The sequence below is a fragment of the Phenylobacterium composti DSM 19425 genome (assembly GCF_059568645.1).
In genome coordinates, this window is the sequence record NZ_JCANTT010000003.1 from 1 (window position 1) to 55880 (window position 55880).

At 70.2% G+C, this 55880-nt stretch carries 56 protein-coding genes and 1 tRNA gene (1 of these 57 running past the window's edge); 16 read left to right on the forward strand and 41 right to left on the reverse strand.

Annotated features, from left to right (window positions below):
- Positions 1-338 (forward strand): transposase (locus BO64_RS01175; RefSeq protein ID WP_496401439.1); only part of this gene is annotated, 338 nt, incomplete at its 5' end.
- Here BO64_RS01175 and BO64_RS01180 read toward each other — a convergent pair.
- Positions 335-1306 (reverse strand): SDR family NAD(P)-dependent oxidoreductase, encoded by a 972-nt coding sequence (locus BO64_RS01180; RefSeq protein ID WP_496401440.1) that lies wholly within the window; start codon positions 1304-1306, stop codon positions 335-337. The genes BO64_RS01175 and BO64_RS01180 overlap by 4 nt on opposite strands.
- Before the next feature lie 126 nt (positions 1307-1432).
- On the opposite strand from BO64_RS01180, the gene BO64_RS01185 reads away from it, so the two are divergent.
- Together BO64_RS01185 and uvrA are read left to right on the forward strand one after the other, a co-directional pair.
- Positions 1433-2011, forward strand: a complete 579-nt coding sequence (locus BO64_RS01185) for a TetR/AcrR family transcriptional regulator (RefSeq protein WP_496401441.1) — start codon at positions 1433-1435, stop codon at positions 2009-2011.
- 172 nt (positions 2012-2183) lie between these two features.
- On the forward strand, positions 2184-5084 hold the full coding sequence (uvrA, locus tag BO64_RS01190) for an excinuclease ABC subunit UvrA (RefSeq protein ID WP_496401442.1): 2901 nt from the start codon (positions 2184-2186) through the stop codon (positions 5082-5084).
- A gap of 36 nt (positions 5085-5120) precedes the next feature.
- Here the strand turns inward: uvrA and BO64_RS01195 are convergent, their stop codons facing one another.
- The gene (locus BO64_RS01195; protein ID WP_496401443.1) at positions 5121-6023 is read right to left on the reverse strand and encodes a hypothetical protein; all 903 of its coding nucleotides are present in this window, start codon (positions 6021-6023) and stop codon (positions 5121-5123) included.
- Positions 6024-6153: 130 nt separating this feature from the next.
- On the opposite strand from BO64_RS01195, the gene trmFO reads away from it, so the two are divergent.
- Entirely contained in the window at positions 6154-7554 is a 1401-nt protein-coding gene (trmFO, locus tag BO64_RS01200; protein WP_496401444.1) for a methylenetetrahydrofolate--tRNA-(uracil(54)-C(5))-methyltransferase (FADH(2)-oxidizing) TrmFO, read from the forward strand.
- A 22-nt stretch (positions 7555-7576) separates the two neighbouring features.
- On the opposite strand, the gene BO64_RS01205 is transcribed toward trmFO, so the two are convergent.
- From BO64_RS01205 to yajC, 6 genes are all read right to left on the reverse strand, one after another.
- A complete protein-coding gene (locus BO64_RS01205) occupies positions 7577-8275 on the reverse strand; it encodes a squalene/phytoene synthase family protein (protein ID WP_496401445.1) in 699 nt (232 codons plus the stop codon).
- 58 nt (positions 8276-8333) lie between these two features.
- Positions 8334-8939: a urate hydroxylase PuuD gene (locus tag BO64_RS01210; RefSeq protein WP_496401446.1), complete on the reverse strand. Its 606-nt coding sequence runs from the start codon at positions 8937-8939 to the stop codon at positions 8334-8336.
- An 83-nt stretch (positions 8940-9022) separates the two neighbouring features.
- Positions 9023-9382 (reverse strand): Mth938-like domain-containing protein, encoded by a 360-nt coding sequence (locus tag BO64_RS01215; RefSeq protein ID WP_496401447.1) that lies wholly within the window; start codon positions 9380-9382, stop codon positions 9023-9025.
- A 1-nt stretch (position 9383) separates the two neighbouring features.
- Complete coding sequence (secF, locus tag BO64_RS01220) at positions 9384-10346, reverse strand: protein translocase subunit SecF (protein ID WP_496401448.1); 963 nt, start codon at positions 10344-10346, stop codon at positions 9384-9386.
- 15 nt (positions 10347-10361) lie between these two features.
- Positions 10362-11966 (reverse strand): protein translocase subunit SecD, encoded by a 1605-nt coding sequence (gene secD / locus BO64_RS01225; protein WP_496401449.1) that lies wholly within the window; start codon positions 11964-11966, stop codon positions 10362-10364.
- Between the two features lie 18 nt (positions 11967-11984).
- Positions 11985-12335, reverse strand: a complete 351-nt coding sequence (gene yajC / locus BO64_RS01230) for a preprotein translocase subunit YajC (RefSeq protein WP_496401450.1) — start codon at positions 12333-12335, stop codon at positions 11985-11987.
- A 120-nt stretch (positions 12336-12455) separates the two neighbouring features.
- Between yajC and BO64_RS01235 the strand changes: the two genes are divergently transcribed.
- Complete coding sequence (locus tag BO64_RS01235; RefSeq protein WP_496401451.1) at positions 12456-13295, forward strand: ATP-binding protein; 840 nt, start codon at positions 12456-12458, stop codon at positions 13293-13295.
- 42 nt (positions 13296-13337) lie between these two features.
- On the opposite strand, the gene BO64_RS01240 is transcribed toward BO64_RS01235, so the two are convergent.
- The 12 genes from BO64_RS01240 to BO64_RS01295 form a co-directional block, all read right to left on the reverse strand.
- Complete coding sequence (locus BO64_RS01240) at positions 13338-14822, reverse strand: peptidoglycan DD-metalloendopeptidase family protein (RefSeq protein WP_496401452.1); 1485 nt, start codon at positions 14820-14822, stop codon at positions 13338-13340.
- Between the two features lie 104 nt (positions 14823-14926).
- Complete coding sequence (locus BO64_RS01245) at positions 14927-15583, reverse strand: protein-L-isoaspartate(D-aspartate) O-methyltransferase (protein WP_496401453.1); 657 nt, start codon at positions 15581-15583, stop codon at positions 14927-14929.
- Between the two features lie 5 nt (positions 15584-15588).
- The gene (gene surE, locus BO64_RS01250) at positions 15589-16362 is read right to left on the reverse strand and encodes a 5'/3'-nucleotidase SurE (RefSeq protein WP_496401454.1); all 774 of its coding nucleotides are present in this window, start codon (positions 16360-16362) and stop codon (positions 15589-15591) included.
- Positions 16359-17639, reverse strand: a complete 1281-nt coding sequence (gene serS / locus BO64_RS01255; RefSeq protein WP_496401455.1) for a serine--tRNA ligase — start codon at positions 17637-17639, stop codon at positions 16359-16361. Before serS ends, surE begins: the two co-directional genes overlap by 4 nt.
- Before the next feature lie 58 nt (positions 17640-17697).
- Positions 17698-18591 (reverse strand): twin-arginine translocase subunit TatC, encoded by an 894-nt coding sequence (gene tatC / locus BO64_RS01260; protein WP_496401456.1) that lies wholly within the window; start codon positions 18589-18591, stop codon positions 17698-17700.
- Positions 18588-19136 (reverse strand): Sec-independent protein translocase protein TatB, encoded by a 549-nt coding sequence (gene tatB / locus BO64_RS01265; protein WP_496401457.1) that lies wholly within the window; start codon positions 19134-19136, stop codon positions 18588-18590. Before tatB ends, tatC begins: the two co-directional genes overlap by 4 nt.
- A 74-nt stretch (positions 19137-19210) precedes the next feature.
- Positions 19211-19417 (reverse strand): twin-arginine translocase TatA/TatE family subunit, encoded by a 207-nt coding sequence (locus BO64_RS01270; RefSeq protein WP_496401458.1) that lies wholly within the window; start codon positions 19415-19417, stop codon positions 19211-19213.
- A gap of 90 nt (positions 19418-19507) precedes the next feature.
- A complete protein-coding gene (gene scpB, locus BO64_RS01275) occupies positions 19508-20155 on the reverse strand; it encodes an SMC-Scp complex subunit ScpB (RefSeq protein ID WP_496401459.1) in 648 nt (215 codons plus the stop codon).
- 16 nt (positions 20156-20171) lie between these two features.
- Complete coding sequence (locus BO64_RS01280) at positions 20172-20981, reverse strand: segregation and condensation protein A (protein ID WP_496401460.1); 810 nt, start codon at positions 20979-20981, stop codon at positions 20172-20174.
- Entirely contained in the window at positions 20978-21979 is a 1002-nt protein-coding gene (nagZ, locus tag BO64_RS01285) for a beta-N-acetylhexosaminidase (RefSeq protein ID WP_496401461.1), read from the reverse strand. Before nagZ ends, BO64_RS01280 begins: the two co-directional genes overlap by 4 nt.
- The gene (gene ftsN, locus BO64_RS01290; protein ID WP_496401462.1) at positions 21976-22776 is read right to left on the reverse strand and encodes a cell division protein FtsN; all 801 of its coding nucleotides are present in this window, start codon (positions 22774-22776) and stop codon (positions 21976-21978) included. The genes nagZ and ftsN overlap by 4 nt, the downstream gene beginning before the upstream one ends.
- 148 nt (positions 22777-22924) lie before the next feature.
- Positions 22925-24103 (reverse strand): deoxyguanosinetriphosphate triphosphohydrolase, encoded by a 1179-nt coding sequence (locus BO64_RS01295; protein WP_496401463.1) that lies wholly within the window; start codon positions 24101-24103, stop codon positions 22925-22927.
- Between the two features lie 100 nt (positions 24104-24203).
- Between BO64_RS01295 and erpA the strand changes: the two genes are divergently transcribed.
- Positions 24204-24536: an iron-sulfur cluster insertion protein ErpA gene (gene erpA / locus BO64_RS01300; RefSeq protein WP_496401464.1), complete on the forward strand. Its 333-nt coding sequence runs from the start codon at positions 24204-24206 to the stop codon at positions 24534-24536.
- On the opposite strand, the gene BO64_RS01305 is transcribed toward erpA, so the two are convergent.
- The 3 genes from BO64_RS01305 to BO64_RS01315 are packed head-to-tail and all read right to left on the reverse strand — an operon-like array spanning position 24533 to position 25979.
- On the reverse strand, positions 24533-24991 hold the full coding sequence (locus tag BO64_RS01305) for an SRPBCC family protein (RefSeq protein ID WP_496401465.1): 459 nt from the start codon (positions 24989-24991) through the stop codon (positions 24533-24535). The two genes, erpA and BO64_RS01305, sit on opposite strands and share 4 nt — an antisense overlap.
- Positions 24988-25329, reverse strand: coding sequence for an ArsR/SmtB family transcription factor (locus BO64_RS01310; protein WP_496401466.1), 342 nt, complete (start codon positions 25327-25329; stop codon positions 24988-24990). The genes BO64_RS01305 and BO64_RS01310 overlap by 4 nt, the downstream gene beginning before the upstream one ends.
- Positions 25326-25979, reverse strand: coding sequence for a glutathione S-transferase family protein (locus tag BO64_RS01315; RefSeq protein ID WP_496401467.1), 654 nt, complete (start codon positions 25977-25979; stop codon positions 25326-25328). The genes BO64_RS01310 and BO64_RS01315 overlap by 4 nt, the downstream gene beginning before the upstream one ends.
- Before the next feature lie 113 nt (positions 25980-26092).
- Between BO64_RS01315 and xth the strand changes: the two genes are divergently transcribed.
- The 3 genes from xth (at position 26093) to BO64_RS01330 (ending at position 28333) form a co-directional block, all read left to right on the forward strand.
- Positions 26093-26872, forward strand: a complete 780-nt coding sequence (gene xth, locus BO64_RS01320; RefSeq protein WP_496401468.1) for an exodeoxyribonuclease III — start codon at positions 26093-26095, stop codon at positions 26870-26872.
- 74 nt (positions 26873-26946) lie between these two features.
- Positions 26947-27588, forward strand: a complete 642-nt coding sequence (locus BO64_RS01325) for a hypothetical protein (RefSeq protein ID WP_496401469.1) — start codon at positions 26947-26949, stop codon at positions 27586-27588.
- 52 nt (positions 27589-27640) lie between these two features.
- The gene (locus BO64_RS01330; protein WP_496401470.1) at positions 27641-28333 is read left to right on the forward strand and encodes an NnrU family protein; all 693 of its coding nucleotides are present in this window, start codon (positions 27641-27643) and stop codon (positions 28331-28333) included.
- On the opposite strand, the gene BO64_RS01335 is transcribed toward BO64_RS01330, so the two are convergent.
- From BO64_RS01335 to BO64_RS01350, 4 genes are all read right to left on the reverse strand, one after another.
- Complete coding sequence (locus BO64_RS01335; RefSeq protein ID WP_496401471.1) at positions 28325-29011, reverse strand: aspartate/glutamate racemase family protein; 687 nt, start codon at positions 29009-29011, stop codon at positions 28325-28327. The two genes, BO64_RS01330 and BO64_RS01335, sit on opposite strands and share 9 nt — an antisense overlap.
- A 5-nt stretch (positions 29012-29016) precedes the next feature.
- Entirely contained in the window at positions 29017-30858 is a 1842-nt protein-coding gene (gene ilvD, locus BO64_RS01340; protein WP_496401472.1) for a dihydroxy-acid dehydratase, read from the reverse strand.
- Positions 30859-31043: 185 nt separating this feature from the next.
- Positions 31044-31400 carry a globin gene (locus BO64_RS01345; protein WP_496401473.1) on the reverse strand — a complete coding sequence of 119 codons (357 nt, stop codon included), beginning with the start codon at positions 31398-31400 and terminating at the stop codon, positions 31044-31046.
- A 72-nt stretch (positions 31401-31472) separates the two neighbouring features.
- On the reverse strand, positions 31473-32396 hold the full coding sequence (locus BO64_RS01350) for a Gfo/Idh/MocA family protein (RefSeq protein WP_496401474.1): 924 nt from the start codon (positions 32394-32396) through the stop codon (positions 31473-31475).
- Between the two features lie 106 nt (positions 32397-32502).
- On the opposite strand from BO64_RS01350, the gene BO64_RS01355 reads away from it, so the two are divergent.
- Together BO64_RS01355 and BO64_RS01360 are read left to right on the forward strand one after the other, a co-directional pair.
- Positions 32503-33504: an NADP-dependent oxidoreductase gene (locus BO64_RS01355; protein WP_496401475.1), complete on the forward strand. Its 1002-nt coding sequence runs from the start codon at positions 32503-32505 to the stop codon at positions 33502-33504.
- A gap of 66 nt (positions 33505-33570) precedes the next feature.
- Positions 33571-34473: a cobalamin biosynthesis protein CbiG gene (locus tag BO64_RS01360; protein WP_496401476.1), complete on the forward strand. Its 903-nt coding sequence runs from the start codon at positions 33571-33573 to the stop codon at positions 34471-34473.
- Between the two features lie 10 nt (positions 34474-34483).
- Here BO64_RS01360 and BO64_RS01365 read toward each other — a convergent pair whose 3' ends face one another.
- From BO64_RS01365 to glmU, 6 genes are all read right to left on the reverse strand, one after another.
- Positions 34484-35839 carry an MATE family efflux transporter gene (locus tag BO64_RS01365; protein WP_496401477.1) on the reverse strand — a complete coding sequence of 452 codons (1356 nt, stop codon included), beginning with the start codon at positions 35837-35839 and terminating at the stop codon, positions 34484-34486.
- 130 nt (positions 35840-35969) lie between these two features.
- On the reverse strand, positions 35970-37355 hold the full coding sequence (locus BO64_RS01370; RefSeq protein WP_496401478.1) for a class II 3-deoxy-7-phosphoheptulonate synthase: 1386 nt from the start codon (positions 37353-37355) through the stop codon (positions 35970-35972).
- A gap of 62 nt (positions 37356-37417) precedes the next feature.
- Positions 37418-38668 carry an O-antigen ligase family protein gene (locus BO64_RS01375; protein WP_496401479.1) on the reverse strand — a complete coding sequence of 417 codons (1251 nt, stop codon included), beginning with the start codon at positions 38666-38668 and terminating at the stop codon, positions 37418-37420.
- Entirely contained in the window at positions 38665-40053 is a 1389-nt protein-coding gene (gene gor, locus BO64_RS01380; protein ID WP_496401480.1) for a glutathione-disulfide reductase, read from the reverse strand. Before gor ends, BO64_RS01375 begins: the two co-directional genes overlap by 4 nt.
- Positions 40054-40067: 14 nt before the next feature.
- Complete coding sequence (gene rpiA / locus BO64_RS01385) at positions 40068-40754, reverse strand: ribose-5-phosphate isomerase RpiA (protein WP_496401481.1); 687 nt, start codon at positions 40752-40754, stop codon at positions 40068-40070.
- Positions 40751-42109, reverse strand: coding sequence for a bifunctional UDP-N-acetylglucosamine diphosphorylase/glucosamine-1-phosphate N-acetyltransferase GlmU (gene glmU, locus BO64_RS01390; protein WP_496401482.1), 1359 nt, complete (start codon positions 42107-42109; stop codon positions 40751-40753). Before glmU ends, rpiA begins: the two co-directional genes overlap by 4 nt.
- A 131-nt stretch (positions 42110-42240) precedes the next feature.
- Between glmU and BO64_RS01395 the strand changes: the two genes are divergently transcribed.
- The 3 genes from BO64_RS01395 (at position 42241) to BO64_RS01405 (ending at position 45341) form a co-directional block, all read left to right on the forward strand.
- Complete coding sequence (locus BO64_RS01395) at positions 42241-44514, forward strand: transferrin receptor-like dimerization domain-containing protein (RefSeq protein ID WP_496401483.1); 2274 nt, start codon at positions 42241-42243, stop codon at positions 44512-44514.
- Positions 44504-45211, forward strand: a complete 708-nt coding sequence (gene gph / locus BO64_RS01400) for a phosphoglycolate phosphatase (protein ID WP_496401484.1) — start codon at positions 44504-44506, stop codon at positions 45209-45211. The genes BO64_RS01395 and gph overlap by 11 nt, the downstream gene beginning before the upstream one ends.
- Before the next feature lie 55 nt (positions 45212-45266).
- Positions 45267-45341, forward strand: a tRNA-Val gene (locus BO64_RS01405).
- A gap of 71 nt (positions 45342-45412) precedes the next feature.
- Here the strand turns inward: BO64_RS01405 and BO64_RS01410 are convergent.
- Positions 45413-46393 (reverse strand): helix-turn-helix domain-containing protein, encoded by a 981-nt coding sequence (locus BO64_RS01410; RefSeq protein ID WP_496401485.1) that lies wholly within the window; start codon positions 46391-46393, stop codon positions 45413-45415.
- A 177-nt stretch (positions 46394-46570) separates the two neighbouring features.
- Here BO64_RS01410 and BO64_RS01415 point away from each other — a divergent pair, with 177 nt between their 5' ends.
- Entirely contained in the window at positions 46571-47578 is a 1008-nt protein-coding gene (locus BO64_RS01415; RefSeq protein ID WP_496401486.1) for a formylglycine-generating enzyme family protein, read from the forward strand.
- 10 nt (positions 47579-47588) lie between these two features.
- Here BO64_RS01415 and BO64_RS01420 read toward each other — a convergent pair whose 3' ends face one another.
- Positions 47589-48575: a copper resistance protein B gene (locus BO64_RS01420; protein ID WP_496401487.1), complete on the reverse strand. Its 987-nt coding sequence runs from the start codon at positions 48573-48575 to the stop codon at positions 47589-47591.
- A complete protein-coding gene (locus BO64_RS01425) occupies positions 48572-50329 on the reverse strand; it encodes a copper resistance system multicopper oxidase (RefSeq protein ID WP_496401488.1) in 1758 nt (585 codons plus the stop codon). Before BO64_RS01425 ends, BO64_RS01420 begins: the two co-directional genes overlap by 4 nt.
- A 401-nt stretch (positions 50330-50730) precedes the next feature.
- On the opposite strand from BO64_RS01425, the gene BO64_RS01430 reads away from it, so the two are divergent.
- Complete coding sequence (locus BO64_RS01430) at positions 50731-51531, forward strand: hypothetical protein (RefSeq protein ID WP_496401489.1); 801 nt, start codon at positions 50731-50733, stop codon at positions 51529-51531.
- A 67-nt stretch (positions 51532-51598) separates the two neighbouring features.
- On the opposite strand, the gene BO64_RS01435 is transcribed toward BO64_RS01430, so the two are convergent.
- From BO64_RS01435 to BO64_RS01455, 5 genes are all read right to left on the reverse strand, one after another.
- Positions 51599-52699 (reverse strand): branched-chain amino acid aminotransferase, encoded by a 1101-nt coding sequence (locus tag BO64_RS01435; RefSeq protein ID WP_496401490.1) that lies wholly within the window; start codon positions 52697-52699, stop codon positions 51599-51601.
- A gap of 102 nt (positions 52700-52801) precedes the next feature.
- A complete protein-coding gene (locus tag BO64_RS01440; RefSeq protein ID WP_496401491.1) occupies positions 52802-53662 on the reverse strand; it encodes an oxygenase MpaB family protein in 861 nt (286 codons plus the stop codon).
- Complete coding sequence (locus BO64_RS01445; RefSeq protein WP_496401492.1) at positions 53659-54066, reverse strand: MerR family transcriptional regulator; 408 nt, start codon at positions 54064-54066, stop codon at positions 53659-53661. Before BO64_RS01445 ends, BO64_RS01440 begins: the two co-directional genes overlap by 4 nt.
- Positions 54067-54080: 14 nt before the next feature.
- A complete protein-coding gene (locus tag BO64_RS01450) occupies positions 54081-55259 on the reverse strand; it encodes an acyl-CoA dehydrogenase family protein (RefSeq protein WP_496401493.1) in 1179 nt (392 codons plus the stop codon).
- Between the two features lie 7 nt (positions 55260-55266).
- A protein-coding gene (locus tag BO64_RS01455; protein WP_496401494.1) for a TonB-dependent receptor crosses the window boundary here: on the reverse strand, positions 55267-55880 show its 3' end. The gene runs 1753 nt beyond the window's last position; only the last 614 of its 2367 coding nucleotides appear in the window; its start codon lies off the right edge, out of view — the gene reads right to left on this strand; its stop codon occupies positions 55267-55269.

Sequence of the window (55880 nt, forward strand, 5' to 3'; positions counted from 1 at the left end):
AGGCCTCCGACAAGGCCGCCGTCGAGGCGCTGATCGACGGCTTGCCGCCCGCTCAGGCGCTGGTGGCCGATCGCGGCTACGACGCCCAAGCCGTCATCGACCTCGTCCGCGCCCGCGGCGGCTGCGCCCACATCCCCACCCAGAAGGATCGCAAGGTCCAGCGCTCCGTCGAGCCGGCGATCTACCGCCAGCGCAATCAGGTCGAACGCTTCTTCTGCAAGCTCAAGCACTTCAGGCGGATCGCAACGCGCTTCGACAAGCTCGCCAGGAACTTCCTCGCCGCCGTCCTGCTCGCCTCAACCCGCCTGTGGCTCAGAGCTTATGAGTCCACGACCTAGAAGCGCTCGCCCACGAGCTTCTCGCTGAGGGCCCAGAGGGCCTTGGACCGCTCGGGATCGACGGCGTAGGGCCGCACCCCGTCGCGCACGCTCATGTCGCCGTCGCGCACCTCGGCCACGTGGCAGTCTTCGCAATAGCGGCCGCCCACCTCGTCGGCGGCGGCGACGACCCCAGCCCAGATCCCGGTGGCCGCGCCCTGCGGGATGGTTTTCCAGCTGTAGGAGCGGCCCGCCGGCAGGCCGGTCTCGATCTGCTTGAACAGGCGCTGCTGCACCTCGGGAGTCATGTAGCGGCCAAGCTCGGTGCGGATGCCGCCCGGATGGACGGCCGCCGCGCGCACGCCGGGGTCCCTGTGGCGACGATCGAACTCCACAGCGAAGAGGGCGTTGGCGGTCTTGGAGCGTCCATAGGCGACGAAGGGGTCGTAGTCGCCCCGGTCGAAGTTGGGATCCTCGAGATCGATGTCCGAGAACCGGTGGCCGGCGGACGAGAGCATCACCACCCGCGACCCGTCACGCAGCAGCGGCGCGATGCGGTTGACGAACACGAAGTGGCCCAGGTGGTTGGTGCCGAACTGGGTCTCGAAGCCGTCTCTGGTGCGGCCAAAGGGCGGCGCCATGACCCCGGCGTTGGCCAGCACCAGATCGAAGGGCCGGCCGGCGGCCACCAGCCGGTCGGCGGCGGCGCGGACGCTGGCGAGATCGGCCAGATCGAGTTCGATCAGCTCCAGGCTTCCCCGCTCGGCCGCCACGCCGGCCTCAACGGTGGCGCGGCGAGCCTTGTCGAGATCACGGGCGGCGCCCACGACATCGGCGCCGTGAGCCGCGAGGGCCCGGGCGGCCTCGACGCCCAGCCCGGCCGAGACGCCGGTGATCAGAACGCGCTTGCCGCTGAGGTCGCGGCCTTCAAGTACGTCATCAGTGGTGGAAGCGGCGCCGAAGGGGCCGCGGCTGCCGGCTGCGCTCATGGGACGGTCCTCCGCTGGGGGCCTGCCAGATTGTCTCTGGGAGCCGCCCCGGCCATACATCGGCCATGTAACTGGAGGCGACCTCCGCTTATATGCGGAGGACATCTCCGCTTTCAAGGAGCCCGCGTGAGCGAGGGATCGGGAAAAGGCCGCAAGCCGCGGGCGGACAGCCTGCGCAACCGCGAACAGCTGCTCGCGTCGGCCAAGGCGTTGTTCACCGAGGCGGGGGCGGAGGCGCCCCTTGAGGAAATCGCGCGGCGGGCGGGCGTGGGAATCGGCACGCTCTATCGTCACTTCCCTACCCGTGAGGCGCTGCTGCTGGCGGTCTATCAGCGGGAGGTGGCACAACTCTCGGCCTCGGCCGACGCCCTGCTGGCCGAGCGGCCCGGCGGCGAGGCCCTGGAGGCTTGGCTGCACCTGCTGGTGGACTACATGTCGGCCAAGCGGGTGATCGCCCCGGCCCTGCGCGCCGCCTCAAGCGAGGGGGCCAAGTCCTATGCGGCGGCGGGCCCAGCGATCAGCAGCGCCCTCACAGAGCTGGTGGCGGCGGCCCGGGAGGGCGGCGACATCAGCCCCGACATCGGTGCGGACGACGTCTACCGGGCCATGTTCGGGATCAGCCACGGCTTCGACCAGCCGGGCTGGGAAGCTTCGGCGCGGCGGCTCATCGGCATCGTGATGGCGGGGCTGCGGGCGCGCGCCTGACCCCTGTTGCCAGCGTGGTGTCAGCAGGCCTGCGGCCCGAGGTCGCGGCGGGACTATGTTCGCCTTGCGTTCCTATGTTATCGGTGACTCGCGACACCTACATTCAGCGGTCTCGCCGACGGGCCCGTCCCAAAGGAGCTTCCGCGGCGTCTTGCGTGTTTTCCGGGGCACAATGGCCGACCACCAGAACTTCATCCGCGTGCGCGGCGCGCGGGAGCATAATCTCAAGGACGTGAGCGTCGACATCCCGCGCGGCGAGCTAGTGGTGCTCACCGGCCTGTCGGGATCGGGCAAGAGCTCCCTCGCCTTCGACACCATCTACGCCGAGGGCCAGCGCCGCTATGTGGAGAGCCTGTCGGCCTATGCGCGCCAGTTCCTGGAGCTGATGAGCAAGCCGGACGTGGATCTGATCGAGGGCCTGTCCCCGGCAATTTCCATCGAGCAGAAGACCACCAGCCGCAATCCGCGCTCCACCGTGGGCACGGTGACCGAGACCCATGACTACATGCGCCTGCTCTGGGCACGGGTGGGCGTGCCCTATTCGCCGGCCACGGGCCTGCCTATCGAGAGCCAGACCGTCAGCCAGATGGTCGACAAGCTCGCAGCCATCGAGGAAGGCACGCGCCTCTACCTGCTGGCGCCGGTGGTGCGAGGCCGGAAGGGCGAGTACCGCAAGGAGATCGCCGAGTGGCAGAAGGCCGGCTTCCAGCGGCTGAAGATCGACGGCGAGTTCTATCCCATCGAGGACGCCCCGAGCCTCGACAAGAAGTTCAAGCACGACATCGACGTGGTGGTGGACCGGCTGGTGGCCAAGCCCGGCCTGGAGGGCCGCTACGCCGACAGCCTGGAGACCGCCCTGCGGCTGGCGGACGGCATCGCCGTGGCGGAATGGGCGGACGTGGCGCCGGGCGAGAAGGAGCCCCGGCGGCTGATCTTCTCGGAGAAGTTCGCCTGCCCCGTGTCGGGCTTCACCATCAGCGAGATCGAGCCCAGGCTGTTCTCGTTCAACAATCCCTACGGCGCCTGCCCGGTGTGCGACGGCCTGGGGGCGAAGCTGGCCTTCGACGCCGACCTAGTGGTGCCGGACAAGGAGCGCACCCTGCACAAGGGCGCGATCTCGCCCTGGGCCAAGGGCCCCTCCCCGCTCTACACCCAGACCCTGCAGGCGCTCTCCCGCCACTACGGCTTCTCGATGGACGAGCCCTGGTGGAAGCTGCCCGAGGCCGCCCGCAAGGTGATCCTCTACGGCTCGGGCGAGGAGAAGATCCGCTTCGTCTATGACGATAACGCCCGCAAGTACGAGGTCAGCAAGACCTTCGAGGGCGTGCTGCCGAACCTCGAGCGCCGGTGGCGGGAGACCGACAGCTCATGGGTGCGCGAGGAACTGGGCCGCTACCAGTCCGAGACGCCCTGCGAGGCCTGCAACGGCTATCGCCTGAAGCCCGAGGCCCTGGCCGTGAAGATCGCCGGAAAGCACATCGGCGAGGTCTCTACCCTGTCGATCCGCCACGCCGGGGAATGGTTCACGGCCCTGGAAGGCCAGCTGACCGACAAGCAGATGGAAATCGCCCGGCGGATCCTGAAGGAGATCAACGACCGGTTGCGGTTCCTGGTGAACGTGGGCCTCGACTATCTGAACCTGTCGCGGGCCTCGGGCACCCTGTCGGGGGGCGAGAGCCAGCGCATCCGCCTGGCCAGCCAGATCGGCTCGGGCCTCACCGGCGTGCTGTATGTGCTGGACGAGCCGTCCATCGGCCTGCACCAGCGGGACAACACCCGCCTGCTCACTTCGCTCAAGGGTCTGCGGGACCTGGGCAATTCGGTGCTGGTGGTGGAGCACGACGAGGAGGCGATCCTCACCGCCGACCATGTGATCGACATGGGCCCGGCCGCCGGCGTCCACGGCGGCGAGATCATCGCCCAGGGCACGCCCGCCGAGATCATCGCCAACCCCAAGAGCATCACCGGGCAGTACCTGTCGGGCGCCAGGGAAATCCCCGTGCCTGACGCGCGGCGCCCCTACTCGAAGAAGAAGATGCTGCGGGTGATCGGCGCCAAGGGGAACAACCTGAAGAACATCACCGGCGAGATCCCGATCGGCACCTTCACCTGCATCACCGGGGTGTCTGGGGGCGGCAAGTCCACCTTCACCATCGAGACGCTCTACAAGGCCGCCGCCCGCCGGCTGCACAACGCCTCGGACGCCCCCGCCCCGCACGAGCGCATCGAGGGGCTGGAGCACTTCGACAAGGTCATCGACATCGACCAGAGCCCCATCGGGCGTACGCCGCGGTCAAACCCGGCCACCTACACCGGCGCCTTCCAGCCGATCCGCGACTGGTTCGCCGGCCTGCCGGAATCCAAGGCCCGGGGCTACGGGCCGGGGCGGTTCTCGTTCAACGTCAAGGGCGGCCGCTGCGAGGCCTGCCAGGGCGACGGCCTGATCAAGATCGAGATGCACTTCCTGCCGGACGTGTACGTCACCTGCGACGTCTGCCACGGCCGCCGGTACAACCGCGAGACCCTGGAGGTGATGTTCAAGGGCAAGAACATCGCCGACGTGCTCGACATGACGGTCGAAGAGGCCGCCGACTTCTTCAAGGCGGTGCCGCCGATCCGCGAGAAGATGGAGACGCTGAAGCGCGTGGGCCTCGGCTATGTGAAGGTCGGCCAGCAGGCCACCACCCTGTCCGGCGGCGAGGCGCAGCGGGTGAAGCTGTCCAAGGAACTGTCGCGGCGAGCCACCGGCAAGACGCTCTACATCCTCGATGAGCCCACCACGGGCCTGCACTTCGAGGACGTGAAGAAGCTGCTGGAGGTGCTCCACGAACTGGCCGACCAGGGCAATACCGTGGTGGTCATCGAGCACAACCTCGACGTGGTGAAGACCGCCGACTGGATCATCGACTTCGGCCCCGAGGGCGGTGACGGCGGCGGGGAGATCGTGGCCGCCGGCACGCCAGAGGACGTGGCGGCCAACGAACGCAGCTGGACCGGCCGCTACCTCGCCGAGCTGCTGGAACGCCACCGCGAACGCAAGGCCGCCCGGCGCAAGGCGCTGGTGGAGGCGTAAGGCGCAATCCCCTCCCCTTCGTGGGGAGGGGTTTTCCTAGCCGGCCGCCTTGCCGGCGGTGAGGGCGCGGTAGGCGTAGGCGCCGGGGGCGGCGATGACGGCGTACCAGAAGGCGCTGAACACGCTGGATACCAGCATGTAGATCACCCGCAGGGGCTGGAAGTAGGCCTTCAGGCTGGGCTCCTCGGGGATGGCGAAGACCTGCCAGAGGTCCGTCAGGCTGCCGCCCGAGGCGACGACGCCGATGGCGGCGGCGGGCAGGAACAGCAGCACCGCCACGAAGAAGGCCACCACGATCAGCGACAGGGTGAGCACATAGGCCCCGGCGAGGCGCCAGAACTGCCCCTCGGTGACGGCCCAGGAATCGAACAGGGCGAGCTTCTCGCGGTCGAAGGTGATCACCGGCGCCAGGGACAGGCGCACGGCGATGAAGACCACGCCGCTGATCACCGCCACCCAGGCCACGGTGCCGACGAACATCATGGCCCCCTGCCCGAGCCCGGAGACGAGCATGACCAGGATCATGCCGGCCAGGGTGAAGCCGCCCATCAGCAGGGCGAACAGCACCACATAAATCATCGCCAGGGCCATCAGCCGGAACTCGGCCGGGCCGACGCGGAACAGGCGGATGGAGCCGGTCTGGCCGCGCAGCAGGATCCGGTAGATGGCCGCGGCCATCATGCACTGGATCAGCAGGCTGAAGAGCAGCAGCGGCGAGAGGATGGTCATGGCCTCGAAGAACGGCCCGGGCTCCAGGGTCTCCTGCCCGCCGAGTGCGGCCAGGGCCTCGCGGGCCTCGGCCGGCATGTTCACCTCAATGAGGACCTGCAGCACGCTGACCAGGAACATGAACAGGCTTGCGGCCAGCAGCTTGCGCGGCCGCTCACGGGCGATGCGGAACCCTTCGAGCGCCGCGTCGGTCGGCGAAAACCCAGCCATTCTCGTCCCTTGGCCCGATCGAGTGACGCCGATTCGGACCGCCCCTTCATGAACGCTCAAAGTGACCTGTCGGACGCACGCCGCCAAGGCCCCGCTCGCGGCGCGCGTCATTCGTTGCTAATCAGCCGCCATGTCGATGACCCCTATCCATGTCGTGGGCGGCGGCCTCGCCGGCTCGGAGGCCGCCTGGCAGATCGCGGAGGCGGGCGTGCCCGTCGTGCTGCACGAGATGCGCCCCGTCCGCAAAACCGACGCCCACCAGACCGACGGCCTGGCCGAACTGGTCTGCTCCAACTCGTTCCGCGCCGACGACTGGACCGGCAACGCCGTGGGCCTGCTGCACCACGAGATGCGCCGGCTGGGCTCGATCATCATGGCCTGCGGCGACGCCCATCAGGTGCCCGCCGGGGGCGCCCTGGCGGTGGACCGGGAGGGCTTCTCCCAGGCGGTGACGGCCAAGCTGGAAGCGCACCCGCTGGTGACCATCGTCCGCGAGGAGATCGCCGGCCTGCCGCCCGAGGACTGGGACAGCGTGATCCTGGCCACCGGCCCCCTCACCTCGCCGGCCTTGGCCGACGCCATCCTGAAGCTGACGGGCGAGGACCAGCTGTCGTTCTTCGACGCCATCGCGCCGATCGTGCATTTCGACTCGATCGACATGGACGTGGCCTGGCGCCAGTCGCGCTACGACAAGGTCGGTCCCGGCGGCGATGCGGCGGCCTACATCAACTGCCCCATGGACCAGGGCCAGTACGAGGCCTTCATCGACGCCCTGCTGGCCGCCCCCAAGGCGGAATTCAAGGACTGGGAGCATGTGCCCTACTTCGACGGCTGCCTGCCGATCGAGGTGATGGCCGAGCGCGGTCGCGAGACCCTGCGCCACGGGCCGATGAAGCCCGTGGGCCTGACCAACGCCCACAAGCCGGACGAGAAGCCCTATGCCGTGGTGCAGCTGCGGCAGGACAACGCCCTGGGCACCCTGTGGAACATGGTGGGCTTCCAGACCAAGCTGAAGCACGGGGCCCAGACCGAGGTGTTCCGGATGATCCCCGGGCTGGAGAAGGCCGTCTTTGCGCGCCTGGGCGGCCTGCACCGCAACACCTTCATCAACAGCCCCCGGCTGCTGGACCGCACCCTGCGGCTGAAGGCCCAGCCGCGCCTGCGCTTCGCGGGCCAGGTGACGGGGGTGGAAGGCTATGTGGAGAGCGCGGCCGTGGGCCTGCTGGCCGGACGCTTCGCCGCCGCCGAACGCCTCGGCCGGTCGCCGGTCCCGCCGCCGGAGACCACGGCCCTGGGCGGGCTGATCGGGCACATCACCGGCGGCCACCTGGAAGGCGGCGCGGGCAGCTTCCAGCCGATGAACATCAACTACGGCCTGATCCCGCCGATCGCCCCGCCCAAGCGCGACGCCGAGGGCCGGCGCCTCGGCGCCAAGGAAAAGACCCGGCTGAAGAAGCAGATGGTGGGCGAGCGCGCCCTGGCCGATCTCGAGGCCTGGCTGACCGGCGCCCAGGCGGCCGCGGCGGAATAGATTCCCTGACCGGGGCCGGGCGTCAGATCCGGCCCCGCGCCACGGCCCAGATGAGGCGCAGGCGCTTCTGCGTGGGCCCCGGCGCACGGCCGGCGGCATAGGCCCGGGCCAGGGTGGCGTGGGCGATGGCCGGGAAGGCCTCGGCGCTCAGATAGTCCCGCTCCACCGACCGGGCGTCAGCCAGGGCGAGCCGCACGTGGGCCCGCAGGGCGTCCACGGCCGCAGGATCGACCCGGCCCGCCTCGATCAGCCGCGCCAGAGCCCAGGCGGCCGCCCAGCCCGGCGCCATCGAAGACTCCGCGGGCGCCCCGAGGACCATCATCGCCGCCCGGGCGCAGCCTTCAGCGGCCTTGGCGGCGTCGTGAGCCGCTTCGGCGGACAAGGGCGCGCTGTCCAGCTCGGCGTAGCGGGCGTCGATCATCGCCTCCAGGGGTTCACGCGGCAGGCCGTGGCGGGCGGCCACGTCGGCCAGGGCCTGGGCGGTGGGATGGCGCCGCACCGGCCGGCCCTCGAACATCTCGTCCAGCACCTCGCGCCACCAGGTCAGGCGAATCTCCCCCAGCAGCGAGGTGGAGGCCACCTTTGGGGCCCGGGCCAGCTCGTAGTCGTAGGCGTAGAGGGCGATGACGTCCGCCCGGGCCTGGACGTCGCCGATGAACCGGCTGGCGAGCCAGCGGTCCGGGTCGGTGCGGCGGATCAGGTCGTCGAGATCGTCGGTCATGGGAAACAAAAAGGCCCGCCGGTTGCGGCGGGCCTTCTCGCAGAATTGGCCTGCGACGTCAGCCGAAGATCGTCTGGTTCATGGTCATGGTCACCAGCATCGGCACCGACAGCAGGGTGTTGATGCGGGAGAACAGCATGGCCTTGCGACCGGCGGCGGCCTTGGCGTCGGCGTCGCCCTCGACGATGCCCAGGGCGATCTTCTGGGCCGGCCAGATGAAGACCCAGACGTTGAAGAACATGATCGTCGCCAGCCACATGCCGAGGCCGATGAAGGTGTGCTGGGCCACCTGGAACCCGTCGAGGGCGCCCAGGGTGAAGGCCTGCAGCAGGAAGCCGCGGTTCCAGGCCAGGATCACGCCCATCACCCAGGTGGCGAGAGCCGCCCAGCGGAACCAGAACAGCGCCTCGGGAGCGATGTACTTGGACACGGCCGGCTTAAGCTCGGCCGGGATCTCGGGCATTTTCCGGATCTGGACGAAGTTGAAGTAGTAAAGCAGCCCGATCCAAAGGATGCCGACCAGGGTGTGCAGCCAGCGGAAGACGCCCTGCCAGAAAATCTGGTCCCAGGCGTCGTTGTGCATGCCGTAACCGGCCACGATCACCACCGCGAGCAGGAAGCTCACGATCAGCGTGTTTCTTAGATTGGCGAGAAGTCCAGCCATTGTTTGCCCCTGAGATACCTACCCTATGGGACGCAGGTATAGGGCGTTTCGGCTAACGCCGAAAGGTGACGCTTGGGAGGGGCTCAGACGGCGATCAGAGCCGCGGCCAGACGGCGGCCTTCGGCGGTGAGCACATTGTAGAGCCGGGCGGCGGCGGGAGTGTCCATGAACTCCAGGCCGATGCCGGCCTGGCGCAGGGCGTCCCTCACCTCCCGCGGCGGCTGGGCGTTGCGCACGCCCACGCCCAGGAGGACGAACTCCACCTCGGTGCGGCCGGCGGCCAGGACCGCCCCCAGGCTCTCCACCGTGAGCTCGGCGAGGCTCGCGACCGGCCAGGGGTGAGCCTCGTCAGCCAGGATCAGCACCGAACCCTCGTGCCGCACGCCGTCCAGGCGGAAGCCGCCGTCGCCGTAGGCGTCCACCGAGGGAGCGTTGCGGGCCATCTTACGGCTGGGCGCCGGCGGGCTGGAGCGGCTCGGCCTCGTCCTGGCCGCGCCGCACGCCGAACAGCAGCAGCACCGGGGCGGCCACATAGATCGACGAATAGGTGCCGATGACGATGCCGAAGATCAGCACCAGCGACATGTCGATCAGGGTCGAGCCGCCGAAGATCGCCAGGCCGGTGAGGGCCAGGATGGCGGTGACGCCGGTGATGATGGTCCGCGACAGGGTCTCGTTGATCGACAGGTCGATCAGCTCGCCCAGGGGCATGCGCTTGTACTTGCGCAGGTTCTCCCGGAGCCGGTCGAACACCACGACGGTGTCGTTCATCGAATAGCCGATGACGGTGAGCACCGCGGCCACAGTGTTCAGGCTGAACTCGAGGTTGAAGAAGGCGATTACCCCGAAGGTCAGCAGCACGTCGTGGAACAGGGCCACCACGGCGCCGATGCCGAACTGCAGCTCGAACCGGAACCAGATGTAGACGAGCATCAGCAGGATCGCGAGGCCGAGGGCCATGAGGCCGCTCTGGAAAAGCTCGCCCGACACCTTGCCGCCGATGACGTTCGGGGCCTCGAAGCTGACCTCGCCGAGAGCGTCGGTCAGGGCCGCGCGGACCTGCGCCCCCACCTGCTCGGGATCGGCGCCGGCCGGCGGCTGGTAGCGCACCATGGCCTTGGTGCCGTCGCCCACGCCCTGCACCTGGGGATCACCAACCTCGAGACCGCCCACGGCCGCCCGGGCGGCGGCCAGGTCGACCTGCTTCGGAGCAGTAGACAGCTCGATCATGGTGCCGCCCGTGAAGTCGATGCCGCAGTTCAGGCCGCCGCAGGGCGGCTCGAACGGCAGCATGGCGCGGGCCAGCGACGCGATGATCCCCACGATGGAGATCACGGCGCAGATCTTGGCGTAGCGGACGAACCGGAAGTTCGTCTTGATCGGGATGATCTTGATGAGGGGCCACATGGGGTCAGGCCCTCCTTACGCGATCGGCAGGGTCTTCGGGCGGGCGGCGCGGAGCCACACGGCCAGAAGGACCTGGGTGATGAGGACAGCGGTGAACACCGAGGTGACGACGCCGATGGAGAGCGTCCAGGCGAAGCCCTTCACGGGACCCGCGCCGAACTGGAACATCAGCACCGCGGCCAGCAGCGTCGTGAGGTTGGCGTCGATGATGGTGCTCATGGCCCGGGAGAAGCCGGCGTCCATGGCGGCGATCACCGAGCGCCCGGCGCGCACCTCGTCCCGCATGCGCTCGTAGATCAGCACGTTGGCGTCCACGGCCATGGCCAGGGTCAGGATCAGGCCCGCGATCCCCGGCAGGGTCAGGGTGGCCTGGGTGAGGCTCATGGCGGCGATGATCAGCAGGCCATTGACCAGCAGGGCGACGATGGAGATGCCGCCGAACAGCAGGCCGTAGGCCAGGAGCATGAAGGCGACCACGGCGATGAAGGCGATGACCGTCGAGATCTGGCCGGCCTTGATGGCGTCGGCCCCGAGCTCGGCGCTCACCGTCTGCTGCTGGATGACATTCAGCCGGGTCGGCAGGGCGCCGCCGCGGAGCAGCACGGCGAGGTCGTTGGCCGACTGGGCGGTAAAGTTGCCCTCGATGTAGCCCGAGCCGCCGGTGATCGCCGAGTTGATGACCGGCGCCGAGATGATCTTGTCGTCGAGGACGATGGCGAACCGCTTGCCGATGTTCTGGGTCGTCGCGTCGCCGAAGCGGCGGGCGCCCTGGCTGTTGAAGCGGAACTCGACGATGGGGCGGCCCGTCTGCGGGTGGAAGCCCTGGTTTGCGGTCGTCAGCATCTCGCCGGTCACCACCGCGCGGCGCTTCACCACCAGGAACGGCGCCGAGCCGTCCTCCACCGGCAGCACCTGCGTGCCCGGAGGCACCCGGCCAGCGGCGGCGGCCGCGAGGTCGGCGCTCTCATCCACCATCTGGAAGGTCAGCTTGGCGGTCTGGCCGATGACGTTCTTCAGGCGCTCAGGATCGCTCTCGCCGGGGGCCTGGACGACGATGCGGTCGGCGCCCTGGCGGACGATGGTGGGCTCGCGGGTGCCCAGTTCGTCGATCCGGCGGCGGATGATCTCGATGGACTGCTCGACCGCTCGGGCGGCCTCGGCCTGCATGGCCTCGGCGACGAAGGTGACGCGGATGCGCTGGTCGGCCTGCGCCGAGATGTTCACGTCCCGGCCGCCGGTGGTGCCGGCCAGCGGCGCGCCCAGGCTGTTGCGCAGCAGGCGGGTGGCCTCCTGGACCTTGGACGGATCGTTGATCCGGACCGTGATCACCTCTCCGGCCGCGCCGAGGTCGCTGAAGGCGATCTGGGCTTCCCGCAGGGTGGTGCGGATGTCTTCGACCGTGTTGGTCACGCGCTGGGCGCGGAGGGCCGGCAGGTCGACCTCAAGCAGGAGGTACGAGCCGCCCTGCAGGTCGAGGCCCAGGTTCAGGGTCTTCTTCGGGAGGAACCCCGGCAGGCTCGCCCGCGTCTGCTCCGGCAGGAGGTTCGGCAGCGCGAAGAGCGCGCCGAGAACGACCGACAGGACGACGAGGAGAACCTTCCAGCGCGAGAGGTTGAGCATCGGAAGGCGGTTTCGCTCTTAGGACTTGGTGTCGTTGGCGGCGGCGGGTTCGCCGCGCGAGCTGACGTCAGCGATCATGGCCTTGACCACCTTCACCGTGACGCCGGGGGCGATCTCAAGGCCGACTTCCTTGTCCTCGACGCGGACGATCTTGCCCTTCATGCCCGAGGAGAGGACGACGTTGTCGCCGCGCTTCAGCGCCGCCAGCATCGCCTGATGCTGCTTCATGCGCTTCTGCTGGGGGCGGATCATCAGGAAGTAGAACAGCACCACCAGCGCGATGAGCGGGAGGAACTGGACCAGCATGGCCTCAGCGCCGCCAGCAGCGGCGCCGCCAGCGGCTTGGGCGTAGGCAGGGGTGGCGAACATGGCCTCTCCGGATTGCGGGGGCGGCCACGGTCTTGGGCGCCCCGTTCGTAAAGTCGGCGGAAGCTATGCGCAGCGCCCCGCTTTTGCAATGGAACCTGCGGGCGGCTAAGGCTCGCGCCGATGGACGACGCGCTGAAACCTCTTCTGACCCGTATCGCCGAGGCGCTGGAGCGCCTGGCGCCCCCTGCCCGGGCCGAAACGGCGTTCGACGACGCCCGGCTGTTCCGGCACGATCCGGCCACCGGCGGTTTCCACTCCGCCCCCGACTATCCGCTGTCCCTGGACAGTCTGGTGGGCGTGGACCGGCAGAAGGCCACGGTGGTGGAGAACCTGCGGCGGTTCGCTGAAGGCCTGCCCTACAACCACGTCCTGCTCTGGGGGGTGCGCGGCACCGGCAAGAGCTCCATCGCCAAGGCCGCCTTCATGGCCGTGGCCGCCGACCATGCAGCGCTGAAGCTGATCGAGGTGGATCGCGACCAGGTGACCGCCCTGCCCGCCCTGTTCGACGACCTCAGGACCCGGCCGCAGCGCTTCGTGGTGCTGTGCGACGACCTGTCGTTCGAGGAAGGCGCGGCGGCGGCCAAGGCGCTGAAGTCGGCCCTGGAGGGCGGCGTCTCGGGGCCGCCGGCCAATGTGCTGTTCGTCGCCACCTCCAACCGCCGCCACCTGATGCCGCGCGGGCACCAGGAGGATCGTGGCTTGGTGGCCGCCCACGAGGACGCCGAGGAGGAGGTCAGCGTCTCGGACCGCTTCGGCCTGTGGATCGGCTTCCCGCCCATGGATCAGGCTACGTACCTGTCTGCGGTGAAGGGCTACGCCGAGCGCTATGGCCTGCAGACGCCGGACCTGGAGCGCCGGGCGCTGCAGTGGGCGCAGATGCGCGGCGGCCGGTCGGGCCGGGTGGCCTGGCAGTTCATCCGCGATCTGGCCGGCGAACTGGGCAAGCCGCTGCCGCTCTAGGCCAAGGCGCCCTCCCCGCACCGGGGAGGGCTTTCCGGAGATTTACCTTGGCAGCACCAGGGCCGGGTCCACCGGCCGGGCGCGTTCCTCGGGATTCGGGGCGTAGCGCACCTCGAAGTGCAGCTGCGGCTCGGAGACCCCGCCGGTGACGCCCACCTGGCCGATCTGCTGACCCTGCACGACCTTCTGCTGCATCTTCACGTCGATGCGGCCCAGGTGGCCATAGGCCGTGACCCAGCCGTCGGCGTGCTTGATGAGCACCAGATTGCCGAAGCCCGGCACCTGGTCGCCGGCATAAACCACATCGCCCGCGGCGGCGGCCCGCACCGTCTCGCCGGACGGCGCGCGAATGTTGATGCCGTCGTTGCGCTGGCTCGGCCCCTTGGGACCGAAGGTCGAGAGGATGTCGCCGCGCACCGGCCAGATGAAGCGGCCGCGCCCCATGCTGGAGATCTGGCTGTCGGCCACCGGCGGCGAGGCCACCGGGGCGCCCGGCACTACCGGCCGGCTGGCGGAGGGCGCGGGCGTCGAGGGCGGCGTGCTCCGCGACGGCGCCGGAGTTGAGGCCGGCGGCGTGCTCGGCTGGTACGGCTGCGGCCGGGACGGCAGGGCCGGCGCCGGCTCCTCCCGACGGGGCGGCGGGGTCGTGGCCCGGGGCGGCGTCTCGGTCCGCGGAGGTTCGGAACGCGGGGGTTCGGAACGCGGGGGTTCTGCGCGTGGAGGCTCGGCGCGCGGTGGCGGCGCGGCGGGCGTGGGCGCAGGCCGCGGCGCAGGCGTCTCCACATGCACCCGGCTGGTGGTCACCGTGGGCCCCTTGTCCTTGAAGCCCTCGGGCAGACGCAGGCGCTGGCCAGGACGCAGGGTGTCGTTGCGGCCGAGGTTGTTCTCCTCGCGCAGGGCGTCGACGCTCACGGTGAAGCGGCGAGAGATGGCGAACAGGGTGTCGCCCTCGGTCACCACATAGGCCTTGGCCGTGCTCTTCGGCCCCTTCAGCTTATCGCCGGGGTGAATGACGTACGGCTTCTTGAGGTCGTTGTCCTTGATCAGCTGATCGACCGTGGTCCCCAGCTTCTTGGCGATGCGCTCAAGGTTGTCGCCGGACTTCACCTCATAGACAGCGGGCTTGCCTTCGGCGTCGACCACGCGGCCGGTGACGGTGCGGGTGGTGACGGTGCGATAGGTCGGCTCCGGCGGCGGCGTGGGCCGCGGCGGCGGGGGCGCAGGCTGCTGGACGGGCGGGCGAGGCTCGGGAGACGGGCGCGAGGCCGGCGGCGGCGGCAAGTCGAGCGGGCGCGTCTCCACCGGCTCGGCGCGGCGCGGCAGCTCGGGCGGCGGCTCCTCCCTCCGCGGCGGCGGCTCGGGGCGCGGGGCAGGACGCGGCCCCGCGCCCGGCGGAGGCGGAGGCGGAGGCGGCGAGACCACCGGCGGATCGATCGGGAAATTCGGACTCGCACAGGCGGTGAGAGCCGCAGCCAGGGCGCTCGTAGCCAGCAGGGTCAGGATCGGGCGCGTTCGGGAATGCGTCATCGCCGCTCCGGGTCGGTGAAAAGAATCATCGGGGCGTGGTCGGAGATCATGGCGGCGGGCCGGCGCCCCAGCCAACCCGCAAACCGCCGCAGCCTTTTGTCCTGTCAGAGTTCCTTGGCCACGCCTTCGAGGAGCGGCACGAAGCGGACATCGATGAGGTCCTCGACCTCGAATCCGCCCTTGCCGTCGCCGGTATAGCGGCGAAGGCTCTGCACGGGCCCCTTGCCTACGGGCGCGACCAGGATCCCGTTCGGCTTGAGCTGCGAGAGCAGAGCCTTGGGCTCCGCCGGCGCCGCCGCCGTGACCATAATGCGGTCGAAAGGCGCCTGTTCGGGCCAGCCTTCGCCGCCGTCGCCGAAGCGGGTGATGATGTTGGTCAGGCCCAGCGTCTTGAAGCGGGCCTCGGCCTCGCGCATCAGGGTGCGGTAGCGCTCCACCGTATAGACGAGGCGCGCGAGCCTGGAGAGGATCGCGGTCTGGTAGCCGCTGCCCGTGCCGATCTCCAGCACCCGGTCGCGCCGGTCGATCTTCAGGGCCTGGGTCATCAGGCCGACGATAAACGGCTGGCTGATGGTCTGGCCGCAGGCGATGGGCAGGGCCGAGTCCTCGAACGCGCGGTCCTTGAACAGTTCCTGGGTGAACAGCGGCCGCGGCGTGCTCTCGATGGCGTTGAGCACCTTGGCGTCGGTCACCCCTTGCGCGCGCAACGCCAGGATGAGGCGGGCCATCTGGGCCTCGGCGGTGTCTTCCGGCTCGGCCATCGCTCTCAGACCTTGGGCGGCGCCCCGCCCAGCCTGCCCTTGAGGTCGTTGACCGCAGGCATGTGGGTGAGGTCGATGTGCAGCGGAGTGACCGAGATCTTGCCCTCGTAGAGAGCCCGCAGGTCGGTGCCTTCGGGCGGGCTGGACCGCTCCTGCCGGAAGCCGATCCAGTAGTAGTCCTTGCCGCGGAGATCGGTGCGCCGCTCGGCGTGGCGCACATGCACGTCCCGAAAGCCCTGGCGCGTGACCTCCACCTCGGTGATCTGGTCCACGGGCAGGTGCGGAAAGTTGATGTTGATGACCACGTCGGCCGGCCAGCCGATCTCCACCAGACGCTTGATGATCCCGGGGGCGAAGGCCTCGGCGGCGTCGAAATTGCCCCCCGCCTCGTAGAAGCCCGCCTGCGACAGGGCGATGGACGGCACGCCCAGGGCCATGCCCTCGATGGCGCCGGCCACGGTGCCCGACATGGTCACGTCCTCGGCGAGATTGGCCCCGCGATTGACGCCGGACAGCACGAGGTCGGGCTTTGCCCCCTTCACCAGTTCGTGGACGCCCAGCATCACGCAGTCGGTGGGCGTGCCGGTGGTGGCGAAACGACGCTCGCCCAGGCTGCGCACGCGCACCGGCTCGGCCAGGGTCAGGGCGCGGCTGGCGCCCGACTGCTCATATTCGGGGGCGCAGACCCAGACGTCGTCGGACAGCTGGGCGGCGATCCGCTCCAGGGCCGCCAGGCCGTCCGCGTGGATGCCGTCGTCGTTGGTGATCAGGATCCTCATGCGTCCCCGCCGATGTGGGTGACGCCCGGCATATAGGGTTTCAGCGCCTCGGGGATGGCGATGCGGCCGCCCTCGTCCTGGTAGTTCTCAAGGATGGCCACCAGGGTCCGGCCGACGGCGAGGCCCGAACCGTTCAGGGTGTGGACGAAGCGCGTCCCCTTCTCGCCGGCCTTCTTGGCGCGGGCGTTCATCCGCCGGGCCTGGAAGTCGCCCGTGTTCGAGCAGGAGCTGATCTCGCGGTACTTGCCCTGGCTCGGCAGCCAGACCTCGAGATCGTAGGTCTTGCGGGCGCCGAAGCCCATGTCGCCCGTGCAGAGCAGCATGGTGCGGAACGGCAGCTCCAGGCGCTTGAGCACCGCCTCGGCGCATTCGGTCATGCGCTCGTGCTCGGCCTCGGACTGCTCTGGGGCGGTGATGGAGACCAGCTCGCACTTGATGAACTGGTGCTGGCGGATCATGCCGCGGGTGTCCCGGCCCGAGGCCCCGGCCTCGGAGCGGAAGCAGGGCGTAAGCGCCGTGTAGCGGAGCGGCAGCTCCTCCTCGGCCACGATCTGGTCCATCACCAGGCTGGTCAGGGAGACTTCGGCGGTGGGGATCAACCAGCGGCCGTCGGTGGTGGCGAACAGGTCCTCGGCGAACTTGGGCAGCTTGTCGGTGCCGTAGGCGGCCGCATCGTTCACCAGCAGCGGCGGGGAGACCTCGGTGTAGCCGTGCTCGCCAGTCTGCAGGTCCAGCATGAACTGGCCGAGGGCGCGCTCCAGCCGGGCCAGCTGGCCCTTCAGCACCACGAAGCGGGCGCCGCTCATGCGGGCGGCGGCCTCGAAGTCCATCAGGCCGAGGCCCTCGCCCAGATCCACGTGATCCTTGGGGGCCGCGATGGCGCGCGGCTCGCCCCAGCGGCGGACCTCGACGTTGTCGTTCTCATCGGCGCCCACCGGGACATCGGCGGCGGGGATGTTGGGCAGGGCTGAGAGGACGGCCTTGAGCGCCTCGCCCGTCTCGCGCTCGACCTCGGCCTGAGCTTCCAGGGTGGCCTTCAGCGCCTCCACCTGGGCCATCAGGCGCGCGGCCTCGTCCTCATCCTTGCGGGCCTTGGCCTGGCCGATCGTCTTGGACGCGTCGTTGCGCTCGGCCTGGGCCGCCTGGAGGGCGGTCTGGGCGGCCCGGAGCCGCGCGTCCAGGTCGAGGATTTCGGCGACCTTTCCGGACAATCCCTTCCGCGCCCACGCCGTCTCGTAGAGCTCGGGATTCTCGCGGATGGCTTTCAGATCATGCATGGCGGCCGCTCTTCGCTTGAGCGGCTCTCTCTAGAGCGCGTCGGAACGGGCGCCAAGTTTAGGCGGGCATGATATCCTGGGTTTCCTCGTCCTTGCGGCGGCGGCGCTCGATGAGCGCCACGCACCAGATCGAGATCTCGTAGAGGAGCACGATGGGCAGGGCGAGCATGGTCTGGCTGATCGGGTCCGGCGGGGTGACGATGGCCGCCACCACGAAGACGCCGACGATGGCGTAGCGCCGGCCGGCCCGCAGGGCCTTGGAGCCCACGATCCCCGCCATGCCAAGCAGGGTCAGCACCACCGGCAGCTGGAAGCACAGGCCAAAGGCCAGCAGCAGGGTGGTCACGAGGCTGAGATAGTCCGAGACCTTGGGCAGCAGCTGCACCGAGATCGCCCCCGCCCCGACGATCTGCTGGCTGAGGGAGAACCAGAGGACGAAGGGCAGGATCACGAAATAGACCAGGGCGGCGCCCAGCAGGAACAGCGCCGGGGCCGCCAACAGGAACGGCAGGAATGCCTTGCGCTCGCGGCGGTAGAGGCCGGGGGCGACGAAGGCGTAGACCTGCCAGGCCAGCACCGGGAAGGCCAGGACCACGGCGCCAAAGCCGGCAAGCTTGAGCTTGGTGAAGAAAAACTCCAGCGGCGCGGTGAACACCAGCTGCAGGTTCTCGGCCCCCGAGAGCTGGGGCAGCTGCTTCAGGCCCATGACCACGAACAGCAGGTCGAAGGGCCCGGAGGTGTGGCCCGAGCGCTGGGCGGCGAACAGGCGGGCCGCCATCTCGAACGGATGCAGCAGCACCTGGTAGATCGGCGTCGAGAGGGCGAAGCAGAGGATGAAGCCCACCACCACGGCCGCCACCGAGATGATCAGCCGCTGGCGCAGCTCGACCAGGTGGTCCAGCAGCGGGGCCCGGGAGGCCTCGATCTCGGCTTCTTCGTCCTGGTAGCTCATTCGGCGGCCTTCTTGGCGGCGCGCGGCTTGGCGGTCCTGGTTGCGGTCTTGGCGCCGTCCGCAGCGGTCTTGCCCCCGGTCTTGGCGGCCTTGGGCTTGGCGGGGCCCGCCCGGGGCTTGCGGGCCGGCTTGGCGGCCGCCTCGCCCGCCGTCGTCGCAACGGGGGCCGAGGCTAGGGTCGGCGCAGGATCAGGCTCGGGCGGCTCGGAAGTCTGGGCATACTCGTAGGTGGGCGAGCCGAGCTGGACGCCCACGTCCGAGAGGCTCTTCTCGATGTCGGCAGCCGCCTCGTTCATGCCGTCGCCGATGGCGAGGTCTGCGATCTGGCCGCGGCGCATGGCCTCGACCTCCTTGCGCAGTTCCTCCAGCTCGGACTGGCGGGCCATGTCGTCGAAGCTGGCCCGAAACTCGGCGGCCATGCCGCGCACCTTGGCCATGATCTGGCCAACCCGCCGCATCAGCAGCGGCAGGTCCTTGGGGCCCACGACGATCAAGGCCACGACGGCGATGACGAGGAGCTCGGATGCGCCGATCTCGGGAAGCATGGCAGGTGGCCTAAACGCAGGCGCCGGCCGCGATCAAGCGGGCCGGCGCCGAATTTCCGGTGCCGCGGGCGGCCTTAGCCGCGCGCCTGATCCTTGTCCTGCTCCTTGGGGAGCGGCTTGGCCTCGTCAGTCGACTCGCTGTCGCCCTTCAGGCCTTCGCGGAAGGCGCGGATGCCCTTGGCGGCGTCGCCCATGATTCCCGATAGACGGCCGCGGCCGCCGAACAGCAGCGCGACGACGACCAGCACGATCAGCCAGTGCCAGATCGAAAAAGAGCCCATACGGCCTTTACTCCCTCTCGCCCCCCAATGAGGCGTTCGCGGGCCTATATAGTCCGGCGTTCGGACTGACGCCACGGCGACGAAAGCGCCCTACTCCCGGTTCTCGTCCTCGGCCAGGAAATCCACGTGGAATTCCGGGGGCTCGGAGAAGTCCAGCGCGTCCTCTTCGCCCTCGGTCGGCTCGGCGGCAGGGTTGGGCACGGTGAAGTCCGCCGGCAGGTCCAGGCTGAGCAGCCCCGCCGCCTTCATCTCGGCCATGCCCGGCAGGTCGGCGAGGCTGGCGAGGCCGTAGTGTTCCAGGAAGGCGTCCGTGGTGCCGAAGGTGACCGGTCGGCCCGGGGTGCGGCGGCGGCCGCGCATCCGCACGAGGCCCAGCTCAAGGAGGACGTCCAGGGTGCCCTTGCTGGCCTGCACCCCGCGCACGGCCTCGATCTCGGCCCGGGTGACAGGCTGGTGATAGGCGATGATGGCCAGGGTCTCCTGGGCGGCCTTGGACAGGCGCCGGGGCTCCTCGCGTTCCTCGGTCATCAGCCAGGCGAGATCCTCGGCGGTCTGGAAACGCCAGCCTCCGGCCACATTGGCCAGCACCACGCCCCGCCCCGCATAGAGGCGCGACAGCTCCGCCAGCGCCCCCTCCACGTCGGCGCCTTCCGGCAGACGGCGGGCCAGGTCTTCGATGGTCAGCGGGCCGGCGGCGGCGAACAGCAGGGCCTCGACCTCCCGGGCGGTGTCGCTCACCTTCCGATCCTCCTCATCATGCCGCCTTGGCCTTGCGGGCCCGCAGATAGATGTCGGCGAAGGCCTCCAGCTGCTTGGCCTCCAGCGCCCCCTCCTTCACCAACTCCAGGCTGGCCGACAGGGTGGAGGCCAGGTAGGAGGCGCGGCTCGGCACGTTCTCGAGCGGCGGCCCGTCGGGGGCGACACCGGCCAGGGGCGTCCACCGGTCGAGGTCTGGCAGCAGCTTGCGCAGCCGCTCGCGGGCGTCCTCCAGAGGATAGGCCTTGGGGGCCATGGGCGTGTAGCGCCGCTTCACCTCCCGGCGGCGCTGCTCGATGTAGGCGCTCATCAGCGAATAGAGGTCGCCCTCGATGCGGCCTGACGGGATCACCTTGATGGCGTCCGGGTCGCCGCGGACGAAGACCTGCTGGCGCAGCTGCGGGCGGGCCTTCAGGGCCTCGGCGGCGTTGCGCATGGCCTCCAGCTTGGCGAGGCGGAAGGCCAGCCGGGCCGCCATCTCCTCGGCGGGAGGTTCCTCGGCCTTGGGCCGCTCGGGCTTGGGCAGCAGCAGGCGCGACTTCAGATAGGCCAGCCAGGAGGCCATCACGAGATAGTCGGCGGCCAGGGAGAAGCGTCGGCGGCGGGCCTCCTGCACGAAGGCCAGGTACTGTTCGGCCAGCTTGGTGATGGACAGCTTGAGCAGGTCCACCTTCTGGCTGCGGGCCAGGGCCAGGAGGACGTGCAGCGGGCCCTCGTAGCCCTCTACGTCGACGATCAGGGCCTCGCCGTCCTCGGCGGCGGTGGCGGCCGCGGCGAAGTCGAGGCTGGGCTGAAAGGCCTTGCTCATGCGAACGCGGCCTCGAAGCGGGCCGCCGCCGCGGCGGCGTCGAAGGGCTCGGGGGCGCCCGGAATGCGCGCCAGAGCCGCCGTCGCCCGCTCGGCCGCCCGGCCGGAGAGTTCGCCGGTCCCGTCGATCACCTGGCGCATCTCGGCCATGTCGCCGTTGCAGTGGAGGACGACGTCGCAGCCGGCGGCCAGGGATCGGGCCGCCCGCTCCTTCAGCGGGCCGGAGAGCGCCTTCATGGAGAGGTCGTCGCTCATCACCAGGCCGTCGAAGCCGATGGTCCCGCGGATCACCCGCTCGAACACCGCCGGTGAGGTGGTGGCTGACTGCTCGGTGTCAACTGCCGCGTAGATGACGTGGGCCGTCATCGCCATAGGCATGTCGGAGAGCGCCCGGAACGGGGCGAAGTCGCGGGCGTCCAGCTCGGCGAAGGACGCTTCCACCACCGGCAGCTCCAGGTGGCTGTCGGCCCGGGCGCGGCCGTGGCCGGGGATGTGCTTGACGATGGGCAGGACGCCGCCCGCGATCAGGCCCTCGCAGGCGGCGCGGCCCAGCAGGGCCACGTCGTCGGGCGTCTCGCCATAGGCCCGGTCGCCGATGATCTCGTGGCCGTCCGGATCGGGCACGTCCAGCACCGGCACGCAGTCGACGTTGATGCCAAGGTCGGCAAGGTCGTGGGCGATGAGCCGGGCCCCCAAGCGGGTGATCTCGCGCCGGCGATCGTGCGGCAGGGCGCCATAGGCCCGGCCCGGCGGATAGGCGCGCCAGTGGGGCGGGCCCAGGCGCTGGACCCGGCCGCCCTCCTGATCGATCAGGATTGGCGCATCGGCCCGGCCGACCGTGTCACGCAGGGCGGCGGTCAGACGGCGCACCTGGCCGGGCGTCTCGATGTTGCGCGCGAACAGGATGAAGCCCCAGGGCCGGACGTCGCGGAAGAAGGCCGCCTCCTCCGCGGTCAGCTCGGGGCCCGAGCAGCCCAGGATCGCGGCCGAGACCCTCACCGGACGAAGCAGCTCTTCCCGGCCGCCTTAAGGCGGTTGCAGAAGTTGGTCGCCTCCTCGCGGCTGGCGAAGCCGGTGACGGCGGTGCGGTAGAGGACGCTCCCGTCGCGCTCGATCCGCTCGACGCTCTTGCCCTTGCCGGCGGCGAGGCCCGGGGCGGCGGCGACCGCCTCGTTCCAGGCGCGGTCGGCCAGGGCGGGCGATGACACGGCCCCGATCTGGACCACGGCCCCGTCCGACTTGGCTGCGGGGGCAGGCGCCGCCGCGGCCGGCTTGGGTTCCGGCGCCTTGGCGGCCGGGGCCGGCGGAGTCTGGACCGGCTTGGGCGCGGGCTGCGCGGGCTGAGCCGCAGGGGCAGCGGGGGCCGGAGCCGGCAGGGCCGGACGCATGGCCGGCGCGGGCGGCGCCTCGGCGACGATCACCGGGGTAGTGGGCGCCGGCCGGGGCTGCGGCTCCTCGGGCGGCGGGGTGAAGGTGGGCGGCACCGCCTCGACCACGCCCGAGCCGTCGGACCGATAGATCTGCAGGCCGGCGGCCGGATCGGTGGGCTGGGCCTCGGCGGGCGGGGCCTCCTTCATGCCGTCCACGGGCACGCCCACGGTCTGGGGCGCATCGCCCGCCTGGCGCACGCCCGAGCGGTAGAAGACGAAGATCGCCGCCACCAGGCCGGCCAGGACAAGGACGCTGATGATCAGGGTGATCGGCACCGGCCGCGCGCCCCGCACCGGCTGGCGGGCGTCGAAGGCCAGCGGCGCGTCGGTGGGAGGCGTATAGGCGCCGCGCTCGTGGTCGGACATCGCGTAGGCTCCGAAGCAGCAGAGGGACGCGCGCGAATCGCGCCCATGGGACGGCAGTCTAGCGAAGCCCGGGCCTCGCCAGCGCCTTCAGGAGCCGTTTTTCTGTGGGTCGTCCGGGGCGGGAATTGGGCGGCGCGCCCGTGTCCGGCTAGCCCCAGATCTCCAGGTGGAACAGCTTGCGGTGTTCCTCGATGGCGAAGCGGTCGGTCATGCCCGCGATGTAGTCGCAGACCACCCGGGCCCGGCCGGCCTCGTCCCGGCCCTGGATCCTCGCCTGCCACTCGGTGGGCATGACGTCGGGCTCGGCCATGAACAGCTGGAACATCTCGGCCAGGATCCGCCGCGCCTGGCTGCGGGTGCGGTTGACCCGCCAGTGGCGGTACATGCGGTCCATGAGGAAATGGCGCAGCTCGGCCAGGTCCTCGATCATCTCCCGGGAGAATGCGACGGTGGCCTGGCCGAAGTTGCGGACGTCCTCGGCGCTCTTGAGGCCGCCCTCCTCCACCCGGCGGCGGGTTTCGGCCATGACGTCGTCGACCATGGCCCCGATCATCCGGCGCACGGCCTCCAGGCGCAGGATCGACTCGTCGCAGTCAGGGTAGTCGGCCATGGACGAATGGACGTGCGGGCCGATCAGCGGCACGTCCAGCAGTTCCTTCAGATGGAACAGGCCGGCCGAGATGCCGTCGTCCACATCGTGGTTGTTGTAGGCGATGTCATCGGCGAGCGCGGCCACCTGGGCCTCGGCCGAGGCCCAGCCCGACAGGCGCAGGTCGTATTCGGCGTCGAATTCGGCGATGGCCCGCCAGGACGGCTTTTCCAGCTGGGCGGTGACCGGGCCATTGTGCTTGATGACCCCTTCCAGGGTCTCCCAGGTGAGGTTCAGGCCGTCGAAGCGCGGATAGCGGCGCTCCAGCCGGGTGACCACCCGGAAGGTCTGGACGTTGTGGTCGAAACCGCCGAACTGGCGCATCTGCACCTGCAGCTCGTCCTCGCCGGCGTGGCCGAACGGAGGATGGCCGAGGTCGTGGGCCAGGGCGATGGTCTCGGCGAGGTCGGCGTCCAGGCCCAGGGCGGTGGCGATCGACCGGGCGATCTGCGCCACCTCCAGGCTGTGGGTCAGGCGCGTGCGGAAGTGGTCGCCTTCATGGGCCACAAAGACCTGGGTCTTCTCCTTCAGCCGGCGGAAAGCGGTGGAATGGATGATCCGGTCCCGGTCCCGGGCGAAGGGCGTGCGGGTGCGGCTCTCGGGCTCGGCGATCTTGCGGCCGCGAGACTTGGCGGCGTCTTCGGCGAAGAGAGCCCGGGGGGGATTGATGGCGGCCATCGAACCGTTCTTGAAACTCTGGCCTCTTGGTCGAAGCCGCTCGAAACCTCATATAGTCCAGGCCGCTATTTCGTTTAACAGGCGATGACCAAGAGCCCCCATGATGACCACGGACGTCACCCTGTCTCCCGCCGCCGCCGCGCGGATCCGCGCCCTGGGCGAGGCCGAGGGCCGGCCGGTGATGCTGCGGGTGGCGGTGGAAGGCGGCGGCTGCTCGGGCTTCCAGTACCAGTTCGACCTGGTGGACGCGGCGCAGGACGACGACCTCAAGGTCGAGCGCGACGGCGCCGCCGCCTTGGTGGACGTGGTGTCCATGGCCCTGCTGAAGGGCTCGGAGATCGACTTCGTGGACGAACTGGCCGGCGCCGAGTTCCGGGTCCGCAACCCCAACGCCAAGTCCAGCTGCGGCTGCGGCGTCAGCTTCTCGATCTAGGCGGCCAGCACGGCACCCAGCTTGTCGAGCAGCCAGCCGGTCCCCTCCTCGCGGCTGCCGGCGTCGTCGTAGCCGTCCAGGAAGGCGCCCTGTTCGGTCATGACGAGGCGCGCGCCCTGCCCTTCGGGCTGGAACTCGACTGTGGCGAGGGAGACCGAGATCCTGGTCCCGTCCACATGCATGTCGTAGCCGTAGATGATCCGGGCGTCCGGGATCACCTCGAAGCAGTGAGCCCGGAAGTCCGAGACCCTGCCGCCGGGATGTTTGCCCCACAGCCGTTCGGCCCCGCCGGTGCGGAAGTCCATGGACCGTTCGTAGCACTCGAAGCCCTCGGGGCCGTCGAACCAGCGGGCCTTCTCCTCAAGGCTCGCCCAGGCGGCGAACACCCGGGCCGGCGGCACGGGATAGGTCCGCTCGATGCGGAACATGGCGTGGACGACGCTGCGGTCGGTCATGTGGGCTCTCCCGGATCAGATTTCGGATTGGCGGCGAGATAGGCGCCGAGACGGTCCAGGCGCTGCTCCCAGGCGGTGCGGCGCTCGTGGATCCATTGCTCGGCCCGGCTGAGGGCGGCCGGCTCGATGCGGCAGGTGCGCACGCGGCCCGCCTTCTCGGAGGCGACCACCCCCGCCGCCTCCAGCACGGCCAGATGCTGGACGACCGCCGGCAGGCTCATATGGAAGGGCCTGGCGAGGTCGCTGACGGAGGCGGGACCGCGGCTGAGCCGCTCGACGATGGCCCGCCGGGTGGGATCGGCCAGGGCCTGGAACAGGCTGTCGAGGTCCTCGCTCACGCCGCCTTCCGCCCCGGGAACATGTGCCAGACAGGCTGCGCCTCCTCGAGGGTGCGAGCGAAGGACGGGCGCGCCTGCAGGCGATCAAGATAGGCCCCGAGCGTGGGGTGGCTCGCGCGGAACGGCAGCACCTTGTCGGCGTAGAACAGAGACGGCGCGGCGGCGCAGTCGGCCAGGGTGAAGGTCTCACCCGCCGCCCAGGCGCGGCCGGCCAGTTCGGTCTCCAACCAGTCGTAGCTTCTGGCGAGGGCGGCGTCGGCCTGGGCCACGCCCACGGGGTCTTCGCCGCCCCGGAAATTCTCGGCCACGATCCGCGACATGGGCTCCATGACGTAGCTGTCGAACACCCGGTCCAGCAGCCGCACGCGCAGGGCCGCCTCGGGATCGGCCGGGATCAGGCCGGCGCCGGGAGCGTGGAAGGCCTGGACGTATTCGATGATGATGCTGGTCTCCGGGATAAACCGTCCGCGGGCGGCGTCTTCCAGAACCGGCATCTTGCCCAGCGGCCAGCGGGCCAGATGGGCCGCGCGCGAGGCCTCGTCCTGAGGCTCCACCCGGCGGGTCTCGAACAGCATGCCCGCTTCGCGCAGGGCGACCTTGGCCTTCCAGCAGTAGGACGACAGCGGATGCTCGTGGAGGATCAGGGTCATGGCTCGGCTTTCGCTTAAGCGATTACTTAAGTATCAGCGTTCCACAACGTGCGCAAGCCATTGAGCCGAAGCGCCCACGCCTCTAGCTTCGCCCGCACGAACGGGAGCCTTCGATGCGCATCGCCACCTGGAATGTGAACTCGGTCAACGCGCGCCTGGAGACGGTGCTGCGCTGGTTCGAGGCGGCGAAGCCCGACGTGGCCTGCCTGCAGGAGATCAAGTGCGTCGACGAGAAGTTTCCCGCCGAAGCCTTTGAAAGGCTTGGCTATAATATCGCCGTCCATGGCCAGAAGACCTACAACGGCGTGGCCATCCTCTCGAAGCAGCCGCTGGAGGACGTGACCCGGGGCCTGCCGGGCGACGAGACGGACGAACAGGCCCGCTACCTGGAGGCGGTGGTGTCCGGCCCACGGCCGGTGCGCGTGGCTTCGATCTATCTGCCGAACGGCAATCCGGTGGGCACCGAGAAGTTCGCCTACAAGCTGGCGTGGATGGAGCGCCTGCGCCGCCACGCCCAGGACTTGCTGGCCCTGGAGGAGGCCTTCGCCCTGGTGGGCGACTACAACGTCATCCCCGAGCCGCGGGACGCCGAGTTTCCGAAGAACTGGCTGGACGACGCCCTCTTCCAGCCCGAGAGCCGGGCCGCCTTCCGGGCGCTGAAGAACCTGGGCCTCACCGAGGCCTATATGCAGGCGGACGGAGCCCCCGGCGCCTACACCTTCTGGGACTATCAGGCCGGGGCCTGGCAGCGGAACAACGGCATCCGTATCGACCACGCCCTGCTCTCGCCCCAGGCGGCGGACCTGCTGCGCGGGGTGGAGATCCACCGGGACGTGCGCGGCTGGGACAAGCCGTCGGACCATGTGCCCCTGGTGGTCGAACTGGACATCTAGGCCCGAGCAACCACTCGCATAACGCCGTCAGCTTGGCGGTAGGAAGACTCGCGAAACGCGCCTAGGCTCGCCGGATGGACGAGGTCGGGCGGCTGATCGTGCTGATGGCGATTGCCGGCGGCGCCTTCACGGCGCTGGGGGCCGCATTCCTCTGGTTTCTCGACGAGGGCCGGCGCGTCCGACGCAGCCTGAAGAAGGTTCTGGGCGGCGAACCGCACGCCCTCCTGGTGGCGCGGGGGACCGGCAAGGGCGTCGGCTTCGACTTCGCCGCCAACGCCGTCGTGGTCACCTGGGACCAGGGTGGCTGGTGCCTGAAATACCGGATCGAAGAGCTGATGGGCGCCGAGCTCATCGTCGACGGCCAGGTGACAGCGCGGACGCACCGGGGCGAGGCGCGGCGGGCCCTGGACAACCTTTCAGGCGCCAAGGAGCACGTGCGGCTGCGCTTCGTGTTCGACGACCTCACCTACCCCGACTTTGCGCTCGACCTCTGGCGGGCGGCCAGCGTCGCCGCGAAAAAGGGGCTGAGCTCCGCCGAGGCGCTGCAGGAAGGCGCCCGCTGGATCGCCCGCATGGAATCCCTCCTCCGCAGGCCGGTCCCGCGCCGGGGGACGACCATGGCGGCCGAGCTCCGGCGCCCCGGGCCGCCGTTGGCCGCACCCGACGCAGGTGCTGATGAGGACGACGACGAAGGAACGGCGGAAAACGCCGCATGAGTTGACAGCGTAAATTAAAAACACGAGTCTCGGACGTGGGAGGAGCTCCGCCATGACGAACCTCATCGCCGCCGCCGTCGTCTTCGTGCTGATCCATCTGCTGATCTCGGGCACCCGGGTGCGGGACGCCCTGGTGGGACGCCTGGGGTCAGGCCCCTACATGGGCCTGTTCTCGCTCCTGTCGGCCGTGGTGCTGGTCTGGCTGGGCTTCGCCTTCGCCGCGGCCCGGGGCTCCCCCGCCAACACGGCGTTCTGGGGCGTGGCGCCGGCGACGCGCCACATCCAGATCGGGATTCAGTTCATCGCCGTGCTGTTCATCGTCATCGGCCTGACGACGCCCAACCCGACGAGCGTGCGACAGGAGGCGGTGCTGGACCGGCCAGACGCCGTGGGCGGCGTGCTGCGGATCACCCGCCACCCGTTCCTGTGGGGCGTGGCCCTCTGGGCCGTGGGCCACCTCCTGGTGAACGGCGAGATCGCCAGCCTGATCCTCTTCCTCTCCATGCTGGCCCTGGCCCTGCTCGGGACCGCCAGCATCGACGCCAAGCGTCGGCGCGCGCTGGGCGCCAAATGGGAGGGCTTCGCCGCCCAGACCTCCAACCTACCCTTCGCGGCGATCCTGCAGGGGCGGCAGAAGCTGTCGATCGGCGAGATCGGCTGGTGGCGGATCGTGGCGGGCGTGGCGGTCTGGGTGATCCTGACCTGGACGCACCCCTACATCGCCGGGGTCTCGGCCCTACCCTAGGGCGAAATCGACCGCAGCCTCGCAGTGGGCCACGGCGCTGTCGACGGCGGGCAGCGCCATGGCGTCGGGATCGAGCAGCAGGCCGATCTCGGTGCAGCCGAAGATCACCCCGTCGGCGCCGGCGGCCCGCCCCCGCTCGATGATGGCCAGCACCGCAGCGCGGGCCTCCTCGCGGATCACGCCCTGGCAAAGCTCGTCATAGATGATTGCATGCAGCGCCTCGCGATCGGCGACGTCGGGGACGAAGCCGTCCAGGCCCTGCGCCTTCAGCCGTTCGAGGTAGAACGGCTTTTCCATGGTGAAGCGGGTGGCCAGCAACAGAGGCCGCCGAACGCCCCTCGCCTTCAGCGCCGCGGCGGTGGCGTCGGCGATGTGAATCACGGGCGCGCCCGCCTCGGCCACCTGCGGGGCGTTGATGTGCATGGTGTTGGCGCAGATCACCAGGGCCTCGGCCCCGGCGGCGACCAGGCGACGGGCGGCCTCGGCGAACTGGCGGCCGGTCTCGTCCCAGTCGCCGCGAGCCTGGAGCTCGGCGACCGGCGCGAAGTCCACCGACCACAGGATCAGCTTGGCCGAATGCAGACCGCCCAGCCGCTGGCGCACCAGCCGGTTCAGCAGCTGGTAGTAGACGACGGTGCTCTCGGCGCTGATCCCGCCGATCAGGCCGAGGGTGCGCACCCGGCCTAGTCCAGCTTGCTCACGTCGCGCACGGCCCCCTTGGCGGCGCTGGTGGCGAAAGCGGCGTAGGCCTTGAGGGCCCAGGATACCTTCCGGGGCCGGGGTTTGGCGGGCTTGAAGCCCTTGGCCGCCTGTTCGGCGTGGCGGCGGTCGAGTTCGTCCTGCGGCACCGCCAGCTCGATGGTCCGGGCCGGGATGTTGATCTTGATGAGGTCGCCGTCGCGGACCAGGGCGATCAGCCCGCCCTCAGCCGCTTCCGGCGAGACGTGGCCGATGGAGAGGCCCGAGGTGCCGCCCGAGAAGCGGCCGTCGGTGATCAGGGCGCAGGCCTTCCCGAGGCCCTTCGACTTCAGATAGCTCGTCGGATACAGCATCTCCTGCATCCCGGGCCCGCCGCGCGGCCCCTCGTAGCGGATAACCACCACGTCTCCGGCCACGACCTTGCCCGTCAGGATGGCCGAGACGGCCTCGTCCTGGCTCTCATAAACCTTGGCCGGCCCCTCGAAGACCAGGATGGAGTCGTCCACCCCAGCGGTCTTCACGATGCAGCCGTCGAGGGCGATGTTGCCGCTGAGCACGGCCAGGCCCCCGTCCTTCGAGAAGGCGTGCTCGGCGTCGCGGATGACCCCGCCCTCGCGGTCCAGGTCCAGCTCGTCCCAGCGGCGCGACTGGCTGAAGGCGGTCTGGGTCGGCACCCCGCCGGGCGCCGCTTTGTAGAAGGTGGCCACGGTCTCGCTGTTGGTCTGGCGGATGTCCCAGCGGGCGATGGCCTCGCCCAGGGTCGGCGAATGGACGGTGGAGACGTCGGTGTGCAGCAGGCCCGCGCGGTCCAACTCGCCGAGGATGGCCATGATGCCGCCCGCGCGGTGGACGTCCTCCATGTGCACGTCGGCCTTGGCGGGCGCGACCTTGCAGAGGCAGGGCACGCGCCGGGACAGCCGGTCGATGTCCTCCATGGTGAAGGGCACCCCGCCCTCGGCCGCAGCGGCCAGAAGATGCAGCACGGTGTTGGTCGAGCCGCCCATGGCGATGTCGAGGCTCATGGCGTTCTCGAAGGCCTCGAAGGTGGCGATCGAGCGCGGCAGCACGCTCTCGTCGTCCTGCTCGTAGTAGCGGCGGGCCAAGTCGACGATCAGATGGCCGGCCTCCAGGAACAGGCGCTCGCGGTCGGCGTGGGTGGCCAGGACCGAGCCGTTGCCCGGCAGCGACAGGCCGAGGGCCTCGGTGAGGCAGTTCATGGAGTTGGCGGTGAACATGCCGGAGCACGAGCCACAGGTCGGGCAGGCCGAGCGCTCGATGGCCTTCACCTCCTCGTCGGTGACGGCCTCGTCGGCGGCGGCGACCATGGCGTCGATCAGGTCGAGGGCGACCTCCTTGCCCTTGAGGATCACCTTGCCGGCCTCCATCGGCCCGCCGGAGACGAAGACGGTGGGGATGTTCACCCGCATGGCCGCCATGAGCATGCCGGGGGTGATCTTGTCGCAGTTGGAGATGCAGACCATGGCGTCGGCGCAGTGCGCGTTGACCATGTACTCGACGCTGTCGGCGATCAGCTCACGGGACGGCAGGCTGTAGAGCATGCCGTCGTGACCCATGGCGATGCCGTCGTCCACGGCGATGGTGTTGAACTCCTTGGCCACCCCGCCGGCGCGTTCGATCTCGCGGGCCACCAGCTGGCCGAGATCCTTCAGGTGCACGTGGCCGGGCACGAACTGGGTGAAGGAATTCACCACCGCGATAATCGGCTTGCCGAAGTCCGCGTCCTTCATGCCGGTGGCGCGCCAAAGGCCACGGGCGCCAGCCATGTTCCGGCCGTGGGTCGAGGTGCGGGAGCGGTACGCGGGCATGTTGGGTCCTGGCACGACTAACGAAAGCTGGCTTCCCATACGCCGGACGGCCAGCCGAGGCCAGATCGGCGCCTGCGACTTGTGAGGCGTTTGTTGCGTGTCGGCGCGGCGCCGGCCGCCTCACGGGCTGGATATGTGGCGCGATACGGCCCGCCGCGGAAATTCATGCCCCGGCCATGGCCAGGTCAGGGCGCGGCGGCGATCAGGCCCTGGATCCGCTGAAGCCGCGCGTCCCATGCCGCCTGGAACTCGGGCGTCCAGGCCTCGCCCAGGAGATCTCGGCAGGTCTCCATGACCACGGGGAAGAAGCTGGCGAAGGCCTCGGCCGGGACCTCGAAGCCCTCGTGGTTCATGCGCTCGGCGCGGATCAGGTTGGCTCCGTAGGGGCCATCGAGATCCATCAGGCAGTTGAGGGCCATGGCCAGCATCTCGCCCCGGATCGCGCCGTTCACGTCGCGCCAGAACAGATGCTCCATGTCCGGGAAACGGGCGAACAGGCGCGCATAGACGGCGGGCCCGGGATCGCCGGCCCGTTCAGCCACCAGCTCCAGGGACTGGACGATCGGATCGCTCAGCGTACGCCTCCTTTCGCACCTGGCGGGAGGCTAGCGCCGTTACGCGGCGTCCTCCAACGCCTGTTCCACGGCCACGGCCAGGTCCAGGGCCCGGATCGCCTCGTCGGCGGTGACCACCGGCCGGGGCGCCTCGCCGCGCACCGCCTGCAGGAAGGCCTCGACGCTGGCGCCCAGGGGATCGGCGGCGGCCGGGGTCTCGGCGAAGTCGGGATTGAGCGCGAAGGGCGTGGTGTTGCGGAAGGTGCGGGCCACAAAGTCGATCTCGACCTCGCCCGAGGGATAGACCACCCGCATGGTGCGCCGGCGTCCCTCGGCCATGCGGGAGACGTCGAAGCGGGCGGTGAAGCCAGTGTCGAAGCTGACCTCGGCCCGGGCCACGTCCCACACTCCGCCGGGACCGCGGCCCCCCTCGCCTTCCGCCGTCACCGGTTCGGCCGCGGCGATGGCCAGGGCCAGGTCGATGTCGTGGACCATCAGGTCGAGCACCGCCGACACGTCTCGGCTGCGCTCGGACGGGGGGCCATGGCGCAGGGCCTCCAGCAGCAGCGGCTGCTCGGGCGCGTCCAGCAGGCCCATGGCGCGGAAGACCACCCGCTCCTGGTGGCCGCACGCGACGACGAGGCCGGCCTTGGCGGCGGCGGCGCGCACCTTCTCCGCGTCGGCGACGCTGACCGCGATGGGCTTCTCCACATAGATCGGCTTGCCCGCCGCCAGCACCGCCAGGGCCTGTTCGGCGTGACAGGTGGCGGGCGAAGCGATGGTCACCACGTCCACGGCCTCGAGGAAGGCCTCCAGCTCATGGAAGGCCCGACCGCCCAGGGGCGCGGCCAGGGCGGCGGCGCGCTCGGGATGCGGGTCGAGCACCGCCGAGAGGGTCACGCCAGGCAGGCGCGCATACTGGCGGGCATGGTAGCCGCCGAATACGCCGGCGCCGATGACGCCACCTCGCAGGGTCTCGGACATGAACTCACCTCGGGCTGGCGCGGGGCCTAGCATGGTCCGGGCGCTCGACGCCACCCGCCCCCAAGGCTAACAATCGTTTGAAACCATAAGGGACCGGAGGAAACCCATGACCGCAGCGCGCGAGATTCGCCTGAAGAGCCGGCCCCAGGGCCTGCCCACCCACGACAACTTCGAGCTGGTCACCATCGATCTGCCCGATCCCGGCCCGGGCCAGGCGCAGGTGCGAAACCTCTGGATGACGGTCGACCCCTACATGCGCGGCCGGATGAACGACGTGAAGAGCTACGTCCCGCCGTTCGCCCTGGGCGAGGCGCTGCAGGGCGGCGCCGTCGGAGAGGTGGTGGCCTCCAACGACCCGAGCCTGAAGCCGGGCGACCTGGTGTTGTCGATGCTGGGCTGGCGAGAGGCGTTCAACGCCCCGGTCGGCGCGCTGCAGAAGCTGGACACCCAGGGCCTGCCGCCCCAGGCCTTCCTGGGCGTCGCCGGCATGCCGGGCCTGACCGCCTATGCGGGCCTGCTGCGGGTGGCCGGGCTGAAGGACGGCGACGTAGTGTTCGTCTCGGGCGCCGCGGGCGCTGTCGGCTCGATGGTCTGCCAGATCGCCAAGGCCAAGGGCCATGTGGTGATCGGCTCGGCGGGCGGGCCGCAGAAGACGGCCTATCTGAAGGAGATCGGGGTCGACCACGCCATCGACTACAAGGCCGAGCCGGACCTCACCGCCGCCCTCGCCCGCGTCGCCCCCGACGGCATCGACGTCTATTTCGACAATGTGGGCGGCGAGCATCTGGAAGCGGCCCTGAACGCCGCCCGCCCCTTCGCCCGCTTCGCCGAATGCGGGATGATCTCGATGTACAATTCCACGGAACTGCCCCCCGGCCCGCGTAACCTAGTGCAGGTGGTGGGCAAGCAGATTCGCATCCAGGGCTTCATCGTCTCCACCCACGCCGACCTGCAGGACGACTTCCAGCGCGACCTCGTCGGCTGGGTGCGCGAGGGCAAGGTGACCTGGAAGGAAACGGTCTTCGAGGGGATCGAGCGCGCGCCCGACGCCTTCCTGGGCCTGTTCGCCGGCGAGAACCTGGGCAAGATGCTGGTGAAGCTCGCCTAGCCGCGACGGACGGCGTAGAACGGCGGCTTCAGCTCAATCCTCGATCTTGTTTACCAGGAGCCTGCCGTGCCGCGCCTGTTCAGCGCCTATGTGATCGTCGACTGGAGCGCCGCCGCAAAGCCGACCACTGGGGCGGACTCCATCTGGATCGGCGTCCTGAAGCGTGACGTCCGGTTCCGGCTGGCGTTCGAAAGCCACAACCCGGCCACCCGGGCCGAGGCCGAGACGCGCCTGACCGCCATCCTGGACGACCTGCGCAAGCGCAGCGAGCGGGCCCTGCTGGGGTTCGACTTCCCGCTGGGCTTCCCGCGGGGCTTCGCCGAGGCCCTGAAGCTGCCGGGAGACGCCCCCTGGCAGGCGACCTGGGACCAGCTCGCCAAGATGGTGAAGGACAAGCCGGACAACACGAACAACCGCTTCGGCGTCGGCTCCGAGATCAACCGGCGGCTGACCGGCGGGCCGTTCCCCTTCTGGGGCTGCCCGCCGAAGGACGCCCTGACCACCCTGCAGCCCAAGCGCACGCGCGCCCACGGGCCTGACGACCTGCCCGAGTTCCGGCACGCGGACCTGGCGGCCAAGGGCGCGGCGTCGATCTGGAAGCTCTATTACAACGGCTCGGTGGGCGGTCAGGCGATCCTCGGCATCCCCTTTGTGCGCCGGCTGAAGCAGGCCCGGGGCGAAGGCTTCCGGGTGTGGCCATTCGAGACCGGCTTCAAGGCCCTGACCGAAGCCGACCTCGAGGGCGTCGAGGTGGTGGCGGCCGAGGTCTATCCGTCGCTGCTGAAGGCCCAACCCGCTCCAGGCGAGGTGAAGGATCTGGCGCAAGTGCGCGCCACCGCTGAACATTTCGCCCGACTGGACGAGCAGAACAAGCTCGGTGCCCTGTTCGCTCCGCCGCCGGGCGTGGCCGCCGACGCCGTGCTTGACGCCGAGCGCGAGGAAGGCTGGATCCTGGGCGCCGGCGCCTGACCGGGCGGGCCTAGAGCCCGCGCCGGCTGAGCATCCAGAAGCGGCCCAGCAGGAGTCCGCCCGAGACGAAGCTGGCGACGATCACCGCCCAGACGATGCCGTTGATGCCGAGCTTCAGCGGGATGGCGAACCAGTAGGCCAGCGGCATCATCACCAGGATGTAGCTGGCCAGGTGGGTGCAGGTGGGCAGCCAGACGTCGCCACGGGCGCGCAGGGCCTGGGCCGCCACCACCTGCAGGGCGTCGGGGAAAAAGAACAGGCACGACAGCGCCAGGGCCGGGGCCGCGAGGGCGATGGTCGCCGCCTCCCTGGTGTAGCCGTGGCTGATGACCTCGGCGGCGGGCCAGATGGCCAGGGAGACCAGCAGACCGAACACGCCCGTCACGGCGAAGGACACCACCCCGGCCCGGGTGATCCCGGCCGGGTCGCGGGCGCCATAGGCCTTGCCGACCAGCACCGCCGCGCCGGTGGCGAGGCCCAGCGGGACCATGAAGACGATGGCCGCCACGTTCAGGACGATGGCCCAGGCGGCCACCGCCAGGCCGCCGATCCAGCCGGCGATGACGTTCATGCTGGCGAAGGCCGCCACCTCGAGGAAGTTGGACGCGCCGGCGCCATAGCCGATGCGGCGCTGCTCGGCCTCGGCCGGGCGGTCGCGCTCGGGCCGGGTGAAGACGCCGAGCGCCCTGGCCTCCGGCAGGGTGGCGATGAAGGTCAGCATGGCCACGGCCAGGAAGGTCCGCGCGCCGAAGGTGCCCCAGGCCGCGCCCACCGCGCCCATGGCCGGCAGGCCAAAGGTCCCCGGCACGAACAGCAGCACGAGGCCGAGGTTGACGACGTTTGCTCCCCACATGGCCACCGCCGCCGGGCCGGGGCGCTGGAGCCCCTCCAGCCAGAAACTGGCGGCCACGCTCACCGCATAGGGCGTGAGCGACAGGCTGAAGACCAGGAGCGCCCGGGCCGCGCCGTCGGCGAGGTCCTTATCGAGGCCGATCACATGCAGGAACGGCGGGCCGACGATGGCCAGCAGGACCGTGGAGGCCAGGCCCAGCCAGACGCTGTAGACCAGGCCCCGGCGCAGAACCGCCCCGCTGCGCTCGCGCCGCCCCTCGCCCACCGCCCGAGCGGTCATCACCTGGACGCCGATGAGCAGGCCCACGAGGGCGGTGAGGACAACGCTGGTCGGCGCCCAGCCAAGGGCGTGATAGCCCAGCTCCTGGGCCGAGAACCGCCCCACGACCACGGCGTCGGTAAGGCCCATGGTCATGATCCCCAGGCGCGCGAGCACCACTGGCCCCGACAGCTTGAGGAGCTGGGCCAGGTCTTGACGGGCGAGCGAAGGGTTCTGGGCCGCGGCGCGGTCCATGGCGGGTGTTCCGGTTTTCAAAGAGGCGCGGAGACTGCGCCGCCCGGCCCGGCAGGGCAAGGCGGCGCAAGGGTCGTCCGGCGACAGCGGCCCCAAGCGTGGCCGCGGGGACACGCCGTGTGGCGCGGTCCTAGATGTTGACCGCGAGCCGCTTGGAGAGGTCGATGCGGTCTTCCTTCAGCTTCTCAGCCACCAGGAAGGCCAGCTCCAGGGCCTGCTCGCCGTTCAGGCGCGGGTCGCAATGGGTGTGGTAGCGGTCGGCCAGGTCGCCCTCGGTGAGGGCGCGGGCGCCGCCGAGGCATTCGGTGACGTTCTGGCCGGTCATCTCCAGGTGCACGCCGCCTGGGTGGACGCCCTCGGCCTTGCAGATGTCGATGAAGCTGCGGACCTCCGACAGAATGCGGTCGAACGGCCGGGTCTTGTAGCCGCTGGCCGCCGTCAGGGTGTTGCCGTGCATCGGGTCGATGGCCCACACCACGTTGCGGCCGCCGGACTTGGTGGCGCGCAGCAGGCGCGGCAGGCGGTCGGCGATCTTGTCGTGGCCGAAGCGGCCGTACAGCGTCAGCCGGCCAGGCTCGTTCTTCGGGCTCAGCACGTCGATGAGGCGCAGCAGCTCATCGGGTTCTAGGGTCGGGCCGACCTTCAGGCCGATCGGGTTCTTGATGCCGCGGAAGAACTCCACATGGGCGTGGTCAAGCTGGCGGGTGCGCTCGCCGATCCACAGCAGGTGGGCCGAGGTGTCGTACCATTCGCCCGTGGTGCTATCGACCCGGGTCATGGCCTCCTCGTAGCCGAGCAGCAGGCCCTCGTGGCTGGTGAAGAACTCCACCCGATGCATCTCGGGATGCGTGGCCGGAGTGACGCCGATGGCCGCCATGAAGGTCAGGGCCTCGGAGATTTTCTCGGACAGCTCGCGGTAGCGGGCGCCCTGCGGACTGTCGTTGACGAAGCCCAGGGTCCAGCGGTGGATGTTGTAGAGGTCGGCGTAGCCGCCGCCCGCGAAGGCGCGCAGCAGGTTGAGGGTCGCCGACGACTGGCCGTAGGCCTGGATCAGCCGCTGCGGGTCCGGCGTGCGGGCCTCCGGCGAGAACTCCATGCCGTTGATGTTGTCGCCGCGGTAGCTGGGCAGCTCGACGCCGTCCACGACCTCGACCGGCGAGGAGCGCGGCTTGCCGAACTGGCCGGCCATGCGGCCCACCTTCACCACCGGCTTGCCGCCGGCGAAGGTCAGGACCACCGCCATCTGCAGGATCAGGCGGAACAGGTCACGGATGTTGTCCGCGTGGAATTCCTTGAAGCTCTCGGCGCAGTCACCGCCCTGCAGCAGGAAGGCGCGGCCCTCGGCCACATCGCCCAGGAGGCTCTTCAGTCGGCGCGCCTCGCCCGCAAACACCAGCGGCGGCATCTTGCGAAGGGTTTGTTCGACGCGCGAAAGCTCGGCCAGGTCCGGATAGTCGGTCGGCACATGCTTGGCGGGTTTCCCTCTCCAGGATGCGGGCGTCCAGTGTTCGGTCATGGCTCCTACTCCGCGCCGCGGGACAGTGGGGCGCGCTCGCCCCCCGCGACGGAAGCGGGCTTCTACCCCGAGAACGCCGTCGCGGTCGATGTTTTTGCTGCGCTGCGGCGATTCTCACCCGCCTCGGAGGCAGGATTCACCCCGTCCATGAGGCCGACCATCACGCAGGCCAGGGCGCCGAGGGCCAGCCACCACTCCTGCCAGACCCCGAAGTTCACCGCCCCGAACAGCAGATAGGCCGAGGCCGAGGCCATGGCGGCGGTGGCGGCGAGGTCCGGCCCTTCGCGGCTCAGGCGGCGCAGGAGGAACAGCCAGAACAGGGCCACGCAGACCACGCCCACCAAGCCTAGCTCCAGCCACAGCTGCAAGGCGCCGTTGTGCGGGTGAAGGATAATGCCCGGGCTGAACTCGCGGCTGGCGTCCAGGCCCCATCCACGGATGGGATGCCAGGCGATGGCGTCAAGGGCGTGGCTCCAGTAGCCCAGACGCTGGGCCCAGGACTCCGGCGGCTGGATGTCCCAGTTCATGCCGCGGGCCAGGCTGCGCAGGCCCAGGAACACGACGGGCTCGAGCACAAAATAGGCCGCCACGGCGCCCCCCATGAGCCTGGGCGCCAGGCTCGGCAGCAGCCAGACGGCGAGCCCAGCCACCAGCGCTATGCCCACGGACAGCACCGGGGCGTCCGACAGGAACATATAGGCGAGCAGGCCCATGCCCAGGGCCATGGGCACGGCCAGCCACCAGGGACGCCCGGCGCGCACGCCGCCCGCCGCCGCCACCGGCCACAGGAGCGCCACCGCGAAGCTGCCCTGGGCAAGGTTCTTGCGGGCGAGATCCGGACGGGTCGGATCGCCGATGCCGGCGCGCAGGGCCTGGTAAATGGCGCCGCCGCTCACCGCCTCGATGAACAGAATGAGGCCTATGGCCGCCAGGCCCCAAGCGAAGATCGACAGCGCCAGCCGCTTGAGGCCGGGATCGGCGCGACGGGCCCCGCACCAGGCGGCCCAGTACAGCGGCAGCTGCAGGGCGAGCTTGAGCGGCACGCTGTCCTCCAGCGCGCCGCCCTGATGGACGCTCCAGGAGGCGCTCATGCCGGCCCAGACCAGGCCGACAAGCAGGGCGACGGCCACGGGCCGATCCTCGTCCCCGATGCGGAGGGCGGGCAGGCACAAGAGACCCGCCAGGCCCATGAGCGGGGCGAAAGCCAGGGGCCCGAGCCAGGCGATCAGGGGCGTGAGGACGGCGGTCCCCACGAAGACCCAGCCGCACCAGCGGCCGAGCCTTTCGCCAGCATGTCGGCTGTCGGTGATCAAGCGACCGGGCCCAGGGCGGGCGGCGTGTACTTCTCGCGCATGGTCACCAGCTCCTCAGCGAGGGTCGGGTGGACGGCGCAGGTGGCGTCCCACTGGGGCTTGGTGACGCCCATCTTAAGGGCGATGGCGGCCATCTGGATGATCTCGGGAGCGTCAGGGCCGACCACATGACAGCCCAGGATCTTCTCGGTCCCCTGCTCCACCACCAGCTTGATCAGGCAACGCTCCTCGCTGCCCACGAAGACGTATTTCATCGGCCGGAAACGCGAGAGGTAGATGTCGATCTTGCCGCCGTGGCGGTGGCGCGCCTCGGCTTCGGACAGGCCCACCGAGCCGATGGGCGGCTGCGAGAACACCGCCGAGGCGACCATGTCATGGTCGAAGGTGCGCGGGGTCTTGTTGAACTCGGTGTCGGCGAAGGCATGGCCCTCGCGGATCGCCACCGGCGTCAGGTTGATGCGGTTGGTGACGTCGCCCACGGCCCAGATATTGTCGACGCTGGTCCGGGAATAGGCGTCCACCTTCACCGCGCCCTGCTCGTCAAGCTCCACGCCGGCGGCCTCCAGGCCGAGGCCCTCCACATAGGGCTCGCGGCCGAGGGCGAACAGGACCACGTCGCTCTCGCAGGGGGCGAGGCCGTTGGACAGGCGGCTGACGAGGCCGGTCGGGGTCTTCTCGATGGCGACGTGCTGGGTTCCCAGCAGCACCTTGATCCCCCGCTTCTCCATCTCTTCGGCCACGTGGGCGCGCACGTCGTCGTCAAAGCCGCGCAGGATGTTGGGACCGCGATGGACCAGAGTGGTTTCCACGCCCAGGCCGTTGAAAATGCCGGCGAACTCCACGGCGATGTAGCCGCCCCCGGCGATCACGATCCGCTTGGGCAGCTCCTCCAGGTGGAAGGCCTCGTTCGAGGTGATGGCGTGCTCGACGCCCGGCAAATCCCTGGGCATCCAGGGACGGCCGCCGGTGGCGATGAGGATCTTGTCGGCGGTGACGCGGCCGTGCCCCTCGATCTCCACCGTGCGCCGGTCGACCAGGCGGGCCTTGCCATGGAACAGTTCGGCCCCGGCGTTCTGCAGGTTGCGGACATAGATGCCCGACAGCCGGGCGATCTCGGCGTCCTTCTCACGCAGGAAGTCGGTCCAGCTGAATCTGGCCTCACCGAGGGTCCAGCCGTAGCCCTTGGCCGTCTCAAAATGATGAGCGAATTCCGAGGCGTAGACCATGAACTTCTTGGGCACGCAGCCGCGGATCACGCAGGTGCCGCCCACGCGATGCTCCTCGGCGACCGCCACCCGGGCCCCGGCCAGGGCCGCCACCCGCGCGGCGCGCACGCCCCCCGAGCCCGCGCCGATGACGAAAAGGTCGTAGTCGTAATCCGCCACTCGCTATCCCTTCCCTAGGGCTCCAGCGTCCGCACGCCGGCGGCCGTCCCGATCAGCGCCTGTTCGGCGAGGTCGAGGAACAGCCCATGCTCCACCACGCCGGTGACGCTCTTCAGCGCCGCGGCGAGGGCCGCGGGCTCGTCGATGCGCCCGCAGGCCGCGTCATAGATAAGATTGCCGCCGTCGGTTCTCACGGGCTTGCCGTCGATCGCCCGCAGGCGAGGCGGCAGGCCGATGTCGAACTCGGCCAGCACATCGCAGATGCGCAGGGCGGTGGTCTTGTGTCCGAAGTCCACCACCTCGATCGGCAAGGCGAAGCGGCCCAGGGCGGAAACCACCTTGGCGGCGTCGGCGATGACCACGCAGCGCCGCGAGGCCTCCCACACCAGCTTCTCGCGCAGGAGCGCCCCGCCGCCGCCCTTGATGAGCGACAGGCCGGGGCCGATCTCGTCGGCGCCGTCCACGGTGAGGTCGATTTCGCGCGTCTCGCCCAGTTCGGCCAGGCGAATGCCCAGGCTGTCCGCCAGCTCGGCGGTGGCCCGGGACGTGGGCACGCCCACGATGTCCAGCCTGCGGCCCGCCAGGGCCTTCACGAACCACGCCGCCGTGGAGCCTGTGCCCAGGCCCACGATCATGCCGTCCTCGACAAGGGCGGCGGCGGCCTCTCCGGCGGCCCGCTTCTGAGCCTCGGCCTCGTTCATGAGCCGGCTTTGGCCGCCTTCTCGGCCGCCCGCTTCTCGCGGAACGCCTTGGCCCAGCCGGGCTTGTCGGCCTGGGCGTTCCGCTCCAGGGCCAGGGCCCCCTCCGGCACGTCGCGGGTGATGACCGACCCCGAGCCGGTCATGGCCCCCGCGCCCACCTTCACCGGCGCCACCAGGGCGGTGTTGGAGCCGATGAAGGCGCCCTCGCCCACCTCGGTCCTGTATTTGAAGAAGCCGTCGTAGTTGCAGAAGATCGTGCCGGCCCCGATGTTCGCGCCCGCCCCCACCGAGCCGTCGCCCAGATAGGACAGGTGGTTGGCCTTGGCCCCAGCGCCGACGGTGACGTTCTTGACCTCGACGAAGTTGCCGATGTGGGCGTCCGGGCCGATGTCGGCGCCCGGCCGCAGGCGGGCATACGGCCCGACGATGGCCCCTGCGGCGACACTCGCCCCCTCCAGATGGCTGAACGCGCGGATCACGGCCCCGGCCTCCACGGTCACGCCCGGCGCGAACACCACATAGGGCTCCACGGTGGAGCCCGGACCGATCTCGGTGTCCCAGGAGAAGTGGACGGTTTCGGGCGCGGGCATGCACACGCCCTCGGCCAGAAACCGCGCCCGCTGGCGCTGCTGGAAGATGGCCTCGGCCTGGGCGAGCTGCATCTGGGTGTCGGCGCCCATGACCGCCGCCTCGGAGGCGATGTGGGCCCGCACTATTGCGCCCTCGGCGTTGGCCTCGGCGACGATGCCGGTGAGGAAGTATTCGCCCTTGGGATTGTCGTTGGTCAGGCGCGAGAGCCAGCGGAACAGGTCGGCGCGGTCCGCCACATACATGCCGGCGTTGCACACCCGGGCGCCGCGCTCCTCGTCGGTGAGTTGGGACGGCTCTACGATGCGGATGACGTGGCCGTCGGCGCCGCGGATCAGGCGGCCGTACAGCAGGGTGTCGTGCGGCTCGAACCCCATCAGCGCCAGGGTCGCCCCGCCCTCGCGCAGGGCGAACAGCGGCTCGAGGTCCTCGGCCTGCAGCAACGGGCAGTCGCCGTTCACCACCAGCACGTCGCCATCATAGTCGGCCAAGGCGTCGGCCGCGGAGAGCACGGCGTGGCCGGTGCCGAGGGGCGGGTCCTGCAGCACCGGCGCCTCCTCGCCCAGGCGCTTCACCGCGATCTCGCGCACCCCCGGGCTGTGATTGCCGACGATGACGTGGATGCGTTCGCAGCCGGCGGCCTGGACGGTGTCGATGATGCGATCCAGCAGCGTGCGCCCGCCCACCTTGTGCAGCAGCTTCGGAAGGGGCGACTTCATCCGCGTGCCCTGTCCGGCGGCCATGATCACGGCGGCTCTGGCGGTCATGCGGCTACGCTCCGTTCGCATCGAGTCACGGGTGGAGGCAGCCTTATCAAGCCTTGTGGCCGGGCGCGACACCGGCCTTGTCCCGCATCGCAGCGGCGCGCTAGCGTCGCCTCGCCTCTGGGGGATATCCGATGAAACCGATCCAGCGTCTCAACGCCCTGATGGCCGCCTGCGCGGCGGCCGCCCTGTCCGTCGCGCCTGTCGCCGCAGCCGCGCCCGATCCGGCCCTGGAAGCCCGCCTGCGCGCCGAGCTGAGCCCCGCCGAGATGGGCGGCTGGCTGAAGACCATGTCGGCCCTGCCGACCCATGTGGGCGCGCCGCACAACAAGGCCAACGCCGAGATGACCCTGAAGCAGTTCAGGGACTGGGGCTGGGACGCCAAGATCGAGACTTTCTGGGTGATGTACCCCACGCCGCAGGAGGTCAGCCTGGAGCTGGTCGGTGGCCAGGGGGCGCCGTTCAAGGCGACCCTGACCGAGCCGCCGATCCCCGGCGACGAGAGCACCAGCCGCCAGCAGGACGCCCTGCCCGCCTACGTGGCCTTCCAGGGCGATGGCGACGTCACCGCCCCGCTGGTCTATGTGAACTACGGCCTGCCCTCCGACTACGAGGCGCTGGAGCGCATGGGCGTGTCGGTGAAAGGCAAGATCGTCATCGCCCGCTACGGCCAGGGCTGGCGGGGCCTGAAGCCCAAGCTGGCGCAGGAGCACGGCGCGGTCGGGGCGATCATCTATTCCGACCCGCGCGACGACGGCTATCACGCCAATGACGTCTATCCGGATGGACCGGCCCGTCCGCCCACCGGCTTCCAGCGCGGTTCGGTGGCCGACATGACCTATGCCCCCGGGGATCCCACCACCATCGGCTACGGCTCCACCAAGAACGCCAGGCGGACGCCGGTGGAAGAGTCGCCCACTGTCCTCAAGATCCCGACCCTGCCGATCTCGTACGGCGACGCCCAGGTGCTGCTGAAGGCCCTGGGCGGGCCGCTGGCGCCCTCCAGCTGGCGCGGCGGCCTCCCGATCACCTACCACGTGGGCGGCGGCGACGGCCCGGACACGGCCAAGGTGCGGCTGAAGGTGAAGTCCGAATGGACGCCCAAGCCGGCCTACAATGTCATCGCCATGCTCAAGGGCTCTGAGCGGCCGGACGAATGGGTGGTGCGCGGCAACCACCGGGACGGCTGGGTCTTCGGCGCCAGCGACCCGCTCGCGGGCCACGTGGCGATGATGGGCGAGGCCAAGGCTCTCGGCGCCCTGAAGAAGGCCGGCTGGCGGCCCAAGCGGACCATCGTCTACGCCAGCTGGGACGCGGAAGAGCCGATGCTGCTGGGCTCGACCGAATGGGCCGAGCAGCACGCGGCCGAGCTGAAGAAGAAGGCGATCATCTACATCAACACCGACGGCAACGGGCGGGGCTTCCTGGGCGCGGCCGGCAGCCACGCCTTCCAGCACCTGGTCAATCAGGTGGCGGCCGAGGTGAAGGATCCGCAGACCGGCGTGTCCGTGGGCGAGCGGCTGCGGGCGCGGCTCGGCGTCCAGGGCACGGCGCCGGGCGCGTCGGCCGAGGCGCGGGCGTCGGCCAAGGCCGCCCTCGACCCGGCCAAGGACCTGCCCATCGGCCCCCTGGGCTCGGGCTCGGACTATTCGGCCTTCCTGCAGCACCTGGGCCTGGCCGCCCTGAACATCGGCTATGGCGGCGAGGGCTCCTCCAGCGGGGTCTATCACTCGGCCTACGATACCTATGAGCACCACAACCGCTTCGTGGATCCGGGCCACGCCTATTCGGCGGTGCTGGCCGAGACGGTCGGCCGGTTGGTGATGCGCATCGCCGACGCCGACAAGCCGGTGCAGCGCTACGGCGACTTCGCTGAGACCGTGGCGGGCTACCTCGACGAGGTGAAGAAGCTGGACGCGGCCCAGCGGGAGGCCGCCGAGAACCAGGCCAAGCTGCTGGCCGCCGGCGCCTTCAAACTGGCCGACGATCCCACCCAGCCCCGGGCCGACCCGGCGGCGCTGGCCGCCTCGCCGCAGCTGGACTTCGGCCCGCTGGACCGGGCCACGGCCCGGCTGAAGGCCAGCGCCGAGGCCTTCGATTCGGCCCTTGCGACGCGGGGCGATTCCCTGACGCCGGCCCAGCGCAAGCGGCTGGACGCCCTGCTCCTCACCCAGGAACAGCGCCTGCTGCGTGAGCAGGGCCTGCCGTTCCGCCCCTGGTACAAGAACATGATCTACGCCCCCGGGCGCTTCACCGGTTACGGCGCCAAGACGCTGCCCGGAGTGCGGGAGGCCATCGAGGAGCGCCGCTTCGACGATGCGACCACCTATATCGGGCTGACCGCGGCGGCCCTGGAGGACTATGCCTCCGGCCTCGAAGCGGCGACCCAGGTGATCAATGGCGGCTAATCCAATCGACGGCGCACTTTCCGGGGCGGTGATCGCCTTCGACCTCGACGGCACCCTGGTCGACACCGCCCCGGACCTGATCGGCACCCTGAACCTGCTGCTGGCCGAGGAAGGCGTACAGCCCTTCCCGCTGGCCGCCGCCCGGCCGTTCATCGGCAAGGGCGCCCGCTGGCTGATCCAGCGAGGGTTCGCCGAGGCGGGCGCGCCCCTGCCGCCCGAGCGCGTCCCCGAACTGTTCGACCGATTCATCGCCCGCTACCTGGAAAGGATCGCCGAGGAGAGCCGGCCCTATCCCGGCTGCGTCGAGGCCCTGGACGCGCTGCAGGCCGCCGGGGCGCGACTCTGCGTCTGCACCAACAAGCTCACTGGCCTATCGACCAGCCTGCTGGGCGCCCTGGGGCTGGCCGACCGATTCGAGGCCATCGTCGGCGCCGACTCGGTCCCGGCCATCAAGCCCGATCCCCGGCATCTGACCGCCGCCGTGGAGGCCCTGGGCGGCGATGTGCGACGCACGGTGATGGTGGGCGATGCGGCCACCGACGCCGGGGCCGCCCGGGCGGCCGGGGCCCATCTGGTGCTCGTCAGCTTCGGCTACACCGAGACGCCGGCGGCCGAACTTTCGCCCGACATCCTGATCGATCATTTCGACGAACTGCCGAAGGCCTGCGAAACGCTCTTGGGCGCTTGCGGCGCGTGAGGCTTCCGGCTATACGGCCCGCCTCCCGCGCGGCCTGACCGGGTCGCGCTCCGGCGGATGCGTAGCTCAGCGGGAGAGCACCTCGTTCACACCGAGGGGGTCACAGGTTCAATCCCTGTCGCATCCACCATTCTTTCCCCGAAATGTCAGGCTATCGACCGCTCGCGGCGCGGGGCGGTTCACGGGGGCTCGGACCTTGGCCTAGAGCGCGGGTTCCGACGACCTGACCGCCACGCCGGCTGCGGCTTGGTCTTCGGCGTCCCACCAGGCGAAGACGCCGAGGCGGGCCAGGCGCTCCACGAAGCGACGGAAATCGCGAATCCCTCCGCGGAAGCTCTCCCGGGCGGCCTCCTCGGTGATCATCTCGAGGTTGATCAGATAGCCCGCGGGCTCGCGCTTCAGCAGGCTCGCGGACTCCAGGGCGCGCAGGTTCCGGCGGACGGTCTCGTGGGGTATGTCCAGGGCCCGGGCCACCTCGCTGACGCGCACCGGGCGGGGGATGAAATTGGTGATCGGGTCGGGCTCGTCGAACGCCTCGGGCTCCAGATGGTCGGCGCTCGCCCGGGCAACCTGCATGAGCATCACCGCCCGCAGGGGATCGTTGGTCCAGCGCATTACCCGCTCCATCACCCGCAGGCCGTATTCGCCGATCAGCCGGTTGACCAAGCGCACGGGCGGGCCCGGCAAAGGCTCCGGATCGTCTGGCGGCGGGAACGGCGTCCCGGCCGCCCGTAGGTCCTGATAGAGTCGGCGGGTACGCTCATAACGAGCCGTGGCCGGACGGATATAGCCCTCACCCATGGCCGAGGCGGCGGGAAAGATGACCCCCCGCGGCGTGAGCTGGAGGATGTTCCGCTCCACCAGCCGGTGCACGGTGCGGCGCACCGTCTCGAACGGCATGTCCAGCGAGGCGGCGATGCTGTTGATGGTGATCGGCCGGCGCAGGTGATCCGGCGGGGGATTGTCGAGGGTGGCGTAGAGGCGCTGCAGCCGTGCGCTGCGGGTGATCGGCGCCACGCAGACGGTGGAGACAGTGGAGGCAACCAGGGGCTCCATCCCGCCGCTCACGTCAAGGCGCGCCTGGTCGATGACGTCCAGCTGGTAGATCAGCGCCAGACGCAGCAGTCGCCAGGGGCGGCGCCACGGGCCAGAGGGGGGCGCGCTGGTGTCAGACGCCGTCATACAGTGGACCCTGTTACGCAACCACCGCGCCTGGCAAGCAACCAGACGGCGTAATCGGGACAGAAACACCCAGAGGGAGTCATCGGCGACAGGCGAAACGCCGCAACGGCCTCGCCAGGATCGCCGCCAAACGTCACTATGCGGCTGCTAACGCCTGAGTTCGGGGGAGTTGAGCTGATGATCCGCGGCCTTGCGACGCTCGCCGTGGCGGGCGGCCTCGCGGTGCTGCCGGCGGGCTGCGCGCGGACAGGCGCCGAGGCGCCGCCAGCCAAGGCGTGTCCAGCCCCTCCGACCGGCGAGGTCGCCCTGCCCGGCGGGCGATTCATCATGGGCGCCGACCCGCTGCGCCCCGAGGAAGGGCCGCCGCGGGAGGTGTCGGTGGGGCCGTTCAGCATCGACCGCACCGAGGTGACCAACGCCCAGTTCGCCGAGTTCGTCCGGGCCACCGGCTATGTGACCCTGGCCGAGCGGGCGCCCGATCCCCGCCTCTATCCCGGGGTCGATCCCAAGGCCCTGAAGCCGTCGTCGATCGTCTTCGTCGGCGATGTGGCCGACCCGAAGCGCTCGGACCCCAGCCGCTGGTGGCGGGTGGTCGAGGGGGCGGACTGGCGCCATCCCACAGGGCCGGGCAGCAGCATCGAGGGCCGCGAGCACCTGCCCGTGGTCCATGTGGCCTATGAGGACGCCCTCGCCTACGCCCGCTGGCGCGGCCGCGACCTGCCTACCGAGGCCGAGTGGGAATACGCCGCCCGCGGCGGCCTTGCCGGGGCGCGCTACCCATGGGGCGACGAGCCGACCACCTCGGGCCCGCCGCGCGCCAACCACTGGCAGGGGCCGTTCCCGGCGCTGGACAGCGGCGACGACGGCTATCGGATGACGCCGGCGCCGGCGGGCTGCTTCCCGCCCAATGGCCACGGCCTCTACGACATGGCCGGCAACGTCTGGGAGTGGACGCGGGACTGGTACCGGCCGGGCCTGGAGACCGAGGGCGCCAATCCCGCAGGCCCGCCCATGGAACGGGCCCTCGACCCGACCGAGCCGCAGCAGCCCAAGCATGTAATCAAGGGCGGGTCGTACCTCTGCGCCGAGGATTACTGCTTCCGCTACCGGCCCGCCGCCCGCCAGCCCGGGCCGCCCGACACCGGCGCCTCCCACATCGGCTTCAGGACCGTCCGGCGGCCGTAGCCGCGCCGCCTCAGAACCAGGCCCGCAGGCCGAACGCCACGCGGGTGTCCTTAGTCCCTTGCCCGCGACGGCGGGCGAGGTCGGCGGTGTCGCCCAGCTTCCGCTCGTGATGGACGCCGACGTAGGGGGCGATCTCGCCGCGGATCGCGTAGCGCAGCCGAAGACCCAGTTCCACGTCCTGCAGCCCGGACCCCAGACCGCGGGCCCGGTCAGCGCCGGCCGCCAGGTTCGCCTCCGCCCGGGGCTCCAGGATCAGGCGCTGGGTGAGGCGAAGGTCGTATGAGCCTTCCAGCCGGGCCGAGAGGTCGCCGCGGTCCGAGAGGAACAGCGCCGCCTCCACCTCGAACCAGTAGGGCGCGACGCCTTCCACCCCGAGGACCGCGTAGGTCCGCTGCGGGCCGGGCTCGACGTCGTGGCGCACCCCGACCTGGAGGTTGAAATAAGGGCCTAGGGCGCGGCCATACAGGGCCTGCACCTCGGCGCTCTCCAGCTCGCCCGAGGCCCCCTCGCCTTCCGACTTGAGCACCAGGCGGTTGAGGTCGCCGCCGAAGGAGGCCTCGCCCTCCCAGGCCCAGGCATCGCCGTCACCCGACAGGCGGATCTCGGCCGTCTCAAGCATCACCTTGGACCAGCGGACATCGCCATGCTCCCGGCGCAGCTGCGCCCGGGCCCGAGCCATGTCCGCCGGCGCGAACAGGCGGTCGGCGGCGTGATCCGCCGGCGGCTCGGGCGGCGGGTCGTATCCGGCGGGGAGCACGCCCATGACATGGCCCCCCTGACCGGCCGACGGCGCGGGTGGCGAAGCCCCGTGCGCGCCGTGGCCTGCGTGCGGATCGGCCGGCCGGGCCGGCATGGCGTGGCCGGCGTGAGGATCGGCGGCCGGCGGAATCGGGGCCGCGGCGGGGCCATGCTGGTGGTGAGCGTGCGGGTCCTGGGCGAAGGCGGGTCCGGCGCCCAGGGCGAGCGGCGCGGCCGCGGCGATCAGCAGCGGCTTCATCGAGCGTCCCCCTCGACCGCCCGGACGGTGACGACCCGAAACATCCCGGCGTGCATGTGCAGCAGCATGTGGCAGTGGAAGGCCCAGTCGCCCGGCTCGCTGGCGGTGAAGTCGAACGAGACCCTGCCGCCGGGCAGGACGTTGACCGTGTGCTTGCGCGGTTGGCGCGTCCCGTGGCCGTTGACGATCTCGAAGAAGTGGCCGTGCAGGTGGATCGGGTGGGCCATCATGGTGTCGTTCACCAGGGTCACCCGCACCCGCTCGTTCAGCCGGAAGGGGATCGGCCGGGTGTTCTCGGAATACTTCTCCCCGTCGAAGCCCCAGATGAACCGCTCCATGTTGCCGGTGAGGTGCAGCTCCACCTCCCGGGACGGCGGCCGGGCGTCGGCGTTGGGGGTGAGCGCCATGAGGTCGGCGTAGGTCAGCACCCGGTGGGGAACGCTTTCCAGCCCTGTCCCGCGGTCGCCGACCCGGTCCATCGGCATGGGTGAGATCATCTGCACGCCCGGGGTCAGCTTCACCTGGGGCGCGATCTTCGGATCGCGCATGGCCATGGACGAATGATCCATGGCCGCCTGCGGGGCGGGGGCGCCATGGCCGGGATGGACGTCGTGCGCGCCGTGGTCCATGGCGCCCATGCCCATGTCCTTCATGGTCAGGACCGGCCGCTCGCGCAGGGGGAGGACCTCGGCCGCCATGCCCGGCCGGGGAGCGAGGGTCGCCCGGGCCAAGCCTGACCGATCGGAGGCCTCGGCGACCAAGGTGAAGGCGCGGTCCTCGGTCGGATTGACGATGACGTCGTAGGTCTCGGCGTTGGCGATCTGGAACTCGTCCACGGTCACCGGCCGCACGTCCTGGCCGTCGGCCTGCACCACTGTCATGGGCAGGCCCGGGATGCGGACATTGAAGATGGTCATGGCGGCGGCGTTGATGATCCGCAGCCGCACCCGCTCGCCCGGCCGGAACAGCGCCGTCCAGTTGGACTTCGGCCCGTGGCCGTTGACGAGGTAGCTGTAGGTCGCCCCCGTGACATCAGCGATGTCGGTGGGGTCCATCCGCATCCGGGCCCAGGCGATGCGATCCTTGAGCGGCTGATCCCGGCCCGCCAGCAGGCCCGCCACCGTCTGCTTCTGGCGATTGAAGAAGCCCGGCTGCTGCTTGAGGCGCGCCAGCAGCACATGCGGATGGGTGAAGCTGTAGTCCGAGAGCACGACCACATGCTCCCGGTCGTAGGGGGCAGGTTCGGCCCCGGCGGGGTCGATCACCAGCGGCGCGTAGTGGCCGACGAGCTCCTGCAGGCCTGAATGCGAATGGTACCAGTAGGTCCCTGCGTGACGGACCTTGAACTCATAGGTGAAGGTCTCGCCCGGACGGATGCCGGGGAAGCTGACCCCCGGCACGCCGTCCATATGGAAGGGTACGAGGAGCCCGTGCCAGTGAATCGAGGTGTCCTCGCCCGTCAGGTTGTTGGTGACGGCGATGCGGACATCCTGACCTTCCTTCAGACGGATAAGGGGGCCGGGTACGGTCCCATTGATGGCCACGGCGTGCCCGGGCCGACCGTCCACCTGGAACGGGGCATGGCCAATGGAGAGGCGGATCTCCTGCCCCTCCAGGGCCGCAGGCCGGGGGAGGAGCCCGACGGTCTGGCTACGCGCCCAGTCCGGCAGCAGCAGGCCGGCGCCGGCGAGGCCGCCCGCGGCGGCGGTCTGGCGCAGCACATCGCGTCGAGAGAGATCTTCGGGCGAACGCATCGGCGGATCGGAGCCTTGTGGCCAGGGCGGAAATGCGGCCCCTCGGGATTGGGAGCCCTTGTCCCTAACCCAGCCGCGGGCGCGATGCACACGGCGTCGAGGTCCGGCGCTACGGCGCACTCGCCCTTAGGTCGCACGCCACACGCGAGACTTGCTCCCGTATCCAGCTAGGGACTAAACAAAAGTTGTGTCGAGCGCTCTCAGTCGACCGTGAGATGCGGCGATCTGCTGAGGCTCTACCAAGGGGGGCGGGTGTCGTGGCGTTGAAGCGTAGGGCCAGGGCTGGCGGCCGTTGGCGCCTTGGCGCAGCCACAGCCTTTTGCCTTGCGATCAGCGGAACCGCGGCGGCCGCTCAGCCCGGCCCGATCGGGGCCGAGCCGCTGCAGCAGTTCGGCGCCCAGTTGCAGATCGAACCGAAGCGCATCGTCCTGACGCCCGACCGGCCGGAGGGACGCATCACCCTAGGCATGCCCTGGGGCGAGGCCGACTTCGATGTCACCTTGGTGGACCGGATCATGCTGCCTGACGGCCGCATCCTGGCGGTGTCCGAGAGCGCCGGCGAGGCGGAGGCGCCGGAGGTGATCAACCGCTTGCGTTCAGCCCGGTCCTTCGTCGCCGCCGCCCCGGCGGACGTGGCCCTCAAGGCGGGCGATCCAGCCGCCGATGTGCGCGTGGCCCTCACCGCCCCGCCGGCCGAGCCCGGCGAATACCGCACCCATCTCACCATCACCGCCCGGACGCCTCCGGACGAGGGGACGGCCACGCGGCTCGCCTGGGCGCATACGATCCCGGTCATCGTCCGCGTGGGGCCAGTGGACGCCCGGGGCGCCATCGAGAACGCCCGGGTCGAGATGCGCGAGGTGGCCAACGGCCAGGGCCTCCCTGTCCGCCAGCGCGTGCTGGTCTGCGACCTGGTGCGGACGGGCGCCAACTCCCTGTTCGGGGACCTCACCCTGCACGGTCGCGACGGCCTCGTGGTCCCGGTCGCCAGCGGGATCGGCGTCTATGCCGAACTGGAGCGGCGACACATGGCCTTTCCGCTGAACGGGGCCGCGTCAGGGATTGTCGAGCTGCGTTACACCGACCGCGACGCCCGGCCGGGCGAGGTGATCGCCACGGCCCAGGTGAACCTCTCGCCGGTGGTGACGGCCGACGTCCGCGGCGGCGCGCCGGCGCCCATGCACGAGACGGCCGACGACTAGGCCGGGATCGCAGCGCGCGGCCAGGACGCAATGAAAGAGCGGGCGCCGGAGACCGACGCCCGCGCCATCAACCTTCCATGTCCACCTTGTGGACCCAGCCGTAGGGGTCCGGCGCCGTGCAGCGCTGGATGCCGGTAAGCTGGTCGCGCAGCTTGGTGGTCATCGGCCCTTCCACCCCGCCGCCGATCTTGAAGGCCCCGCCCGCGTGGCGGATCTCCCCAATGGCGGCCAGCACCGCGGCGGTGCCGCAGGCGAAGGCTTCCCGCAGGCGGCCGCTGGCGGCGTCGGCCTGCCATTCTTCGAAGCTGTAGAGGCGCTCCTCCACCGTGAGGCCGGCGTCGCGGGCGAGGGTCAGGATCGAGTCCCGGGTCACGCCCGGCAGGATGGTGCCGCCCAGCGGCGGGGTCACGAGCGTGCCGTCGTCGAAGACGAAGAACACGTTCATGCCACCCAGTTCTTCCACGTAGCGGTGCTGGGCCGCGTCGAGGAAGACCACCTGGTCACAGCCGTTCTTGATGGCCTCGGCCTGGGCCACCAGGCTGGCGGCGTAGTTGCCGCCGCACTTGACCGCGCCGGTGCCGCCCGGCGCAGCGCGGGTGTAGACGTCGGACACCCACACCGTCACCGGCTTGGCGCCGCCCTTGAAGTAGGCGCCCACCGGGCAGGCGATGACGCAGAAGATGTACTCATGCGCCGGCCGCACCCCGAGGAAGGCCTCGGTGGCAATCATGAAGGGCCGCAGATAGAGGCTGGAGCCCTCGGAGGTGGGAATCCAGTCAGCGTCCGTGCGCACCAGGGCCTCGATGGCGCCGAGGAACATGGCCGGCGGAATCTGCGGCATGGCCATGCGAGCGGCCGATTCCACGAACCGCCTGGCGTTGGCGTCGGGCCGGAACAGCACCACGTCGTTGCCGCGGGTGCGGTAGGCCTTCAGCCCCTCGAAGATCTCCTGGGCGTAGTGCAGGACGGCGGCGGCCGGATCGAGCTGGAACGGCTCACGGGCGCGGACCTCGGCGTCGTGCCACCCCTGCCCTTCCGTCCAGCGGATGGTCACCATGTGGTCGGTGAATACCTTGCCGAACCCCGGGTCCTCGAGCAGCGCCGCGCGCGCGTGCGGCGGCGTCGGCGATCCATGCGGGCGTCGGGTGATGAGCAAGGTGTCTTCCATGATCCTATCATCGCTGATGCAGGACCACCGGCGAAAGCACACGGAAGGCCCCGCCGCAAGGGCCAGTCCGCACCAGCTGGAACCTTCTGCCTCGGCCCAGGCTCAGCGCAGAGGCCGGCCAACCCGCTCGTGGGCGTCGATGACGATCTGGCTGGGCGCCCGCCCCGCCCCCGTGGCCATGGCCCGCAGCAGCACCTTGGCCGTGGCCAGGCGCAAGGGCCGCACCGGGAGCCTCAGCTTCTCCTGGAGGTCGGGCGGAATCAGGTCGATGGCCGCCTGAACCACCAGCGGCTGCAGCGCCCGGCCGGCGAGGCCAAGGGGCGAGGTCGTGCTGACGATGCCCAGGAACTCGTCGATGATCGGGTGCGGGACGAGCTTGGGCCGCATGCGGTCGAACCAGGCGTCCACCTCGGCCACAGAGTCCGGGACGTCCTTCGCGCCGAAGGCCCGGCCCAGACGTCCGCCTTCGGCATAGTAGCGGTCCAGGTCAGCCAGTGGCGCGTCCGGCTGGGCGTACCGCCGCCAGGCGTTGAGGAAGCCCCAGCCGGCGGTGATATGCACCCAGGTCATCAGTTCCGGGTCCAGGGCGGTGTAGCCCTGCCCTTCCGGCGTCACTCCGGCCACGCGGGCGTGCATCCGCGTGACCATGGCCACCCGCTTCTCGGCCGCCGCCGTTGAGCCGTAGGTGGTGATCATGGTCGCCTCACCCGTGCGCCGCATGCGCGCGAGCGGGTCAGTGCGGAAGGTCGAATGATCCCAGACGCCCGAGCGCACTCGGGGCTCGGCCAGTTCGAGGATCACGGCGGCGATCCCGCCCACGGCCAGGGCCACGGGGCTCGCATGGACCTTCCAGGCCATGGAGTCCGGACCGAAGAAGCCGGGATCGCCGGCCGGCTCGCGGTAGTCCACCGCCCCGCCGAACATGGCTGGGGTGCGCAGGCGGGGGGCGGACTGGAGGCTCACGCCGGGATGTGACCTTCCGGGAAGTACTTCTGCTGGAGCCGGCCCGAAGCCTGCTTCAGGGCTTCGATGGCTTCGTCCACGGCCTGTCGCTGGGCCAGGAGAGCCTCGATGCGGCGCTTGAAGATCTCCAGCGCATGGGCGTTCTGGGCGGGTTCGCCCTCCTCGTCATAGATGTCGAGGATGTCGCGTATCTCGGCCACGGACAGGCCGACGCGGCGGCCGCGCATGATCAGCGCCAGACGCGCCCGGTCCTTGTAGGAGTAGATGCGGGTCAGGTCCCGGCGGGCCGGCGACAGCAGCCCCTGCTCCTCATAGAAGCGGAGCGCCCGCGGAGTCGCGCCGAACTCCTTGCAAAGCTGGGTGATCGAATAGGTCCGGTACGGCCGACGCAGGTTAAGCGACACGAGCTCTGTTCCTCCTAAAGGCCCAGCACGAGCCGGGCGATGATGTCCCTCTGGATCTCGTTGGAGCCGCCATAGATCGAGGCGGCCCGGTTGTTCAGGTAGCGGGGCATTGCGGTGAGACTATGGTCGGGCCCCACCGGCTCGACGTTCGAGCCCGGCTCCCGGGCCGCGGGCTGGTTGACGGCGGCGTAGGCCCCAGCCGCCTCCACGGCGAGCGTGTCGATGGCCTGCACAGCCTCGGTCCCCTGCGCCTTTAGCATGGATGACGCCGGCCCCGGATTGCGGCCGCCGGCCAGGGCGCTGAGCACCCGCAGTTCGGAGATGTCGATGGCCTCGACGGCGATCTCCATCTCGGCCAGCCGACGACGGTAGTGGGGATCATCGAGGAGCGGCCCGGCGGCCTGCCGCAGGCGCTCGAGCTGGACCTTGAGCCCGGGCGCCGAGCCCCCGCCCCGCTCGAATTCGAGCAGGTACTTGGCCACCGTCCAGCCCTGGTTCTCCTCGCCGAGGCGACCGGACTTGGGCGCCCGCACCTCGTCGAAGAAGACCTGGTTCACCTCATGCTCGCCCGCCAGGGTGATGATGGGGTCCACCCGGATGCCGGGGGTGGTCATGTCGAGCAGCAGGAAGGTGATCCCCTGCTGCGGCTTGCCCTCGGTGCTGGTGCGCACCAGGCAGAACATGCGGTTGGCGTGGTGGGCGTGGGTGGTCCAGATCTTGGAGCCATTCAGAACATAATGATCTCCGTGGCTTACGGCCCGAAGCTGAAGCGACGCGAGATCAGAGCCCGAGCCCGGCTCGGAGTAGCCCTGGCACCAGTAGTCCTCCCCCGAGAGGATGCGCGGCAGATAGAACGCCTTCTGCTCCGGGGTCCCGTAGCGCATGATGCAGGGGCCCACCATGCGCAGGCCCATGGGCGACAGCGACGGGGCCCCGGCGCGCACGCACTCTGCGGCGAAGATGGCGCGCTGGGTCTCGCTCCAGCCGGGCCCGCCGTATTCCTTCGGCCAGGACGGCGCGGCCCACCCCTTGGCGTGCAGGATCTTCTGCCAGGCCAGGCTGTAGCGAGGCTCGACGAAAACGCTCGTCTGCCGCACCCCGGCCTCCCGCAGCTCCGGCGTGAGATGCTCGTCCAGAAAAGCGCGGACCTCGTCACGAAAGGCCAGATCCGCAGGGGTCAGGTCGACATCCATGCCGAGCTCAGTAGAACTTGAGCCTCAGGGTGGCGCCGACAGTCCGCGGGGCGCCGAGGAAGCCGATGAAGCTGCCGGTCTGGAGCGGCTGGTCGGCGATCACCTGGTAGTAGTCGACGTTGGTGAGGTTCTGGGCCCAGGCCTCGATCGACCAGCGCTCGTCCTCAGGCCCGACGCCGATGCGGCCGTTCCAGATGGTGATCGGCGCCTGGCGCTTCAGCGGATCGAGGTTGGAGCCGGTGTTGTAGTCCGAGGTGTAGCGGCCCGAAATGCTGGCCCGCAGCTTGAAGTCGGCGCCCAGGGTACGTTCATAGGCCGCCGACCACGAGGCCGACCACAGCGGGGCGTAGGACACCCGCGAGGTGGGCAGGCGCGGACCGATCCCCGGGCCAGGCACGAAGTCGCCGAACTGGGTCACCGCATAGGTGACGCCGCCGGTGACGGTGAGGCCTTCGAACGGCGTGCGATAGACCAGGTCGAGGTCGACGCCCTTGGACGTCACCTTCGGCACCGAGGCCACCACGAAGCTGACGCCCGTGTAGGTGTTGAGCTGGAAGTTCTTGTAGGTCTGGTCAAAAGCCGCGGCGTTCAGCAGCAGGGTGTTGCCGGCCAGGGTGCTCT

Excerpts from the sequence above, each read along its gene's own strand:
- BO64_RS01180 (WP_496401440.1), bottom strand. The coding sequence starts at position 1,306 with ATGAGCGCAGCCGGCAGCCGCGGCCCCTTCGGCGCCGCTTCCACCACT.
- uvrA (WP_496401442.1), top strand. The coding sequence starts at position 2,184 with ATGGCCGACCACCAGAACTTCATCCGCGTGCGCGGCGCGCGGGAGCAT.
- BO64_RS01195 (WP_496401443.1), bottom strand. The coding sequence starts at position 6,023 with ATGGCTGGGTTTTCGCCGACCGACGCGGCGCTCGAAGGGTTCCGCATC.
- trmFO (WP_496401444.1), top strand. The coding sequence starts at position 6,154 with ATGTCGATGACCCCTATCCATGTCGTGGGCGGCGGCCTCGCCGGCTCG.
- BO64_RS01205 (WP_496401445.1), bottom strand. The coding sequence starts at position 8,275 with ATGACCGACGATCTCGACGACCTGATCCGCCGCACCGACCCGGACCGC.
- BO64_RS01210 (WP_496401446.1), bottom strand. The coding sequence starts at position 8,939 with ATGGCTGGACTTCTCGCCAATCTAAGAAACACGCTGATCGTGAGCTTC.
- BO64_RS01215 (WP_496401447.1), bottom strand. The coding sequence starts at position 9,382 with ATGGCCCGCAACGCTCCCTCGGTGGACGCCTACGGCGACGGCGGCTTC.
- secF (WP_496401448.1), bottom strand. The coding sequence starts at position 10,346 with ATGTGGCCCCTCATCAAGATCATCCCGATCAAGACGAACTTCCGGTTC.
- secD (WP_496401449.1), bottom strand. The coding sequence starts at position 11,966 with ATGCTCAACCTCTCGCGCTGGAAGGTTCTCCTCGTCGTCCTGTCGGTC.
- yajC (WP_496401450.1), bottom strand. The coding sequence starts at position 12,335 with ATGTTCGCCACCCCTGCCTACGCCCAAGCCGCTGGCGGCGCCGCTGCT.
- BO64_RS01235 (WP_496401451.1), top strand. The coding sequence starts at position 12,456 with ATGGACGACGCGCTGAAACCTCTTCTGACCCGTATCGCCGAGGCGCTG.
- BO64_RS01240 (WP_496401452.1), bottom strand. The coding sequence starts at position 14,822 with ATGACGCATTCCCGAACGCGCCCGATCCTGACCCTGCTGGCTACGAGC.
- BO64_RS01245 (WP_496401453.1), bottom strand. The coding sequence starts at position 15,583 with ATGGCCGAGCCGGAAGACACCGCCGAGGCCCAGATGGCCCGCCTCATC.
- surE (WP_496401454.1), bottom strand. The coding sequence starts at position 16,362 with ATGAGGATCCTGATCACCAACGACGACGGCATCCACGCGGACGGCCTG.
- serS (WP_496401455.1), bottom strand. The coding sequence starts at position 17,639 with ATGCATGATCTGAAAGCCATCCGCGAGAATCCCGAGCTCTACGAGACG.
- tatC (WP_496401456.1), bottom strand. The coding sequence starts at position 18,591 with ATGAGCTACCAGGACGAAGAAGCCGAGATCGAGGCCTCCCGGGCCCCG.
- tatB (WP_496401457.1), bottom strand. The coding sequence starts at position 19,136 with ATGCTTCCCGAGATCGGCGCATCCGAGCTCCTCGTCATCGCCGTCGTG.
- BO64_RS01270 (WP_496401458.1), bottom strand. The coding sequence starts at position 19,417 with ATGGGCTCTTTTTCGATCTGGCACTGGCTGATCGTGCTGGTCGTCGTC.
- BO64_RS01280 (WP_496401460.1), bottom strand. The coding sequence starts at position 20,981 with ATGAGCAAGGCCTTTCAGCCCAGCCTCGACTTCGCCGCGGCCGCCACC.
- ftsN (WP_496401462.1), bottom strand. The coding sequence starts at position 22,776 with ATGTCCGACCACGAGCGCGGCGCCTATACGCCTCCCACCGACGCGCCG.
- BO64_RS01295 (WP_496401463.1), bottom strand. The coding sequence starts at position 24,103 with ATGGCCGCCATCAATCCCCCCCGGGCTCTCTTCGCCGAAGACGCCGCC.
- erpA (WP_496401464.1), top strand. The coding sequence starts at position 24,204 with ATGATGACCACGGACGTCACCCTGTCTCCCGCCGCCGCCGCGCGGATC.
- BO64_RS01305 (WP_496401465.1), bottom strand. The coding sequence starts at position 24,991 with ATGACCGACCGCAGCGTCGTCCACGCCATGTTCCGCATCGAGCGGACC.
- BO64_RS01315 (WP_496401467.1), bottom strand. The coding sequence starts at position 25,979 with ATGACCCTGATCCTCCACGAGCATCCGCTGTCGTCCTACTGCTGGAAG.
- xth (WP_496401468.1), top strand. The coding sequence starts at position 26,093 with ATGCGCATCGCCACCTGGAATGTGAACTCGGTCAACGCGCGCCTGGAG.
- BO64_RS01325 (WP_496401469.1), top strand. The coding sequence starts at position 26,947 with ATGGACGAGGTCGGGCGGCTGATCGTGCTGATGGCGATTGCCGGCGGC.
- BO64_RS01330 (WP_496401470.1), top strand. The coding sequence starts at position 27,641 with ATGACGAACCTCATCGCCGCCGCCGTCGTCTTCGTGCTGATCCATCTG.
- ilvD (WP_496401472.1), bottom strand. The coding sequence starts at position 30,858 with ATGCCCGCGTACCGCTCCCGCACCTCGACCCACGGCCGGAACATGGCT.
- BO64_RS01350 (WP_496401474.1), bottom strand. The coding sequence starts at position 32,396 with ATGTCCGAGACCCTGCGAGGTGGCGTCATCGGCGCCGGCGTATTCGGC.
- BO64_RS01355 (WP_496401475.1), top strand. The coding sequence starts at position 32,503 with ATGACCGCAGCGCGCGAGATTCGCCTGAAGAGCCGGCCCCAGGGCCTG.
- BO64_RS01365 (WP_496401477.1), bottom strand. The coding sequence starts at position 35,839 with ATGGACCGCGCCGCGGCCCAGAACCCTTCGCTCGCCCGTCAAGACCTG.
- BO64_RS01370 (WP_496401478.1), bottom strand. The coding sequence starts at position 37,355 with ATGACCGAACACTGGACGCCCGCATCCTGGAGAGGGAAACCCGCCAAG.
- rpiA (WP_496401481.1), bottom strand. The coding sequence starts at position 40,754 with ATGAACGAGGCCGAGGCTCAGAAGCGGGCCGCCGGAGAGGCCGCCGCC.
- glmU (WP_496401482.1), bottom strand. The coding sequence starts at position 42,109 with ATGACCGCCAGAGCCGCCGTGATCATGGCCGCCGGACAGGGCACGCGG.
- BO64_RS01395 (WP_496401483.1), top strand. The coding sequence starts at position 42,241 with ATGAAACCGATCCAGCGTCTCAACGCCCTGATGGCCGCCTGCGCGGCG.
- gph (WP_496401484.1), top strand. The coding sequence starts at position 44,504 with ATGGCGGCTAATCCAATCGACGGCGCACTTTCCGGGGCGGTGATCGCC.
- BO64_RS01410 (WP_496401485.1), bottom strand. The coding sequence starts at position 46,393 with ATGACGGCGTCTGACACCAGCGCGCCCCCCTCTGGCCCGTGGCGCCGC.
- BO64_RS01415 (WP_496401486.1), top strand. The coding sequence starts at position 46,571 with ATGATCCGCGGCCTTGCGACGCTCGCCGTGGCGGGCGGCCTCGCGGTG.
- BO64_RS01420 (WP_496401487.1), bottom strand. The coding sequence starts at position 48,575 with ATGAAGCCGCTGCTGATCGCCGCGGCCGCGCCGCTCGCCCTGGGCGCC.
- BO64_RS01425 (WP_496401488.1), bottom strand. The coding sequence starts at position 50,329 with ATGCGTTCGCCCGAAGATCTCTCTCGACGCGATGTGCTGCGCCAGACC.
- BO64_RS01435 (WP_496401490.1), bottom strand. The coding sequence starts at position 52,699 with ATGGAAGACACCTTGCTCATCACCCGACGCCCGCATGGATCGCCGACG.
- BO64_RS01450 (WP_496401493.1), bottom strand. The coding sequence starts at position 55,259 with ATGGATGTCGACCTGACCCCTGCGGATCTGGCCTTTCGTGACGAGGTC.